The organism is Streptomyces sp. NPDC003327 (assembly GCF_053589515.1).
Window position 1 is genome coordinate 111,026 of sequence record NZ_JBSFSA010000007.1, and the last position, 55,507, is coordinate 166,532.

A 55,507-nucleotide genomic window follows, 5' to 3' on the forward strand; every position below is an offset into this window, starting at 1 on the left:
CCGTCCCAGCCGGCGATGACGGTGCCGACGATCCGGCCGTCGGACAGGGCCAGGATCAGCGCTTCCGGATCGCGCTCGACGAGACGCAGCACCCCCTCCGGGTCGTCCGAGACGGAGGTCCCCTCGGCGGCCTCCTTCCAGAAGGCCAGGACGTCCTGGACCTCGTCCGCCACCGCCGCGCGTATCTGCATGTCGATCATGGCTCGATCCCATCACGCACGGCGGCGCGGACGCCAGGCGTCACCGCCGTGCGTCACCGCCGGGCGAGCCCCAGGACACAGGGCGACGACGGCAGCCGCGGCCCCTGTTCGGGCAGGTCGAACGAGCGGTACGGGCCGAGCTCGAAGCCCGCCGCCCCGATCGCGGCCAGCGGATCGCGCGCCGTGTGACAGCCGCCGAACAGCGACGGCCAGACCGTCCGGTCGAGGCCCCGCTGCACCCGCGCGAGCCCCGGTGTGGCCGCCACGCCGTGCTCGAAGAACCGCAGCTCACCGCCGGGGCGCAGCACCCTGCGCAGCTCCGCCAGCGTCCTCGGCAGGTCCCCCACCGTGCACAGCACCAGCGAGGCCACGGCCGCGTCGAAGGTCCCGTCCGCCATCGGCAGCGCCTCGGCCGTGTCCGGCAGGACGGTCACGGGGACGGGCGCCCGCCGGGCCGCCTCCCGCGCGAGGTGCCGCAGCTGCTCCTCCGGTTCGACGGCGACGACCTCGGTGACGCCCGTCGGATAGTGGGCGAAGTTCAGGCCGTTCCCGGCGCCGATCTCGACCACGCGGCCGGAGAGACCGGAGAGCAGCTCCGCGCGGAGCGCGGCGAGCCCGCCCCGCGTCTCGGCCGACACGCTGAACCGGGCGTAGAAGCGGGCGAACAGCGGGTGGTGGACGTGCGGGCCGGGGGTCGACATCAGGCGCTCCTTCAGCCGGTCACGAAACAGAACTCGTTGCCTTCCGGGTCCCGCATGACCTGGAAGGACCCCTGCTCGTCCGTGACGAGCCCACCGACCCGCGCCGCTCCCCGGGCCAGCACCTCGTCGGCGGCCCGCCCCGGGTCGGGCACCTCCAGATCCAGATGGACCCGGTTCTTGGCCGTCTTGCCCTCCGGCACCCGCTGGAAGGCGATCCGTACGAACCCCGGCGGATCCACGTACGACCAGTCGGCGCTCCGGTCGACGGGCTCCCCACCGAGGAGCCCCGCCCAGAACCGGACGAGCGCGGCCGGATCGCCGCAGTCGAGGACGATCTCCTGAACGTGTGCGCGCATGCGTTCAGCCTACGGAGCGGGGGGCGGCCGCGGGCGGGTTTACGGCCCGGCGGCCCGACGCGCAGCCCCGGCGGCCCGGCCCGGCGCCCGAGGCGCCCGAGGCGCCCGCGCCCCCGCCCTGCCCGACGCGCCGCCCCCGGCGGCCCGGCCCGGCCCGGCGCACCGACGCGCCCGCGCGCCCCGGCGCGCCCTCGCGCTCGCCCCCCGCCCGGCGCCTCAGACCGCCGCGGCCGCCCTGAACGTCTCCCGGAACGCCTCGGCGTCCCAGGTGCCGCCCAGGGCCGGGGCCAGCCAGCCGGGCGCCGCCGCGCGGAAGGCCTCCGGCGTGAGCGCGCCCGAGCCCTCCGGGACGGCACCGAGCAGCGGCGCGGCCGCCGCGAGCGGCAGGTCGGCCAGGTTGCAGCGGGCGGCCAGGTCCGGCTCCGCGGGCCAGCTGCCGACGACCACGCCCAGCTGCTCGATGCCGCGCGCCCGCAGCGCCTCGGCCGTCAGGGCCGTCGAGTTGAGCGTCCCCAGACCGGCGGGGGCGACCACCAGGACCGGCGCGCCCAGCAGGGCCGCCGCGTCCGCGAGCGTGCCGCCCTCCTCGTCGAAGCGGACCAGCAGGCCGCCCGCGCCCTCCACGAGGACCAGGTCGTACGAGGCCGCCAGCTCCCGGGCCGCGTCGGCGACCTGACGGGGGCCCACCGGCGCGAGCCCGGCCCGCCGGGCGGCCGTGCCCGGAGCGAGCGGCTCCGGAAAGCGCCCCAGCTCGGCGGAGCCGGCCGCCCCAGAGAGCCGTACGACCTCGTCCGCGTCACCCCGCTCCCCGGCCGTGACGCCGGTCTGCGCGGGCTTCAGCACGGCGACGGTACGCCCGGCGGCCGTGGCGACGGCCGCGACGGCCGCGGTGACGACCGTCTTGCCGATCTCCGTCCCGGTCCCGCTGACGACGATGACGCTCACGCGTGTACCTCTCCTGTCCTGTCCAGTGTTGTTTCCCCGGGCGGGACCGCGGGTCCGTCGGCCCGCCCGGGGAGGGCCGACGGCCCCCGTCAGCCCGCTGCCGCCGCCGCCCGGACCCCCGCGCAGACGCGGGCCAGGTCGGCGTCGCCCGTCACGTACGGCGGCATCGTGTAGACGAGGTCGCGGAACGGCCGCAGCCACACGCCCTCGCGCACGGCGGCCCGGGTGGCGGCCTCCATGTCGACCTCGTGGTCGAGCTGGACGACGCCGATCGCGCCGAGCACCCGCACCTCGCGCACGCCCGGCAGGTCGGCCACCCCGGCGAGGCCCTCGCGCAGCCCGGCCTCGATGCGCTTGACGTCGACGGCCCAGTCCCGCGAGAGCAGCAGGTCGATGGAGGCGCAGGCCACGGCGGCGGCCAGCGGGTTCCCCATGAACGTCGGCCCGTGCGCGAGGACCGGGACCTCGCCGCGGGAGATGCCCTCGGCGACCCGGCTCGTGCACAGCGTCGCGGCCATCGACAGATAACCACCGGTCAGGGCCTTGCCCACACACATCACATCGGGCGAGACCCCGGCCTGGTCGGCGGCGAAGAGCGTGCCCGTCCGTCCGAAGCCGGTCGCGATCTCGTCGAAGACGAGCAGCACGTCGTGGGCGTCGCACGCCTCCCGCAGCACCCGCAGGTACGCCGGGTCGTGGAAGCGCATCCCGCCCGCGCCCTGCACCACCGGCTCCACGATCACCGCGGCCAGCTCGTCGGCGTGGGCGGCGATCGTGGTCCTGAGCAGCTCGGCGTACGACTCCTCGTACGCGGCGGGCGGCGCGTCCACGAACACCTGCCGCTGGAGCACCCCGGACCACAGCTCGTGCATGCCGCCCCCGGGGTCGCACACCGACATCGGCTGCCAGGTGTCCCCGTGGTAGCCACCCCGCCAGGTGAGGAGCCGCCGCTTGCCGCCGCGGCCGAGCGAGCGCCAGTACTGGAGGCACATCTTGGCGGCGACCTCGACGGAGACCGAGCCCGAGTCGCTGAGGAAGACGTGCCGCAGCGGCTCGGGGGTGATCTCGACGAGCCGGGTGGCGAGCCGGACGGCAGGCTCGTGGGTGAGCCCGCCGAACATCACGTGGCTCATCCGGCCCAGCTGGTCCCGCACGGCCTCGTTGAGGACCGGGTGGTTGTAGCCGTGGACCGCCGACCACCAGGAGGACATGCCGTCGATCAACTCGGCCTGCCCCTCGACCGGTTCGGCGAGCCGCAGCCGTACGCCCGACGCGGACGCGACGACCAGCGGGTCCGTGCGGCCCGGCATGGGGCCGTACGGATGCCAGACGTGCGCCCGGTCGAGGGCGATCAGTTCGTCGTTGCGCATGGCCGCCGCTACGCGTTCGGGGCGAGGTCCGTGCCGGCGCCCCGGCGGCGCACGGCCACCAGGTCGGTCCGGGCCTGGCCCGCCGCGGCGGGCGCCTCCGGCGCCGCGTGACCGCCGCAGGGACCGCAGCCGCCGCCCTCCTCCGCGTGCGCACCGCAGCCGGCCGCGGCGGCCTGCGAACCGCAGCCCCCGGCGCTCGCCGCACCGGCACCGGCCGCGGCGAGGGCGTCCGCGCGGTGGGCCGGCAGGGTCGTCGTGCCCGCGCCCTCCACCTCGAAGCCCGCGTCGGCGATCATGTCGAGGTCGGCCTTGCCCGCCTGGCCCTCACTGGTCAGGTAGTCGCCGAGGAAGATCGAGTTCGCGATGTGCAGGGCCAGCGGCTGCATCGAGCGCAGGTGCACCTCGCGGCCGCCCGCGATCCGGACCTCGACGTCCGGGCAGACGAACCGGACCATCGCCAGGATGCGCAGGCAGCGCTGCGGGGTGAGGTTCCACTCCTCGGCGAGCGGCGTGCCCTCGAAGGGGATCAGGAAGTTGACCGGCACCGAGTCCGAGTCCAGCTCGCGCAGCGCGTACACCACGTCGACCAGGTCCTCGTCGGTCTCGCCCATGCCCGCGATGAGGCCCGAGCAGGCCGACAGACCGGCGGCGTGCGCCTTCCGCACGGTGTCCACCCGGTCCGCGTAGGTGTGGGTGGTGGTGATCTCCCCGTACGTCCCCTCGGACGTGTTCAGGTTGTGGTTGTACGCGTCGGCGCCGGCGTCCCGCAGCCGCTCCGCCTGGCCGTCCGAGAGCAGACCGAGGCAGGCACAGACCTCGACGCCCTCGTTCTGCTCCTTGATCGCCTCGATCGTCCTGCCGACGCGCTCGACGTCCCGGTCCGTCGGGCCGCGGCCGCTGGCCACCAGGCAGACCCGCTTGGCGCCGCCCGCGACGCCCGCGGCGGCGGCCTGCGAGGCCTCGTCCGGCTTCAGCCAGGTGTACTTCAGGATCTCGGCCTTGGAGCCGAGCCGCTGGGAACAGTACGAGCAGTCCTCCGGGCAGAGCCCGGACTTCAGGTTGACGAGGTAGTTGAGCTTCACCCGGCGGCCGAACCACTGACGGCGCACCTTGCCGGCCGCGGCCACCACATCGAGCAGTTCGTCGTCGGAGGTCGCCAGCACGGCGAGCGCTTCTTCACGGGTCGGCAGCTCGCGCCGCAGCCCCTTCTCCACCAGCGTGTTCAGCAGGTCCATAAGCGCTGATCCTCGCCTACGGCACACCCCCGGGCCAAGGAGGATCCGAACAAACGACGCCGAAGGAGGTGTGTGCATGACCACACCCCGGTGCCCGCGACCTCCGGCTAGTGTCTGTGCGCTGCCTACAAAAGGAACGCCGCATGCCACAGGCCGAGGAGACGCGGGCCGCCGACCCGCGCCGCACCGCGTTCGACTGGACCGAGGGGGAGGCGCGGCGCCGGGCCGAGGCCGGACTCGTCCGTACGCTGCGGCCCCGGGCGGCCGAGTCGGAGCTGCTCGACCTGGCGGGCAACGACTACCTGGGCCTCACCCGGCACCCGGAGGTCACCGGCGCGGCGGCCGAGGCGGCACGGCGCTGGGGCGCCGGCTCCACCGGCTCCCGTCTCGTCACGGGCACGACCCGGCTGCACGCGGAGCTCGAACGCGAACTGGCCGCCTTCTGCGGCTTCGAGGCGGCGCTCGTCTTCTCGTCCGGCTACACCGCGAACCTGGCGGCGCTCACCGCGCTCGGCGGGCGGGACGCCCTCGTCGTCTCCGACGCGGCCAACCACGCCTCCATCGTGGACGGTTGCCGGCTGGCCCGCGCCGAGAGCGCGGTCGTCCCGCACGCCGACCCCGAGGCCGTACGCAAGACTCTGGAAGCGCACCCCGGGCGCCGGGCGCTCGTCGTCAGCGACTCCGTCTTCTCCGTCGACGGCGACCGGGCGCCGCTCGGCGCGCTCGCGGAGGCCTGCCGGCAGCACGGCGCCGGGCTCGTCGTGGACGACGCCCACGGCTTCGGCGTCCTCGGCGACGGCGGCCGGGGCGCCCTGCACGAGGCAGGACTCGCCGGCGACGAGGACGTCGTGGCCACCCTCACCCTCTCCAAGTCGCTGGGCAGCCAGGGCGGCGCCGTCCTCGGCCCGGCCCGGGTGATCGAGCACCTGGTGAACGCGGCCCGCACCTTCATCTTCGACACCGGGCTCGCCCCGGCCGCCACGGGGGCCGCCCTCGCGAGCCTGCGGCTGATAGCGGCCGAACCGGGGCGTGCCGCGCGGGTCCGTACGGTCGCGACGACCCTGCACCGGCTGCTCACGGACGCCGGGCTCACCGCGGCCCGGCCGGACGCGGCCGTCGTCTCGGTGCACGCGCCGTCCCCGGAGGCCGCGCTGCGCTGGGCGGCGGACTGCCGCGAACAGGGCCTGGCCGTCGGCTGCTTCCGGCCGCCGTCCGTGCCCGACGGCATCTCGCGGCTGCGGCTGACCGCCCGCGCCGACCTGACCGACGCGCAGATCGAGAGCGCGGTCGCCACGATCCTGCGGACGGCGCCGCTCCGGTGACGACCCGCGCCGGATCCCCAAAGGGGCCTTGACTGCGCAGAGTTCACCGCTTCGGGCGACAGATATGTACATATCTCGGTAGAACGCCCCTCGGGGCCGTGTGATCGATGGCACTCTGGCGCGAAGCGCGATCCGGGGCGCCTTCGGCCCCGGCGGGAAAGGGACAGCGGCGCCATGGCGGACCACCAGGAAGCAACCCTCACGCTGCCGAGCGACCCGGCCTCGGTCTCCCGGGCCCGGCGGCACGTCGCGGAGGTCCTCACGGGGTGGGGACTCGACGACGCGACGGAGACCGCCGACGCGATCCGGCTGATCGTCTCCGAGCTGGCCACCAACGCCGTCCAGCACACGTTCGGCCAGTCGCCCACCTTCACGGTGGAGGTGCGGCTCGACCGGGAGGAGGTCCTGCGGATCGGGGTCACCGACAGCCATCCGCGCTGGCCCCGCCGCCTCCCGGCGGCGGTCCAGCAGGACAACGGCCGGGGCATGGCCATCATCCGCGTCCTGACGGCCGAGGCGGGCGGCCGTCTCTCCGTCACGCCGACCGAGGAGGGCGGCAAGACGGTCGCGATCACCCTCCCGTGGACGGCCGCCGCCCCGGTCGTCACCTGCTGAACCGGCCGGGGCCCCGGCCGGTCCACGGCTCACGTCGGCCGGGCTCCTCCCCCCGGCCCGACGTCACCGGACGCGGCCGTAGTAGACCTTGGACGTCCAGATCCGGTCGAGCTTCACCCAGGAGCCCGCCTTGGGCGAGTGCCAGATCTTGTTGCTGCCGGCGTAGATCCCCACGTGGTAGACCCTTCCACCCGAGTGGAAGAAGACCAGGTCCCCCTGCTGTCGGCTCGACGCGGAGACGTGCCGGGTGGTGTTGTACTGCTGCTGCGCGGTGCGCGGCAGCGTCTTGCCCGCCTGCTTGTACGCGTAGAGCGCCAGGCCGGAGCAGTCGAACCGGGTGGGTCCCGCGGCTCCGTACCGGTAGGGCGATCCCTTCTTGGACGCGGCGACGCTCAGTGCCTTGTTGGCGTGTGCGGTGGCTGCCTGGGCCTCGGGTGCCGCACCGGGTGCGAGCAGGGTGCCGCCGACGGCGGCGAGGGTGAGAGCCGAGACGGCTCCGGCCCGGGTCAGCAGGGACGGGACATGCGTCTGCGCAGTCATGCGCAACCCTTCGTCAGCCGCCTGTGAAGGATGACCTGTCGGGTTCGGGCAGGCGAAGATGCCCGGCCGCGGATGCGGCTTCACCCCGAGGAACGGCCCCGTGTCGTACACCGCGGTGTACGACGCGGACGTCCCGTACTGCTCGGGTCCTCCACTCCTGCCGATCCAATCCTGTCGACCAGACGTCCGGGACAGCGGCAGGACTCGGCGTCCGCCCGGACCGCCCCGCCGCGGCTGGCGGGGGCTTGTCGTCGTGAGGGATCTTGACCCACGACATGGGCGAAAACCGAGCGGAAACGGCCATTTGTGAGGCTCCTCACGACTGATCCATACGGGTGGACAAGCGGGTTTCGTGATCTTCGGAGGTTTGGCCGATGAGCCCCGCACCAGCAGTGGAATGGCTCATTCCGCCAGATGCGTACACCTGTTGTGCAACTCACCCGAGCCATATGTCGACTCGTCGACTACGCCGAACGGGGGAGGGTTTCTGCGGTCCGCGTCGGCCGTCCGGGGCTCGACACGACACGCCGGAATGTCAACTCGCGCGCGACGGCGGCACGGTGACCCGGCCCGCCCGGCGCTCCCCGTCCAACACCCGTAGCGCATCGGCCAATGTGCCGGTGTGGACCTCGCTCTCGCCCCGCACATGCATGAGCGTCAGCGCCTCGCACAGTGCCTGCGACCGCCCCACCAGGGCTTGTGCCGCTCGCAGTGCCCCATAGGTATGCGTTGACCTGGATGGATTGATCCTCCCCAGGAGGTCGACGACTTCGAGGTACGCGTCGATGAACTCGCCCTCGGCGCGCGTCAGCGCGGGCAGTGGCGGCAGCTCCGGGAGCACGGCCGGCTCACCGCGCCGCGAGTCCGGCGGGCGGCCGCCGGTTCGCGACCACGGCGTCGACGAGCCCGTACGCGACCGCCCCCTGCGCGTCGAGGACGGTGAGGCGGTCGAGGTCCGCCTCGACCTGCTCGCGGGTCCTGCCGGTGTGCCCGGCGAGGAGTCCGGTCATCAGGGCGCGCAGCCGCAGCAGCTCGCGTGCCTGGAGGTCGAGGTCGTCGATCTGTCCCCGCGCCGGTTCGTCCAGGGCGGGCTGCCGCAGGGTGACCCGGGCACCGGGGAGCGTCATCCGCTTTCCCGGGGTGCCGGCGGCGAGCAGGACGGCCGCGGTCGAGCCGGCCTGGCCGAGGCAGACCGTCTCCACGTCGCAGTAGAGCGTGGTCATCGTGTCGTGGATCGCGGTCATGGCGGTGACCGAGCCGCCGGGGGAGTGGATGTAGAGCGAGATGTCCTGCCCCGGGGCCGCGTGGTCGAGGTACAGGAGGTGGGCGATGACGTCGTTGGCGGCGGTCTCGTCGATCGGCGTGCCGAGGAAGACGATCCGCGCGTCGAGCAGTTTGGAGTGGGGGTCGAGGGTCCGGGTTCCGAAGCTCGTTCGCTCCGTGAAGGCGGGCAGTGCGTGGCGCGCGTCCATGGCAGGGCACCTCCATGTAAAAAATGTACAGGACGTACAGACCGTAAGATGAGGAGCATGACCTACGAGATCCCGGTGACGCAAGCGCGAGCCGAGCTCGCCGACCTCATCAACCGCGTCGTGTACGGGAACGAGCGCGTCGTCGTGACCCGGCACGGAAAGCCGCTCGTCGCCCTCGTCTCCGCCGCTGACCTGGAACGACTCGAGAAGCTGGCGGCCGTCGCTGAGGACGCGCCCGAGGAGCGGGTGATCAGCACGGTCTCGGGGCCGGTCCCCCTCGACTCCGCTCCCGGCGAACAGCACCGCTTCGGCATCGCGGCCCACCACCGCGGTCCCGGCGCCTCCTGAGGCGGCCGGCCGCACCGCGAATCCCGGCCCGCCGTACCGTGAACTCGCCCCGCCCCAGTCCGATGATCATGGAAATGCAAAGCCGGAGTTAACGAGCCGGAAAAACTTCCGCCCTAACGTGCAATGTCTGGCCGTGCGCCGCATCTCGGCAGCTCAACAGAGTGTTGACGGTCGGTAGGGTCCGCAGCTGTCCGGGTGTTTCCCGGCGCACGACTGTGAGGTGGAAGAGTGCAACTCAGCCCGCACGAGCAGGAACGCCTGCTCATCCATGTCGCCGCCGACGTGGCGGAGAAGCGCAGGGCCCGGGGTGTCAGGCTCAACCACCCCGAGTCCGTCGCCCTCATCACCGCCCACGTCCTCGAAGGCGCCCGCGACGGCCGCACCGTCGCCGAACTCATGGCCTCCGGGCGCAAGGTGCTCTCCCGCGACGACGTCATGGAGGGCATCCCGGAGATGATCCACGACGTCCAGGTCGAGGCCACCTTCCCGGACGGCACCAAGCTCGTCACCGTCCACGACCCCATCGTCTGAACGGGACCGCCGCCGATGATCCCCGGAGAGATCCTGTACGCCGACGGCCCCGTCACCCTCAACGAGGGGCGCCCCGTCACCCGCCTGACCGTCCTCAACGCCGCCGACCGGCCCGTCCAGGTCGGCTCCCACTACCACTTCGCCGAGGTCAACCCGGGCCTGGAGTTCGACCGTTCCGCCGCCCACGGCCGGCGGCTGAACATCGCCGCGGGCACCGCCGTCCGCTTCGAACCCGGCGTCCCCGTCGAGGTCGAGCTCGTCCCCCTGGCCGGCCGCCGGATCGTGCCCGGTCTGCGGGGCGCGACCGCGGGCCCCCTCGACCCCACCGGTCCACGCGCGACCGCGGGCCCCCTCGACCCCACCGGACCACGGAAGGGCGGCGACCGTGCCTGACCTCCACCGCGCCGTCTACGCCGACCTGTTCGGCCCCACCACCGGCGACCGCGTCCGGCTCGCCGACACCGACCTCCTCGTCGAGATCGAGGAGGACCGCTCCGGCGGACCCGGCCTCGCCGGAGAGGAGGCCGTCTTCGGCGGCGGCAAGGTCGTCCGCGAGTCCATGGGCCAGGCCCGCACGACCCGCGCCGAGGGCGCCCCCGACACCGTGATCACCGGCGCCCTGATCATCGACCACTGGGGCGTCGTCAAGGCCGACATCGGCATCCGCGACGGCCGCATCACCGGCATCGGCAAGGCGGGCAACCCCGACACCATGGACGGGGTCCACCCCGACCTCGTCATCGGCCCCGAGACCGAGATCGTCGTCGGCAACGGCCGGATCGTCACCGCGGGCGCCGTCGACGCCCACGTCCACTTCATCTCGCCGACCGTCGTCGAGCAGGCCCTCGCCACCGGCGTCACCACCCTCGTCGGCGGCGGCACCGGCCCCGCCGAGGGCACCAAGGCCACCACCATCACCCCCGGCCCCTGGCACATGGCCCGGATGTTCGAGGCCCTCGACACGTTCCCCGTCAACATCGGCCTGCTCGGCAAGGGCAACACCATGTCCCGGGAGGCCATGCACTCCCAACTCCGCGGCGGCGCAATCGGATTCAAGATCCACGAGGACTGGGGGGCCACCCCGGCCGTCATCGACGCCTGCCTCTCCGTCTGCGAGGAGACCGGCGCCCAGCTCGCCATCCACACCGACACCCTCAACGAGGCCGGCTTCGTCGGCGACACCCTCGCCGCCGTCGCAGGGCGGACCATCCACGCGTACCACACGGAGGGAGCGGGCGGCGGCCACGCCCCCGACATCATCACCGTCGTCTCCGAGCCGTACGTCCTGCCCAGCTCGACCAACCCCACCCGGCCGCACACCGTCAACACCATCGAGGAACACCTCGACATGCTGATGGTCTGCCACCACCTCAACCCGGCCGTCCCCGAGGACCTCGCCTTCGCCGAGTCCCGCATCCGGCCCTCCACCATCGCCGCCGAGGACGTCCTCCACGACCTCGGCGCCATCTCGATCATCTCCTCCGACTCCCAGGCCATGGGGCGCATCGGCGAGGTGATCACCCGCACCTGGCAGACCGCGCACGTCATGAAGAAGCGCCGCGGCGCCCTGCCCGGCGACGGCCGCGCCGACAACCGCCGCGCCCGCCGCTACGTCGCCAAGTACACGATCAACCCCGCCGTGGCCCAGGGCATGGACCACCTCATCGGTTCCGTCGAGACCGGCAAGCTCGCCGACCTGGTGCTCTGGGAGCCCGCCTTCTTCGGCGTGAAACCGCTCCTCGTCCTCAAGGGCGGCCAGATCGCGTACGCGCAGATGGGCGACGCCAACGCCTCCATCCCCACCCCCCAGCCCGTCCTGCCCCGGCCGATGTTCGGCGCCCTCGGCAAGGCCGCCGCGGCCGGCTCGCTCAACTTCGTCTCCGCCGCCGCCATCGAGGACGACCTGCCCCAACGTCTCGGCGTCGACAAGGAGTTCACCGCGATCGGCTCCACCCGTCGGATCACCAAGGCGGACATGCGCGAGAACGACGCCCTGCCCCGCGTCGAGGTGGACGCCGACACCTTCACCGTCACCATCGACGGCGACCCCGTCGAACCCGCACCGGCCACGGAACTCCCCATGGCCCAGCGCTACTTCCTCTTCTGATGACCCGCTCCGCACTCCTGGTGCTCGCCGACGGGCGCTTCCCCGCCGGCGGGCACGCCCACTCGGGCGGCGCCGAGGCCGCCGTCAAGGCCGGCCGCCTCAAGGACGCCGCCGACCTGGAGGCCTTCTGCCGGGGCCGCCTGCACACCACCGGCCTCACCTCGGCCGCCCTCGCCGCCGCGGCCGCGCTCGGCCACGACCCGCACGCCCTGGACGAGGCCGCCGACGCCCGCACGCCCTCACCCGCCCTGCGGGCCGCCGCCCGCAGGCTCGGCCGCCAGCTCCTGCGGGCCGGCCGCGCCGCCTGGCCGGCCCCCGAACTCGACGCGCTCGCGACCGCGTTCCCGCGCGGCGCCCACCAGCCCGTCGTCCTCGGCACCGTCGCCCGCGCCGCCGGGCTCGGCCCCGAGGACGCCGCCCACTGCGTCGCGTACGAGACGATCGGCGGCCCCGCGACGGCCGCCGTCCGGCTCCTCGGCCTCGACCCGTACCGGGCGACCGCCGTCCTCGCCCGCCTCGCCCCCGAGGCGGACGAGGTCGTCGCCCGCGCCACCGCCGCCGCGCACCAGGGCGTCGACGCCCTGCCCGCCGCCTCCGCCCCCCTCCTCGACCTCACCGCAGAACAGCACGCGACCTGGCCCGTCCGCCTCTTCGCCTCCTGAGGACCGACCGGAACCCCACCCGCCCGCACGACTGGAGCCGCACCCATGCACCTCGACCACGACCACGCCCACCACGGCGCCGTCTCCGCCGACGCCCACCGGCCCGACGGCAGCCGCCGCGCGCTGCGCGTCGGTCTCGGCGGACCCGTCGGATCCGGCAAGACCGCCACCGTCGCCGCCCTCTGCCGGATCCTGCGCGACAGCCTCTCCCTCGCCGTCGTCACCAACGACATCTACACCCGCGAGGACGCCGAGTTCCTGCTCCGCGAGGCCGTCCTGCCGCCCGAGCGCATCCGGGCCGTCGAGACCGGCGCCTGCCCGCACACCGCCATCCGCGACGACATCTCCGCCAACCTCGAAGCCGTCGAGGAGCTGGAGGAGGCCGTCGGCCCGCTCGACCTGATCCTCGTCGAGTCCGGCGGCGACAACCTCACCGCCACCTTCTCCAAGGGCCTCGTCGACGCCCAGGTCTTCGTCATCGACGTCGCCGGCGGCGACGACATCCCCCGCAAGGGCGGCCCCGGCGTCACCACCGCCGACCTCCTCGTCGTCAACAAGACCGACCTCGCCCCGTACGTCGGCTCCGACCTCGACCGGATGGCCCGCGACGCCAAGGAGCAGCGCGGCGACCTGCCCGTCGCCTTCACCTCCCTGCGCGCCGAGAACGGCGTCGGCCCCGTCGCCGACTGGGTGCGCGCGCGGCTCGCCGCCTGGGCCGCATGAGCCTGCGCGCCACCGCCCGCGTCGTCGCCGCCGCCGACGGCACCCTGCCGGTCCTGGAGAGCGCCGGTCCGCTCGCCCTGCGCCGCACCCGCGCCCCCGGCCCGTACACCCGCGTCACCGTCGTCGGTGCCATGAGCGCCCCACTGGGCCGCGACCGGCTCGCCCTTGAGACCGAGGTGCGGGACGGGGCGCGGCTCCTCGTCGACGCGGCCGCCGCCACGCTCGCCCTCCCCGGCCGGGCGCCCGGCCCCGCCACGTACGACGTCCGGCTCTCCGTCGGCGACGGGGCCGAACTCCGCTGGCTCCCCGAGCAGCTCGTCTCCGCCCACGGCTCCGACCTGCGCGCGCGCACCACCGTCGCACTCGCGCCCACCGCACGGCTCGTGCTCCGCGAGGAGCAGGTCCTCGGCCGGCACGGCGAGCCACCCGGCACGCTCGTCTCCCGGCTCACCGTCCGCCGCGCCGGGCGCCCCCTGTTCGACCAGGAGGTGGCGTACGGCCCCGGCGCCCCCGGCGGCTGGGACGGCGGCGCGGTCCTCGCCGGCCACCGGGCCGTCGGTCAACTCCTCGTCGTCGACCCCAGCTTGGCGGAGAAGCCGGTCGCACCCCGGCTCCTCGGCGAGCATGCCGCGCTCACCCCGCTCGCCGGACCCGCCGCCCTCGCCACCGTCGTCGCGCCGGACGCACTCGTGCTGCGCAGGGTCCTCGACGAGGCCCTGGAGTTCCTGGCCCCGTCCTGACCGGGCGACCCGGGTGCACCGCTCAGCGGAACACCGTCACCGGTTATGGGTTCGGCAAAGAACACCTGTACGGACTTACGCCGTGCCGTCCGGAAACGAAAGGATCCCCCGGACAGAACGACACCCACAGGGGGAGGACTTGTGAGACGACGCACGGCAGTGTTCGGCTCGGCGGCCACGCTCATATCGGGCGCGCTCGCCGCGGGCGTGCTCGCGGCCCCGGCGGCCAGCGCCGACACCGAGACCCGGCAGCTGCGCGACGCGGAGGCCATCGGCGTCGCCGTGGCCGCCGCGCAGGCCGCGCGCACCGGCATCGACTGGCAGGACTGTCCGGCCGACTGGGGCCTGGAGAAGCCGATCCAGTGCGGCTGGGTCACCGTCCCGGTCGACTACGCCAAGCCGTACGGCAAGAAGATCAAGATCGCCGTCGACCGCATCGCGGCCACCGGCACCGAGGGCGAACGTCAGGGCGCCCTGCTCTACAACCCGGGCGGCCCCGGCGGCTCCGGCCTGCGCTTCCCGCGCCGGGTCACCACCAAGAACAAGATCTGGGCGAACACCGCCAAGGCCTACGACTTCGTGGGCTTCGACCCGCGCGGCGTCGGCAAGTCGGCCCCCATCTCCTGCGTCGACCCGACCGAGTTCGTCAAGGGCCCGAAGGCCGACCCGGTCCCCGACAGCGAGGCCGACAAGCTCGCGCAGCGCAAGCTCGCCGCCGAGTACGCCAAGGGCTGCGCCGAGAAGAGCGGCGACATGCTGCCGCACATGACCACCCGCAACACCGCCCGCGACCTCGACGTCGTCCGCGCCGCCCTCGGCGAGGCCAAGCTGAACTTCGTCGGCGTCTCGTACGGCACCTACCTCGGCGCCGTCTACGGCACCCTCTTCCCGACGCACGTCCGCCGCATGGTCCTGGACAGCGTCGTCAACCCGTCGAAGCAGAAGATCTGGTACGAGGCCAACCTCGACCAGGACATCGCCTTCGAGGGCCGCCTCAAGGACTGGATGACCTGGGTCGCCCAGCACGACGCCACCTTCCACCTCGGCGACACCTACGACGAGGTCCGCGGGCAGTGGGACACCCTGCGCGCCGCCGCCAAGAAGGAGCCCCTCGGCGGCAAGGTCGGCCCGGCCGAGCTCATCGGCTTCTTCCAGAACGCCCCCTACTACGACTCCATGTGGGTCCCGGTCGCCGAGGCCTGGAGCGCGTACGCCGCCGGGGACCCGCAGCCGCTGATCGACTCGGCCGCCTCGGACCCGACCGACACCGCCGGCAACATCGCCTCCGAGAACGGCAACGCCGTCTACACGGCCGTCGAGTGCGCCGACGCGCCCTGGCCGACCAGCTGGAAGAAGTGGGACCGGGACAACAGCCGGCTCCACGAGCAGTACCCGTTCATGACCTGGGCCAACGCCTGGATGAACCTGCCCTGCGCCACCTGGTCCGCCCCGCGCCAGCGCCCGACCGAGGTGAAGACCGGCAAGGGCCTGCCGCCGGTGCTCATCACACAGGCCGAGCGCGACGCCGCCACCCCGTACGGCGGCGCCGTCGAGCTGCACAAGCGGTTCAAGGGCTCGCGCCTCATCACGGAGAAGGACGCCGGATCGCACGGCGTCACCAACCTCGCCAACGCCTGCGTGAACACCCGGGTGGAGGCCTACCTCCTCACCGGGAAGCTGGACGAGCGGGACGTGACGTGCGAGCCGCACGCCGTCCCGCAGCCGTGACGCGGCCGGTGTGACGGGAGGGGCGGCCGTCCGACGGCCGCCCCTCCTCGCTCCTCCGCCCCCTTCGGGCCGCCGCCTACGCGTCCGCTCCGGCCGCGCCCTCCGCGTCCGCCGCCTTCACCACGGCCGCGTACTCGTCGACGTACTCCTGCCCGGAGAGCCGCAGGATCTCGTACATGATCTCGTCCGTCACCGCGCGGACCACCGCCTTCTCGTCCGCCGATCCGGCGAAGCGCGAGAAGTCGAGCGGCGGCCCGAACCGGACCGTCACCCGCCGGATCCGCGGCACGACCCGCCCCGGCGGCTGGATCTCGAACGTCCCCACCATCGCGCACGGCACCACCGGCACCCCGGCCGTCAGCGCCATCACCGCGACCCCCACCTTGCCCTTGTAGAGCCGCCCGTCGTGCGAGCGCGTCCCCTCCGGATAGATCCCGAGCAGCTCGCCGCGCTCCAGCACCCCGAGTCCCTCGCGGATCGCGGCCCGCCCCGCCTCCTTGCCCGACCGGTCCACCGGGATCTGCCCCGCCGCCCGGAAGAACGCGGCGGTCAACCGGCCCTTCAGCCCCGGCCCGGTGAAGTACTCCTGCTTCGCGAGGAAGGTGATCCGCCGGTGCAGGACCGCCGGCATCAGGAAGTGGTCCGAGAAGGACAGGTGGTTCCCCGCGACGATCGCGGCCCCCTCCTCCGGCACGTGCTCGATCCCCTCGATCCGCGGCCGGAAGAGCAGCCGCAGCAGCGGCCCGAGCAGTACGTACTTCAACAGCTGGTAGAACACCGGCAGCCCCCGTTCGTCGTGGATCGGTCAAGGCCGTTGTAACCGCCCGCGGCCCCGTGGTCCACTGGTGGGGGAGCGTGAACCATGACAGGCGAGCGCGGTACGAGGCGCACCGGCCGATTCCTCGCAGCGCTGCTGTGCGCGGCGACCGCGGCCGGGCTGTACGGCTGCTCCGACGGCGGCGCCCCCAAACCCCCGCCCGTGCCTCCGGCCGCTTCACAACCGAGCGGGCTCTCGCCCCTCACCGGCCTGCCCGCCCGGCCCGCCCCCGCCCTGGCCGTCAAGATCGACAACGTTCCCGCGGCCCGCCCCCACACCGGCCTCGGCGCCGCCGACCTGGTCTACGTCGAACAGGTCGAGGGCGGCGTCACCCGGCTCATGGCCGTCTACACCTCCCGCCTCCCCGAACGCGTCGGCCCGGTCCGCAGCGCCCGCGAGACCGACCTCGCCGTCCTGACCCCCTTCGGCCGCCCCGTCCTCGCCTACTCCGGAGCGCAGGGCGCGCTCCAGCCGCTCCTGCGCGCCGCCCCGTTGCACCCCGTCACCGAGAGCACCGCACCCGGGGCCTTCGTGCGTTCCCCGGACCGCGCCGCCCCGCACAACCTCTACCTCCGCCCGGAGCGCGCCCTCGCCGCCGCACCCGACGCGGGCGACGTCCCCGACGTCGGCTTCCGCTTCGGCCCCGCCCCCGGCGGCGGCACCCGCGCCGACACCACGGCCGTCCGCTACCCCGCCGCCCGCTACACCTTCACCTGGTCCGCCGCCGACCGGGCCTGGCGCGTCGCCATGGACGGCCGCCCGGCGCGCACCACCGACACCGGACCCCTGGCCCCCAGGACCGTCGTCGTCCAGTACGTCACGGTGCGCCCCTCCGGCTTCCGCGACCGGGGCGGCGCCGTCTCCCCGTACACCGAGACCGTCGGCAGCGGCAGCGCCCTCGTCCTGCGGGACGGCCGCGCCCACGAGGCCCGCTGGTCCCGCCCCGCGGCCGGCTCCGGCACCACCTTCACCACCCCGGCCGGAACCCCGCTGCCCTTCGCCACCGGACAGGTCTGGGTCGTGCTCGCCCCGCGCGGCTAGGGGGTGTCTCTTCCGGTTCAGCCCCGCTGGGTGCCACCGCCCGGAGGGCGGGCGCGCCGCGGGTCCGCGGGCGCGGCGCTGTCGGCGGCCGCCATCCCGATCGTCGCCACACCCAGCACGATCCAGGCGAACCAGAGCCAGCCGCTGCTGCCGAGCGCCACCGTGTACGCCGTCGTGAGGAACAGCGCCGCGCCGGTGAGCGCGGCCATCGTCTTCGTGGGACCGGACATCATCGCTCAGCCCTCCTCGAAGCCATCGTGACCCCTGGAGAGGGGCGCGCGCCACCCCCGTGCACGCCCCCGGCCCGCGGACCGGCGCCCGCGGCCCGCGCCTGCGGCCTTCCGCTACCGCCCGCGCGCCTGGAGCGAGGCCAGGTACGCGTTGTACGCCTCCAGCTCCTTGTCGCCGTCCCGGTCCGCCGCCCGGTCCTTGCGGACCGCCTGCCGCTGCTCGGAGTGGTACCACTGGTAGACCAGCGCGATCAGCACGAGCACGGACGGGATCTCGCTGAACGCCCAGGCGATGCCGCCGGCCGCGTTCTGGTCGGCGAGGGCGTCGATCCCGAGCGAGGCCGGGGGGTTCCGGTACGCCTCCACCATCGGCTCGCTCGCCATCATCAGCGCGATGCCGAAGAAGGCGTGGAACGGCATGCCCGCGAAGAGCTCCAGCATCCGCATCACGTACCCCGGCCGGTGCGGGCCCGGGTCCACGCCCATGATCGGCCAGAAGAAGACCAGGCCCACCATGAGGAAGTGCACCATCATCCCGACGTGGCCCGGCTTCGAGCCCATCAGGAAGTCGAAGAGCGGCGTGAAGTACAGCGCGTACAGGCTCGCGATGAACATCGGGATCGTGAAGCCGGGGTGCGTGATCACCCGCATGTACCGGCTGTGCAGCAGCTTCAGGAGCAGCTCGCGCGGACCGGTGGAGCCGCGCCCGGCCACCGGCAGGGCCCGCAGCGCGAGCGTGACGGGCGCGCCGAGCAGCAGCAGGATCGGCGAGAGCATGGAGATCACCATGTGCTGCACCATGTGGACGCTGAACATGACCATGCCGTAGTCGTTGAGCCTGGTGCACATCACCAGCGCGATGGTCAGCACGCCCACGACGAAGAACACGGTCCGGCTCACCGGCCAGGCGTCCCCGCGTCCCCGCAGCCGCGCCACGCCCCAGCCGTACAGGCCGAGCGCCGCGAGGCAGCCGATCAGGAAGAACAGGTCGGGAGAGAACTCCAGGCCACGCCCCAGCGTGAACGGCGGCAGATCCGTGGTCATGCCGTGCCCGCTGTGATCCATCAGTTACTCCTGGAGCCCGATTCGCGCTTGTTGTCCGCACCAGACTAGAACCGCCCCCGGCCGCGACTGCGACCGGGGGCGGTTCCTGGTTCGGCGGGCCGGACCGCGGTGGTCCGGAACCGGGTTCTCAGAGCACGCACTCCGCCTCGGCGTAGCGGTCGGCCGGGACCGTCTTCAGGGACTCCACCGCCCGCGCCAGCGGCACCATGGTGATGTCCGTGCCGCGCAGCGCCGTCATCATGCCGAACTCGCCGCGGTGCGCCGCCTCGACCGCGTGCCAGCCGAAGCGGGTCGCGAGGACGCGGTCGTACGCGGTCGGCGTGCCGCCCCGCTGGACGTGGCCCAGGATGACCGGGCGGGCCTCCTTGCCGAGCCGCCGCTCCAGCTCGACGGAGAGCTGGTTGGCGACGCCGGTGAACCGCTCGTGGCCGTAGATGTCGGTGCCGGCGGTCTTGAAGTCCATCGTGCCCTCGCGGGGCTTGGCGCCCTCGGCCACGACGACGATCGCGAAGCGCTTGCCGTCCTCGAAGCGACGGCCGACCCGCTCGGTCAGCTCGTCGATGTCGAAGGGGCGCTCGGGCACGACGACGGCGTGCGCGCCGGCCGCCATGCCGGACTGCAGGGCTATCCAGCCCGTGTGACGGCCCATGACCTCGACGACGAGCACGCGCTGGTGGGACTCGGCGGTGGTCTTCAGCCGGTCGAGGGCCTCGGTCGCGACGGTGACGGCGGTGTCGAAGCCGAAGGTCACGTCGGTCGAGGCGATGTCGTTGTCGATGGTCTTCGGCACGCCGACGATCGGCAGACCCGCCTCGGAGAGGAGGTTGGCGGCCTTGAGCGTGCCCTCGCCGCCGATCGGGATGATCGCGTCGAGGCCGAGGTCCGCGACGTGGCCGCGGGCGCGCTCGACGCCGTCGACCAGGTGGGCGGGCTGGACGCGGGAGGAGCCGAGGATGGTGCCGCCGCGGGCCAGGATGCCGTTCACCGCGTCGAGGTCGAGCTTGCGGTAGTCGCAGTCCAGCAGGCCCCTCCAGCCGTCGTGGAAGCCGATGACCTCGTCACCGTGGTCGACGACGGCGCGGTGCACGACGGAACGGATGACGGCATTCAGACCGGGGCAGTCTCCGCCGGAGGTGAGCACACCAATGCGCATAGCCCAAAAACCTTTGCAACGTGGGCCGACTCCCGGACCACGTCGTCCGGCTGGATTCCCCGCCACCCTATCGGTGCAGGATGGCGGGGCCGAACCGGATGTCCGAACAGTGGACACCGTATTTTCGTACGACGCCCTTTCCCGGGCGGTTCAGGAGGGCTGCGTCGCCGCCGCGATGCGCTCGGCGCGCAGCGCCTCGTACCACCGGTCGTCGGTCGGCGGCAGCGCGTTCACGTCGAGGGCCAGCTTCAGGAGCAGGTCCGCGATCTGCGGGTTGCGGGCCATGACGGGGCCGTGCATGTACGTGCCGAACACGGTGTCGTTGTACGCGCCCTCGGTGCCGTCGCCGGTGCCGTTGCCCTTGCCGAACACGGTCCGGGCGAACGGGCGGGCGGTCGGGCCGAGATGGGTGATGCCCTGGTGGTTCTCGAAGCCGGTGAGCTGCGGGAGGCCGAGGCGCGGGTCGATGTCCCCGAGGACGTCGCCGACGCACCGGGCGCCCTCGCCGCGGACGGTGGTCACGTCGAGGAGGCCGAGGCCGGGCTGCCGCTCGCCGACGTCGTTGACGAACTCGTGGCCCAGGATCTGGTAGCCGGCGCAGACCGAGAAGATGATCGCCCCGTTGGACGCGGCCCGCGACAGGCCGCCGTCGCGGAGCAGGCGTTCGGCCGCGAGCCGCTGCGGCCGGTCCTCGCCGCCCCCGATGAGGTAGATGTCGCCGGAGGTCGGGACGGGCTGGTCGCTGCGGACGTCGACGCGCTCGACGTTGAGGCCGCGCTGGCGGGCGCGGCGCTCGACGACCAGGACGTTGCCCTGGTCGCCGTAGGTGCTGAGCAGGTCCGGGTAGACCCAGACCAGCCGCAGGCTGCTGTCACTCATGCTGCTTCAGTCCTCTTCGGGTCAGTTGCCGACGCGGCGGCGGACGTCCTGGAAGGCGGTGTAGTTGGCGATCAGCTCGATCTGCCCGGGCGGGGCCATGGTGACGGCCTCGTCGAGCGTCTCGCAGACGCGGAAGTCCACGCCCGCGACCTCCAGGCGGACCGCCAGGTCCAGCTTCCGGTCGCCGATCACCATGATCGGGTGGCCGGCGAGCCGTCCGTAGTCCACGTCCCACAGCCAGGAGGTGTCCGTGCCGTCGGCGCCGCGCGCGTTGACGGAGAGGATCACCGGGGCCGGCGGGCCGTCGATGAGGGAGAACGTCTCCAGCCAGCCCGCCGGATTCTTGGCGAGCAGCAGCCGCAGGTCGCGGCCCTGGAAGGAGACCACGTCGTACCGTCCGGCGACGGCCTGCACCTGGTACATGCGCTCCAGGGCCACCTGCGGGGGCACGCCGAAGACGGCGGCGACGGCGGCCGAGGTGGCGGCGTTGGCCTTGTTGGCGCGGCCGGGCAGCTGCAGCCGGATCGGCCAGGCCGAGCCGTGCGGGTCGAGGACGTGGTCCCCGCTGAGCGCCCAGCTGGGGGCGGGGCGGCGGAAGCCGCACTCGCCGCAGAACCAGTCGTCGCCGGGGCGCTGCATGACACCGCCGCAGGCGGGGCAGGACCAGGCGTCGTCCTTCCACTCCTGGCCGGCGGCGACCCACACCACGTTGGGGGAGGAGGACGCGGCCCAGACGATCAGCGGGTCGTCGGCGTTGGCGATGACGACGGCCTTGGTGCCGTTGAGGCCCTCGCGCCACTTCTCGGCGAGCATCCGGGTCTCGGCGGCGCGGTCGAGCTGGTCGCGGGAGAGGTTGAGCAGCGCGATCGCCTTCGGCGTGGTGTCGCGGGCGACCCCGGCGAGGTACTTCTCGTCGACCTCGATGACACCGAACTTGGCGTCCGAGCCGCCGGCGAGCGCCGAGGTGATGCCCGCGGGCATGTTGGCGCCGAGGGCGTTGGAGACCACGGGGCCGCTGGCGCGCAGCGCCTCCGCGATCAGCCGGGTCGTGGTCGTCTTGCCGTTGGTCGCGGACACGAGGACGACGTCCAGGTGCTGAGCGAGCCGCCCCAGCAGGTCCGGGTCGAGCTTGAGCGCCACCCGGCCGCCGATCACCGATCCGCTGCCGCGTCCGGCCGCCCGCGACACCGCGGCGGCGGCCTTGCCCGCCGTCACGGCCAGCTTGGCACGCGGCGACAGCGGCTCTGGATTACCGGGGTGTCCTGACATCGTCCTTGTTCCTCCTTGCGTCGGTCCGGGCTCAGCCTATCGAGATCCGGCCAGCAGCCCGAACCGCGGCACCGCCGAGCGACCGTACGAAACATCCAGGTCACAGCGGACCGTACCCTTACCGCCATGCGAAACCGGCCCATCCCCGGCAGTTCCGGCCAGGTCCGAGCGATGACTCTGCTCGGCGACCCCGTCCTGCACGCCCCCTGCGAGACCGTCACCGACTTCGGTCCCGAACTCTCCCGCCTCGTCGAGGACATGTTCGCGACCATGTACGCCGCCCACGGCGTGGGCCTCGCGGCGAACCAGGTGGGCGTCGGCCTGCGGGTCTTCGTCTACGACTGCCCGGACGACGAGGAGGTCCGTCACCTCGGCCACGTGGTGAACCCGCGTCTCGTGGCGGCCGACGGGGATGTGGTCCGGGGGCCGGAGGGCTGTCTCTCCCTGCCGGGCCTGGAGGCCCCGACGCCCCGTTACGACCGCGCGGTGGTCGAGGGCGTACGGACGGACGGCACTCCGGTACGGATCGAGGGCACGGGTTTCTTCGCCCGCTGCCTCCAGCACGAGACGGACCACCTGGAGGGCGGGGTCTACGCGGACCGGGTCACGGGGTGGCGCAAGTCACGTCTGCTGCGCGCGATCCGGAAGGAGCCGTGGGGGACGGGAGCGACGGCACTGCGCGACTGAGCGCGGGCCCGCCGGGCTCCGGGGCCCCGGGTCGGAGCCCGGCCCCGAGGCTTCTCCCGGTCAGCAGCCCGGCCCGCTCGGTCAGAGGCCCGGCCCGAGGCCCCGCTCGGTCAGAAGCCCGGCCCGTCCGCCCGGTCGGGCGCCTGGGCGAGGCGGCCCCACAGGACGTCGGCCAATGCGGCCACCAGCTCCGCGCGCGAGCAGGGGCGCTCGCCGAGCCACCAGTCCCCGGCCGCGTGCATCATGCCGACGATGCCGTGGCCCCAGATCCGGGCCTGGGCCTCGCCGCCGGGGCCCAGGTCGACGCGCTCGGCGATGACCTGGCCGAGCTCCTCGCCCATGCGGCGCAGGAGCGGGGCCGAGTGGCGGCCGACGTCGAAGCCCTGCTCGGACTGGTGCGACTCCTCCGCCGGGTGCATGAGGAAGCGGTAGACCTGCGGCATCGCCTCGATGGAGGCGAGGTAGGTGTCGAGGGTGGCCTCGACGCGGCGACGGCGGTCGGCGGGGGCGTCGAGCGCCGCGCGCAGGGCGGCGAGCAGGGCGTCCGTGTGCCGGGTGGCGAGGGCGCGGTAGAGGCCGCCCTTGTCGCCGAAGTGGCGGTAGAGGATCGGCTTGGTGATGCCGGCCTCGGCCGCGATCGCGTTCATGGACGCCTTGGGGCCGTCCCGGAGCACCACCCGGTCCGCCGCCTCCAGCAGTTCGCGCCGTCGCTGCTCGGCGGGCTTCTGCTGGTCGGTGGTCCGGTGTGTGATGTCCATAGCGTGTCTCCCCGCCCGTGCGATTCCGTGAGGCTGTCGCAACGTAACACCACAGCGGCACCCGGTGCCGATCGGTCCGAACCGCTCCGCCGCAGGTTGACAGGCTGTACCCGCCGGTAACAGACTGGTGTTACCGCAAGTAACATACTGCTGGGAGGGAAAATGGCCGAGTTCACGCTCGAACTCAACGACGACCAGAAGCAGGTGCGCGACTGGCTGCACGGCTTCGCCGCCGATGTGATGCGTCCGGCGGCCGCCGAATGGGACGAGCGTGAGGAGACCCCCTGGCCGATCATCCAGGAAGCGGCCAAGCTCGGCATCTATTCGCTCGACTTCTACGCCCAGCAGTTCTTCGACCCCACCGGCCTCGGCATCCCGATGACCATGGAGGAGCTCTTCTGGGGGGACGCCGGCATCGCCCTCTCCATCGTCGGCACCGGCCTGGCCGCCGTCGGCGTCCTCGCCAACGGTACCGAGGAGCAGATCGGCACCTGGGTCCCGCAGATGTACGGCGACGCGAACGACGTCAAGGTCGCCGCCTTCTGCTCCTCCGAGCCCGACGCCGGTTCCGACGTGGCCTCGATGCGCACCCGCGCCGTCTACGACGAGGCCAAGGACGAGTGGGTCCTCAACGGCACCAAGACCTGGGCGACCAACGGCGGCATCGCGGGCGTCCACGTGGTGGTCGCGGTCGTCGACCCGGAGCTCGGCTCCAAGGGCCACGCCTCCTTCATCGTGCCGCCGAACACCCCCGGCCTCTCCCAGGGCCAGAAGTTCCAGAAGCACGGCATCCGCGCCTCCCACACCGCCGAGGTCGTCCTGGAGGACGTCCGCGTCCCCGGCTCCTGCCTGCTCGGCGGCAAGGAGAAGCTCGACGAGCGCCTCGCCCGGGCCCGCGAGAAGGCGAAGAGCGGCGGCGAGCGCGTGAAGAACGCCGCCATGGCCACCTTCGAGGCCTCCCGCCCCGCGGTCGGCGCCATGGCCGTCGGCACCGCCCGCGCCGCGTACGAGGTCGCCCTCGACTACGCCAGGACCCGCGTCCAGTTCGGCCGCCCGATCATCGAGAACCAGGGCGTCGCCTTCCAGCTCGCCGACATGCGCACGCAGATCGACGCGGCCCGCCTCCTCGTCTGGCGCGCCTCCTGGATGGCGACCGCCGGCAAGCCCTTCACCTCGGCCGAGGGCTCCATGTCCAAGCTGTACGCGAGCGAGGTCGCCAAGCAGGTCACCGCCCAGGCCATCCAGATCCTCGGCGGCAACGGCTACACCCGCGAGTACCCGGTGGAGCGGATGCACCGCGACGCGGCCATCTACACGATCTTCGAGGGCACGAGCGAGATCCAGCGCATGGTCATCAGCCGCGCCCTCGCCAGGTAGCCGCTCCGCCCGCGGTGTGCGACGACGAGGCCGGTGGCGACGCCGACGGCCCCGGCCGTCCGGAGCGACCCGCGGAACCCCGGCCGCGGCCTCGTGCCCGGCACCCTCAAGGCTCACACCACGCAGAACTCGTTGCCCTCCGGATCCCGGAGCACCACGGCGTAGTAGTCCATGCCGTGCGGCTCGTCCATCACGTACAGGACGGTGGCGCCGATCGCGGTGAGCCGGGCCACCTCGCCGTCCACCCGCTCCCGGCGCACCGCGAGCGGGACCGCCCGGCCACCGCCCACCTTGAGGTCCAGGTGGACCCGGTTCTTCACCGTCTTCGGCTCGGGGACCTGCTGGAACCAGACCCGGGGCCCCGCCCCCTTCGGGTCCACGATCGACTCCGGCAGCTCCCCGGCGGCCTCGCCCAGCTCCTCCTCCGGCACGCCGATCGCCCGCCAGTACTCCCGCCAGCTCCCGTGCCCCTCGGGCGGCGGGTCCGGCACGTACCGCAGCGCCTCCAGCCAGAAGGGCACCAGGCGCTGGGGGTCCGCGCAGTCGATCGTCAGTTGCAGCGTGAGCTCGGGCCGAGCGGCATCGTCCATGGGACGAGCCTGCCAGAGGCCACCGACAACCGGCCCGATCGCACCGCCCGGCCGGATCCGGCCCGGGTGCTCCCGCTCCCTACCCGCCCGTCACCCGCTGGGGGACAATGCTCCCGGCCACGACCCAGGGGGAGACGATCATGGCAACGACCATCCGCACCGAGGCACCCGAGCTGGCGGGCCTCCCGCTGCTCGGCTCGATGTTCGACCTCAAGAACGACTCGCTCGGCACCTTCCTGCGCGCCCGGCGCGAACACGGCGACGTCGTCCGCATCACCGCCGGACCGCCAGGCGTCCGCGCCACCGTCCACGGCGTCTTCTCAGCCGAGGGCGTCCAGCAGGTCCTCGCCGGGGAATCCGCCAACTTCCGCAAGGACAACGCCTTCTACCAGGAGGTCCGGGAGTCCTTCGGCAACGGCCTGCTCACCAGCCAGGACGACGACTACCTGCGCCAGCGCCGGCTCGTCCAGCCGCTCTTCACCAAGCGCCGCGTCGACGGCTACGCCGACGCCGTCGCCGCCGAGGTCACGACCCTCCTCGGCGAGTGGCGGGGCGACGGCGCCGCATCGGTCGACGTCCTCCACGAGATGACCCGGCTCGCCCTGCGCGCCGTCGCCCGCATCCTCTTCGGCACCGACGTCGACACGGCCGTCGAGGTCGTCGAACGCTGCTTCCCCGAGGTCGGCTCGTACGTCCTGCGCCGCGGCTACTCGCCGCTCAAGACGCCCCGCGCCCTGCCCACCCCCGGCAACCGCCGGGCCGCCGCCGTGCACAAGGCGCTCTACGAGGTCTGCGACCGGATCATCGCCGACCGCCGCGCCGCCGACCGCGCACCCGGCGACGGACAGGACCTCCTCACCCTGCTCGCCGAGGCCGAGAGCGCCGAGGACGGCAGCTTCGACGCCACCGAACTGCGCGAGCAGGTCCTCGTCTTCCTCGTCGCGGGACACGAGACCACCGCCACCTCGCTCGGCTTCGCCCTGCACCTCCTCGCCCGCCACCCCGAGGAGCAGAAGCGCGCCCTGGAGGAGGTCGACCGCGTCCTCGGCGGCCGCACCCCCGGCGCCGCGGACCTGGACGCCCTGCCCTACGTCACCCGGGTCCTCAAGGAGTCCATGCGGCTCTTCCCCGCCGCGCCCGTCATCGGCCGCAGGGCCGTCGCCGCCACCGAGATCGGTGGCGTCACGATCCCGGCCGGCGCGGACGTCGTCGTCGCCCCCTGGGTCACCCACCGCCACCCGGCCTACTGGGACGACGCCGAGCGCTTCGACCCGGACCGCTTCACCCCCGAGGCCGAGGCCGCCCGCCCCCGCTACGCCTGGTTCCCCTTCGGCGGCGGCCCCCGCGCCTGCATCGGCCAGCACTTCTCGATGCTGGAGTCGGTGATCGCCCTCGCGATGATCCTCCAGCGGTACGAGTTCGAGGCCATCGACGCCGAGGTGCCCGTCGCCCCCGCGATCACCCTCCAGGCGGCGGGACCCGCCCGCTGCCGCCTGCGCCCCCGCACCGGCTGACCCGGTCACGGACGGGCGGGCGCCGGGGACGACCCCGGCGCCCGCCCCACCCGTCAGGGGCGGGTCGCCACGACGACCGTCGCCCACCACTCCTCGGAGGTGAGCACCCGCGCCGCGAGCCCGTGCGCGGTCACCGCGGCGACGGCCGCGTCGGCCTGCCGCTCGCTCGTCTCGAACAGCAGGTGCCCGCCCGGAGCCAGCCATGCGGCGGCCCCGGCCGCCACCCGACGCAGCACGTCCAGCCCGTCCGCCCCGCCGTCGAGGGCGACGAGCGGCTCGTGGTCCCGCGCCTCCGGCGGCAGCAGCCCGACCTCCTCGGTCGGCACGTACGGCACGTTGGCGACCAGCACCTCCACGCGGCCCCGCAGCGCGGCGGGCAGCGGGGCGAAGAGATCGCCCTCGTACACGAGGCCGCCCCGCGGCTCCACGTTCCGCCGGGCGCAGACCACGGCCGCCGGCTCGATGTCCGCGGCGTGCACCTCCGCACCCGGCACCGCAGCCAGCAGCACCGCGGCCGCCGCGCCCGAACCGCAGCACAGGTCCACGCAGGCGGCGCCCGGCCGGGCCAGCTCCACCGCCCGCCCGACGAGGAACTCCGTCCTGCGCCGGGGCACGAACACCCCGGGGTCGACGTCGACCCGCAGCCCGGCGAAGTCCGCCCAGCCGACGACGTGCTCCAGCGGCAGGCCGGAGGCCCGCCGCTCGACCATCGCGTCGAGCTCGGCCGGCCCGGCCGCGGTGGCGAGGAGCATCTCCGCCTCCTCCTCGGCGAAGACACAGCCCGCCGCCCGCAGCCGGGTCACGACGTCGTGCTCAGGCAAGCTGGGCCTCGATCGCGGCGACGACCTCGGGGGCCTCGGGCTCGGTGCGCGGACGGAACCGGGTCACGCCGCCGTCGCGGCCGATGAGGAACTTCTCGAAGTTCCACTGCACGTCACCGGCCTCGCCCTCGGCGTCCGCGACCCGCGTCAGCTCCGCGTACAGCGGGTGGCGGTCGGCGCCGTTGACGTCCGTCTTCTCCAGCAGCGGGAACGTCACGCCGTACGTCGTCGAGCAGAACGTCTGAATCTCGTCCGCCGTCCCCGGCTCCTGTCCCAGGAACTGGTTGCACGGCACGCCGAGCACGGTGAAGCCGCGCTCCCCGTAGGCCTTCTGCAGCCGCTCCAGGCCCTCGTACTGCGGGGTCAGGCCGCACTTCGAGGCCACGTTCACCACCAGGACCGCGCGGTCCCGGTAGTCGGCAAGGGAGATCGGGTCACCGGTCAGGGTCGTCAGCGGAATGTCGTACAGACTCATGGGGAGCTCCTCGTCGAGACTAGGGTGTGATCACAACATGAGTGACGAACCACTGGCAATCGACATCGATTCCGCCGCCGACCCGGCCCCGCGCCCGATCCGGTGCCGCCTCTGCGGCCGCCCGCTGACCGGCGCGGACTCCCGCCGCACCGGCCTGGGCCCCACCTGCGACGCCAAGCTCCACCCGGCGCCGCCCGAGATCCGCACCCGCCGCCACGAGGTCGACCAGGACGCCCTGCCCGGCCTCTGAGCCGGTCAGAGCTTCCGGAACAGGCCCTCCTGGACCACCGAGACGAGCAGCCTGCCCTCCCGGTCGTAGATCCGGCCGCGGGCCAGGCCACGGCCCCCGGTCGCGATCGGCGACTCCTGGTCGTACAGGAACCACTCGTCGGCCCGGAAGGGGCGGTGGAACCACATCGCGTGGTCCAGGGACGCCATGTCGAAGCCGCGCGGACCCCACAGCGGCTCGACGGGGATCCGGACCGCGTCGAGGAGCGTCATGTCGGAGGCGTACGTCAGCGCGCACGTGTGGACGAGCGGGTCGTCGCCCAGCGGGCCCACCGCCCGCATCCACACGGCACTGCGCGGGTCGGCGTCCTTCACCTCCTCCCGCGTCCACCGCAGCCGGTCCACGTACCGGATGTCGAACGGCTGGCGCCGCGCCATCCGCTCCAGGGCCTCCGGAAGCGCCCCCAGGTGCTCGCGGATCTCGTCCGCCAGGTTCGGCAGGGTCTCCGGGTCGGTCAGGTGGCGCGGCGGCAGCTGGTGCTCGAAGGCCCCCTCCTCGGGCTTGTGGAAGGACGCCGTCAGATTGAAGATCGTCCGCCCCTCCTGGACCGCCGTGACCCGGCGGGTCGTGAAGGACCGGCCGTCGCGCACCCGCTCCACCTGGTACACGATCGGCACCCCCGGCCGCCCCGGCCGCAGGAAGTAGGCGTGCAGCGAGTGCACCGGACGGTCGCCCTCCGTCGTGCGCCCGGCCGCGACGAGGGCCTGGCCGGCGACCTGCCCGCCGAAGACCCGTTGCAGCGACTCCTGCGGGCTGCGCCCGCGGAAGATGTTGACCTCGATCTGCTCCAGGTCGAGCAGGTCCACGAGCCTCTCGGCGGGGTTGGTCACCTTCGTGCTCCTTCTACAGCTGTCCGACCGATGTCACACGCACGACCGCCCGGCCCTCCTCGTCGGAGGCCGCGAGGTCGACCTCCGCGCTGATGCCCCAGTCATGGTCGCCGTTCGGGTCGGCGAAGGTCTGCCGGACGCGCCACAGACCGTGCGCCGGGTCCTCCTCGATCGACAGGAGCTTGGGGCCGCGCGCGTCCGGACCCGTACCGAGGTCGTCGTACTCGTCCCAGTACCCGTCCATCGCCTCGCCCCACGCGTCCGCGTCCCAGCCCGACTCGGCGTCCAGCGCGCCCAGTTCGTCGACGTTGTCGAGAGCCGCGAGCTCCACCCGGCGGAACATCGTGTTGCGCACCAGGACCCGGAACGCCCGCGCGTTCGCCGTGACCGGCTTGACCTGGTCCGCCTTCTCCTGGGCCTCCTCGGCCGACTCGACCTCCGGGTTGGCCAGCTGCTCCCACTCGTCGAGCAACGAGGAGTCCACCTGCCGGACCATCTCGCCCAGCCAGGCGATCAGGTCCTCCAGGTCCTCCGTCTTGAGGTCGTCCGGAATGGTGTGGTCGAGCGCCTTGTACGCGCTCGCCAGGTACCGCAGCACGATGCCCTCGGTGCGCGCCAGCTCGTAGAAGGAGGTGAACTCCGTGAAGGACAGGGCCCGCTCGTACATGTCGCGGATCACCGACTTCGGCGACACCGGGTGGTCGCCGACCCACGGGTGCGACTTCCGGTAGACGTTGTACGCGTGCCAGAGCAGCTCCTCCAGCGGCTTCGGGTACGAGATCTCCTGGAGCCGCTCCATCCGCTCCTCGTACTCGACCCCGTCGGCCTTCATCGCGCCGACGGCCTCGCCGCGCGCCTTGTTCTGCTGCGCCGCCAGGATCTGCCGCGGATCGTCGAGCGTCGACTCCACCACGGACACCATGTCCAGGGCGTACGACGGCGACTCCGGGTCCAGGAGGTCGAAGGCGGCCAGCGCGAACGTCGACAGCGGCTGGTTGAGCGCGAAGTCCTGCTGGAGGTCGACGGTCAGCCGGATCGTGCGGCCCTCCGCGTCCGGCGTGTCCAGCTGCTCCACCACACCGCCGTCGAGCAGCGAGCGGTAGATGGCGATGGCCCGCCGGATGTGCCGCAGCTGGTTCTTCCGCGGCTCGTGGTTGTCCTCCAGGAGCTTGCGCATGGCCTCGAAGGCGTTCCCCGGCCGCGCGATCACCGAGAGCAGCATGGTGTGGGTGACGCGGAAGCGGGAGGTCAGCGGCTCCGGCTCGGAGGCGATCAGCTTCTCGAAGGTGTTCTCCGACCAGGCGACGAAGCCCTCGGGGGCCTTCTTCCTGACCACCTTGCGCCGCTTCTTCGGGTCGTCGCCCGCCTTCGCCAGCGCCTTCTCGTTCTCGATGACGTGCTCCGGGGCCTGTGCCACCACGAAACCGGCCGTGTCGAAGCCCGCCCGGCCGGCCCGGCCGGCGATCTGGTGGAACTCCCGGGCCCGCAGCGTCCGCACCCGGTTGCCGTCGTACTTCGTGAGGGCCGTGAAGAGCACCGTACGGATCGGCACGTTCACGCCCACGCCGAGCGTGTCCGTCCCGCAGATCACCTTCAGCAGGCCCGCCTGGGCCAGCTTCTCCACGAGCCGCCGGTACTTCGGCAGCATGCCGGCGTGGTGCACGCCGATGCCGTGCCGCACGTACCGCGAGAGGTTCCGGCCGAAGGAGGTGGTGAACCGGAAGTTGCCGATCATCTCGGCGATCCGGTCCTTCTCCTCCCGGGTGCACATGTTGATGCTCATCAGCGACTGGGCCCGCTCCACGGCCTGCGCCTGCGTGAAGTGCACGATGTAGACCGGCGCCTGCTTGGTCTCCAGGAGCTCCGTCAGCGTCTCCGTGATCGGCGTCATCTCGTACTCGTACGAGAGCGGCACCGGCCGCGTCGCCGAGCGGACCACCGACGTCGGCCGGCCGGTCCGCCGGGTCAGGTCCTTCTCGAACATCGACACGTCGCCGAGCGTCGCCGACATCAGCACGAACTGCGCCTGCGGCAGTTCGAGCAGCGGGATCTGCCAGGCCCAGCCCCGGTCCGGCTCCGCGTAGAAGTGGAACTCGTCCATGACGACCTGGCCGATGTCCGCGTCCTTGCCGTCCCGCAGCGCGATCGAGGCCAGCACCTCGGCCGTGCAGCAGATGACGGGCGCGTCCGCGTTCACGGACGCGTCGCCGGTCAGCATGCCGACGTTCTCCGTGCCGAAGAGCTTGCACAGGTCGAAGAACTTCTCCGACACGAGCGCCTTGATCGGCGCCGTGTAGAAGGTCACCTGGTCGTTGGCGAGCGCCGTGAAGTGCGCTCCGGCGGCGACCAGGGACTTCCCCGAGCCGGTCGGGGTGGAAAGGATCACGTTCGCCCCGGAGACCACCTCGATCAGCGCCTCCTCCTGGGCCGGGTAGAGCGTGATGCCCCGGTCCTCGGCCCAGGAGGAGAAGGCCTCGAAGAGGGCGTCGGGGTCGGCGGTCGGCGGAAGCTGATCGATAAGGGTCACGCCCCCCATCTTGCCTGGATTCCGCTCGGATGAGGGAACCGGCCGCCGAGCCGAGTGATCACGAACGATAGGCTCCTCCGTCGACCGGTCGTCAACTCGGCGCCGGCACGGGAGAAACGGGGCGGGACCAACCATGATGGGACCGGCGCACTCGCTGTCCGGAGCGGCGGCCTGGCTCGGGGTGGGAGCGGCCGCGGCCGCCCTCGACCACCCGATGCCCTGGCCGGTCCTGCTCGTCGGCGCGCTCATCTGTGCGGGAGCCGCCCTCGCTCCCGACCTCGACCACAAGTCGGCGACCATCTCGCGCGCCTTCGGACCCGTCTCCCGCGGCCTGTGCGAGATCGTCGACAAGCTGTCGCACGCCGTCTACAAGGCGACCCGCTCTCCGGCCGACCCGCGCCGCTCCGGCGGCCACCGGACCCTCACCCACACCTGGCTGTGGGCGGTCCTGATCGGCGCGGGCGCCTCCGTCGGCGCGGTCACCGGCGGCCGGTGGGCGGTCCTCACCATCCTCTTCGTCCACCTCGTCCTCGCCGTCGAGGGCCTGCTCTGGCGGGCCGCCCGGATGTCCAGCGACATCCTCGTCTGGCTGCTCGGCGCGACCAGCGCGTGGATCCTCGCCGGGGTCCTCGACCAGCCCGGCAACGGCTCCGACTGGCTCTTCACCGCCCCCGGGCAGGAGTACCTGTGGCTGGGCCTGCCGATCGTGCTCGGCGCCCTCGTCCACGACATCGGCGACGCCCTCACCGTCTCGGGCTGCCCGATCCTGTGGCCCATCCCGGTCGGCCGCAAGCGCTGGTACCCGATCGGCCCGCCGAAGGGCATGCGCTTCCGGGCCGGCAGCTGGGTCGAACTGAAGGTCCTGATGCCCGCCTTCATGCTCCTCGGCGGCGTGGGCGGCGCCTCCGCCCTCGGCTTCCTCTGACGCCCGTACGCCCACGGGAAGGGGCCGCACCGGACATCCGGTGCGGCCCCTTCCCCGTCCTCACGCGGCCGTGGCTCCGGTCGCCTACCCGTGCCAGGACCGCCACAGCGCCGCGTACGCCCCGTCCGCCGCCACCAGCTCGTCATGGCTGCCCAGCTCGCTGATCCGGCCCGCCTCGACCACCGCGATCAGGTCGGCGTCGTGCGCGGTGTGCAGCCGGTGCGCGATGGCCACGACCGTCCGCTCCTCCAGGACCCGGCCGAGCGACCGCTCCAGATGGCGGGCGGCCCGCGGGTCGAGCAGCGAGGTCGCCTCGTCCAGGACAAGGGTGTGCGGGTCCGCCAGGACCAGCCGGGCCAGCGCGATCTGCTGGGCCTGCGCCGGGGTCAGCGCCCGGCCGCCCGAGCCCACCTCGGTGGACAGGCCCTCGTCGAGCCCCCCCGCCCAGCCGTCCGCGTCCACCGCGGCCAGCGCCGCCCACAGCTCGGAGTCGTCCGCACCGGACCTGGCCAGCAGCAGGTTGTCCCGGAGCGAGCCCACGAAGACGTGGTGCTCCTGGTTGACCAGGGCCACGTGCTCACGGACCCGCTCGGCGGGCATGGCCGCCAACTCGGCCCCGCCGAGCGTGACCGACCCGGTCCGCGGGGCGTAGATCCCCGCGAGCAGCCGCCCCAGGGTGGACTTGCCCGCACCCGACGGCCCCACGAGGGCCACCCGGCTGCCGGGCGCCACGTCCAGCGTCACCCGGTGCAGCACGTCCACGCCCTCGCGGTACCCGAACCGCACCTCGTCCGCCCGGACCGACCGCCCCTCGGGCCGCACCGTACCGTCGCCGGGCTCCGGCTCGATGTCGCGGACGCCCACGAGCCGCGCCAGCGAGACCTGCGCGACCTGGAGCTCGTCGTACCAGCGCAGCACGATCCCGATCGGCTCCACCAGCATCTGCGCGAGCAGCGCGCCCGTCGTCAGCTGGCCCACGTCGATCCAGCCCTGGAAGACGAACACCCCACCGAGCAGCAGCACCGAACACAGCACCGTCGAATGGGTCAGCGTCACCACCGGGAACAGCACCGAGCGCAGGAACAGCGTGTATCGCTCCCACGCCGTCCACTCCTTGATCCGCCGGTCGGACAGCGCGATCCGGCGCGCCCCCAGCCGGTGCGCCTCGACCGTCCGGCCCGCGTCCACCGTCTCGGCGAGCACGGACGCCACCGCCGCGTATCCCGCGGACTCCGAGCGGTACGCGGCCGGGGCCCGCCGGAAGTACCAGCGGCAGCCCACGACCAGGGCCGGCGCCGCCAGCAGGGCCGCCAGCGCCAGCGGCGGCGCGGTGACGGCCAGGCCGCCGAGCAGCAGCCCCGCCCACACCACGCCGATCGCCAGCTGCGGCACCGCCTCCCGCATCGCGTTGGCGAGCCGGTCGACGTCGGTGGTGATGCGGGAGAGCAGATCGCCCGTGCCCGCCCGCTCCAGGACGCCGGGCGGCAGACCGACCGAGCGGACGAGGAAGTCCTCGCGCAGATCGGCCAGCATCTCCTCGCCCAGTATCGCGCCGCGCAACCGCACGAGCCGCACGAAGAACGTCTGGACGAGCAGCGCCCCCGCGAACAGCAGCGCCGTCCGCTCCAGATGCAGATCGCGCGCACCCTCGGCGAGCCGGTCCACGACCGAGCCGAGCAGGTACGGACCGGCCATCGACGCGATCACCGCGACCGCGTTCACCCCGATGAGCAGCGCGAACGCCCTCCGGTGACGGCTCAGCAGCTCACGGACGTAGGCGCGCACCGTCGCCGGGGCGGCGACGGGCAGGGTCGTCGCGGTCGTCGGGGCCGCCGGGTCGTACTCCGGCGGCGCGAGGCCGATCATGCCGATTCTCCTTCCAGTGCTTCGACTCCGCCGACGAGCCCGGCGGCCGTCGAGGCCGCCTCCTCGTCGGTCTCACGGGTGACGACCGCCCGGTAGCGGGGCTCGCCCGCCAGCAGCTCGCGGTGGGTCCCGACGGCGACGGCCGCGCCCTCGTGGACCAGGACCACCCGGTCCGCGCGGTCCAGGAGCAGCGGCGAGGAGGTGAGGACCACCGTCGTCGCGCCCGCGCGCAGCCCCGCGATGCCCTCGGCCAGCCGGGCCTCGGTGTGCGAGTCGACCGCGGAGGTGGGCTCGTCGAGCACCAGCACCTCCGGGTCGGCCACCAGCGACCGGGCGAGCGCCAGCCGCTGGCGCTGGCCGCCGGAGAGGGACCTGCCGCGCTCGGTGATCCGGGTGCGCATCGGGTCTCCGTCGGTGCCCACCGAGGCCTGCGCGAGGGCGTCGAGGACGTCCGCGCACCGGGCCGCGTCGAGCGCCGCCTCCGCCGAGACCTTGCCCGTGGACGGCACGTCGAGCAGCTCGCGGAGCGTGCCCGACAGGAGCACCGGATCCTTGTCCTGGACGAGCACGGCCGTACGGGCCGACTCCAGCGGCAGCTCGTCGAGCGGGACCCCGCCGAGCAGCACCGACGTGTGCCCGGGCTCCGCCTCGGCCGGGTGGCCGCCGAGCCGGTCCGCGAGCCGCCCGGCCGCGTCCGGGTCGCCGCAGACGACGGCGGTGAACCGGCCGGCCGGGGCGAGCAGCCCGGTCATCGGGTCGTACAGGTCGCCGGACGCCGTGCGGTCCTCGTGACCCGCGGGGTCCGTGGCGCGGGTGAGCGCGAGGACCCGGGCGGCCCGCCGCGCGGACGGCCGGGAGAAGGAGAACGCCATCGCGATCTCCTCGAAGTTCCGCAGCGGATGGTGAGTGAGGGCCACCGCGCCGTAGACGGTGACCAGCTCGCCGACCGTGATCCGCCCGTCGAGCGCGAGCCGCGCCCCGTACACGACCACGGTGATGAGCAGGACGCCGGGGAGGAACACCTGGATCGCCGCGATCAGCGCCCACATCCGGGCGCTGCGCACGGCGGCCCTGCGCACCTCCTGGGAGGCCGTGCGGTAGCGGCCGAGGAACAGCTCCTCGCCGCCGATGCCGCGCAGCACCCGCAGCCCGGCCACCGTGTCGGAGGCGAGCTCGGTCGCCTTGCCGGCCTTCTCGCGCTGCACGTCCGCCCGGCGGGTGGCGCGGGGGAGCAGCGGCAGCGCGGCGAGGGCCAGGGCGGGGACGCCGACGGCGACGACGACGCCGAGCGCCGGCTGGTAGACGACGAGGCCCACGCAGACCACGATCAGCGTGACGGCCGCGGCGGCGAAGCGGGAGAGCGCCTCGACGAACCAGCCGATCTTCTCCACGTCACCGGTCGACACGGCGACGACCTCGCCCGCCGCGACCCGCCGGGTGAGCAGGGAGCCCAGCTCGGCGGTCTTCCGGGCGAGGAGCTGCTGGACCCGCGCGGCGGCCGTGATCCAGTTGGTGACGGCAGTGCGGTGGACCATCGCCTCGCCGGTCCCGATGGCGACGCCGAGCGCCACGAGCACCCCTCCGGCGCGCGCGAGGCCCCCGCCGTCGCGGTCGATGACGGCCTGGACGGCGAGGCCCACACCGAGCGGCAGCCCGGCGATGCCCAGCTGGAGCAGCAGGCCCCACAGCAGGGACCGCACCTGCCCCCCGAGTTGACTGCGGCCGAGCCACAGGAGGAACCGGCCGCCGGAGCGGACGTCGGGTTCCCCCGGATCGGCGTACGGAAGTTGGTGAATCTGCATGGCGTCCCAGGGTCTCCGGGTCTTGGCTGGGGGAACGCGCCGGGTCCTGTGCGGTGACGGACGGGGCGGTGTGGAAACCGTGCAAGGTTCGCGTTTTCGCCAGGCGACGGCAATCGATTTTCCCCGTGAAGGAACAGATCGCGCCATGTCCGCTCATCGTCCTCTGGACTGCCCGGGGCCGTCCGCGCTTCACTTCCGCCCCATGAGATCACTCAAGATCATGAGCATGCTCAGCGGTCTGGCGCTCGCCGCGGGCGCCCTGCTCGCCGCCCCGCCGGCCTCGGCCGAGGGCCCGAACGGCCCCACGCCGCCCGCCGAGTTCACCAGCGACTGGCACGATCCGGTCACCGCCGCCCCGCCCGTCGCCACCCCCGGCACCCGGAGCTGCGCGGTCACCCTCGCCGCCGCCCAGTTCCGCGACTTCACCCCCTACCGGGGCGATTACGCCCCGCCGAAGGAGTGCGGCACCCGCTGGAGCGCCATCGTCCTGCGCCTCGACGGCAGCGTGAAGGGCCGCCAGTACGACCGGCTCGGCCACGTCTCCGTCGGCGGCGTGGAGATCCTCCGCACCTCCACCCCCCAGCCCTCGCCCGACGGCATCACCTGGTCCGTCGAGAAGGACGTCACCCGCTACCGCGACACCCTCAGCCGGCCGCAGCCCGTCGAGATGCTCATCGGCAATGTCGTGAACGAGACCTACACCGGCGTCCTCGACGTCCGCGTCACCCTCACCTTCCACGCCGCCGAGGGCCGCACCAAGCCCGCGCAGGACACCCCCGACCGGGTGATCCCCCTCACCGGCTCCACCCTCACCACCCCGCGCAACACCGAACGCCTCCTCGCCGAGGTGTACGCCACCGGCTCGGGCGGCGGCTGCGAGGAGTACTGGTACCTCTCCGTCCCCGACGCCGCCCCCTACTCCTGCCGCGCCACCGACGGCCCGCACCGCGAGGTCCGGATCTCCGTCGACGGCCGCCTCGCCGGCATCGCGGCCCCCTTCCCCACGGTCTGGACGGGCGGCTGGTCCAACCCCTTCCTCTGGTACGTCACGCCCGCCCCCCGCGCCTTCGACGTCCAGCCGGTCGTCTACGACCTCACCCCCTTCGCCGCCCTCCTCAACGACGGCCGCGCCCACCGCGTCGAGGTCTCCGTCGCCGGCGTCCCCGCCGGCCTCACCGGCTGGTCGACGCCCACCAACGTGCTGCTCTGGCAGGACGAGGGCAGCCGGGTCGTCACCGGGGGCCTCGACCGGCACGAGGAGGGCGCCCCGGCCAACACCTCGGCGTACACGGCCGGCGCGCCGCACCGCGTGGACACCGAGGCGGCCCACCGCCTCACCGTCGCCGGCCACCTGAACACCTCGCACGGCCGGATCGACACCACGGTCACCCGTGCCGTCGCCCACACCTCCGTCCACCGCTGGGGCGAGGGCGAGAACCCCGACGCGCTGACCGCCCGCTGGACGGACCGGCAGACCGTCACCTCCGGCCGGAGCGTGACCCGGGTGGACCGCACCTACACCATGGACGGCGAGACGACCGTCGGCGCGGGCGACCGGCTGCGGACCGTGCTCACCCTCGGGGACCGCGCCGACAGCTCCGTCGTGCGGAACGGGCACCGGGTCTCCTGGTCGCGGCTCGACGACACGTACACCGGTGACGCCACGTACACCACCGGCGTCCCGCGCGACCAGCGGCACGCCGTCGGCACCACCCACGAGCGCTACCGGCTGTACGGCTCCGGCGGCTGCTACGACCGCGCCCTGACCACCGTCCAGGGCACGCTCACCGAGGACCTCCGGCGCTGCTGACCCCGACGGCACCCGGCCCGCCCCCCGTCCGGGGGAGCGGGCCGGGCGCCGTGGCCGCCGATCCGGGCGTCAGGCGGGCCGGGCCGAGTCCATGCCCGACCGCGCCTTGCGCCACTCGCCGCGCGTGAAGTCGGGAATCTCCTGCGGCGCCCCCTTGGCCTTGATCGACGCGTGGCTCAGCGGCACCGGAGCCGTCCAGGTGGCGGCGTCGTACACGTCGAAGTCCGGCGGCAGGCCGAGCCGCATGCACTGCATCAGCCGGAAGACCATGATGTAGTCCATGCCGCCGTGCCCGCCCGGCGGATTCGCGTGCTCCTTCCAGAGCCAGTGGTCGAACTCGTCGGCGTACGCCGAGAAGTCGCCCCACTGGTGGTTCGTGTGGTCCGGCTCCAGGTAGATCCGCGCCGGGTAGTCCTCGAAGACGCCCCGCGTGCCGCCCAGGCTGTTGATGCGGCTGTACGGGTGCGGCGTCGACACGTCGTGCTCCAGCCGGATCACCCGCCCCTTGGCCGTCTGGACCAGACTGATCGTCCGGTCGCTGCCGATGTACGACTCCTTCCAGCTCGCGTCGCCGGGCGGCATGTGCGCGGCCCGGTACTCCGCGAGGCCGAGCGCCGGGGTGCCGAAGCTGCTGATGCTGACGGCCCGGTCGCCGCGGTTGAGGTCCATGTAGTTGGCGACGGGCCCGAAGCCGTGGTTGGGGTAGAGGTCACCGCGGAGCTGCGTGTGCCAGAGGCGGCGCCAGGGCCCCTCGTAGTACGTCGGCGAGAACAACAGCTCCCGCAGGTCGTGGTTGTACGCCCCGGCGCCGTGCAGCAGCGCCCCGAACCTGCCCGCGTGCGCCATCCGCAGGACCCGCAGCTCGTTCCGGCCGTAACAGCAGTTCTCCAGCTGCATGCAGTGGCGGCGGGTCTGCTCGGAGAGGTCGACGAGTTCCCACAGGTCGGCCAGCTCCATGGCGACCGGGCACTCCACGCCGACGTGCTTGCCGCCCAGCATCGCCGCCCTGGCCATGGCGAAGTGCCGGTCCCAGGGGGTGACGACGTACACGAAGTCGACGTCCGTGCGGGCGCACAGCTTCTCGTAGTCGTTCTCGCCGTTCGTGTACAGCGCGGGCGTCGGCTGCCCGGCGGCGACGACCTTCGCCAGGGCCCGCTCCGCCTTCTCGCGCACGGGGTCGCACAGGGCCACCACCCGCACCCCGGGGAGGGCGAGGAAGTGGTCGAGCATGCTGGTGCCGCGGTTGCCCAGGCCGATGATCCCGACGCGGACGGTGGAGCGGCGCTCGAAGGGGACCCCGGCCATGGTGGCGCCCCGCCGCTTCGGCACGGCCGCCGTCCCCGCGGCCGGTGCGGCGCCGGGCGCCGTCGTGGCCGTCTCGGCGGCGGCGTGGGCGGGGTGGCCGCCGAGGGCGCCGATGCCGAGGCCCGCGCCGGCCGCTCCCGCGGTGGTCCTGAGGACCGTACGGCGGCTCGGATCGCGGGGTGTCTGCTCGTTCATGGAACCTCCAGAAGCTGTCTGCACGGCTGGTTCATGAATCCCGCACAGGACCCTGGCCCCGTGGGAGGCGGTGCGCAAGGGCGTCGATAGGACTCTTGCGACAGGTAGTTGGACTTTACTGTTCCGGATCGTCCGGAGTGATGAACCGACCGGCGACCGTCCCCCGAACATACGAAGGGCCCCTCACCGAGGGGGGTGAGGGGCCGCTCCCCGACACGACGGCACGTCAGGAACTGAGGGGGCCTCAGGGGCGCGTCCCGGGGCGCGTGGCGCGCTCCAGGGCGAGCAGGGCCGACACGTAGGTCCGGCCGGTGGCCCGGTCCATCCCGATCTCGCACATCCGGTTGGCCGAGAGGTACGCGTCGAACGTCCGGCCCCCGACCTCGGCGGCCTCCCGCGCCGTCGCCGAGGCCGTCAGCTCCGGGTGCAGCATCCCCCGGTCGCCCGCGAAGGCGCAGCAGCCCGCGTCGGCCGGGACGACGACCTCCTCCGCGCACGCCCGGGCCAGTTCGGTCAGCTTCTCCTCGTCGCCGAGGTGCCGCATCGCACACGTCGGGTGCACGACGGCGGACGCGACCCGGCGGAGCACGTCGAGCCGGGGGAGCAGCTCGTCCGCCGCCCACACGAGCGAGTCGACCACGGTCAGCTCGGCGTGCAGGTCGCGGTTCTCCGCCGTGAGGTACGGGACGACCTCCCGCGCGAGGCCCAGGGTGCAGGAGGAGGCGTCCACCACCAGGGGCAGCCGGCCGCCCGCCGTCCACCCCCAGGCCGCCTCGACGATCCGGTTGGCCATCACCTCGGTGCCCCGCTCGTACCCCTTGGAGTGCCAGATGGTGGCGCAGCACGTACCGGCCACGTCGTCCGGGACCCACACCGGCCGTCCGGCGCGGGCGGAGACCGCGACGACGGCCTCGGGCAGTGACGGCTCCCGCGGCCCGCCGGGGGTGCCGAAGATCCGGTTCACGCAGGCCGGGTAGTAGACGGCGGCCGCGGCGGGGCGGTGGGTGCGGGGGAGCCGGCGGGCGGCCGCCCCCGGGATCTCCGGCAGCCACTCCGGGACGAGGTCGGGCCGGACCGCCCGGCGGGCGAGGCCGGTCGCCCGCTCCAGGACCCGGTCCCCGATCCGGTCCGCCGCGGCGACCGCGAGCCGCGCCGAGGTCTCCACCGCCCGGAAGTTCCGCGCCGTGAGGGCCGCGATCCGCTCCTCGCGCGGCGAGTGCCGCGCGTGCCGGAACTCCTTCATCAGCGCACCCGTGTCGATCCCGACCGGGCAGGCCAGCCGGCACGTGGAGTCGCCGGCGCAGGTGTCCACGGCGTCGTAGCCGTACGCCTCCAGGAGCCGGGCCTCGACCTTCGAACCAGCGGCCTGCCGCATCATCTCCCGGCGCAGCACGATCCGCTGACGCGGAGTGGTCGTCAGATCGCCGCTGGGGCAGGTCGGCTCGCAGAAGCCGCACTCGATGCAGGGATCGGCGATCCGCTCCACGGCCGGGATCGTCTTCAGGCCCCGCAGATGGGCGCCCGGATCGCGGTCGAGGACGATCCGCGGGGCCAGCACCCCGTCCGGGTCGATCACGGCCTTGGTCCGCCACATCAGCTCGGTCGCCTTCGCCCCCCACTCCAGCTCCAGGAACGGCGCGATGTTCCGGCCGGTGGCGTGCTCGGCCTTCAGGGAGCCGTCGAAGCGCTCCACGGTCAGCTTGCAGAACTCGTCCATGAAGGCCGCGTACCGCTCGACGTCGGCCGGTTCCCCGGCGTCGAAGGCCAGCAGGAAGTGGAGGTTGCCGTGGGCCGCGTGTCCCGCCACGGCGGCGTCGAAGCCGTGCCGCGCCTGGAGGTCGAGCAGCTCGGCGCAGGCTTCCGCGAGACGGGCGGGCGGGACCGCGAAGTCCTCCGTGATCAGCGTCGTACCGGAGGGGCGGGAGCCCCCGACGGCCGCGACGAACGCCTTGCGGGCCTTCCAGTAGCCGCCGATCCGGCGCGGATCGCGGGTGAAGGCGTTCTCCGCGGAGGGCACGGGGGCGACCAGGTCGAGCCCGGCCAGGACGGTACGGGCCGCCTCCTCGTACGCGTCGAGGGCGGGCGCGTCCGGGGCCCGGAACTCCACCAGGAGCGCCGCCGTCTCCTTCGGCAGTCCGGCCCAGTCGGCCGGCACGCCCGCGACGCTGACCGAGGCCCGCAGGGTGTTGCCGTCCATCAGCTCGACCGCGAGCGCCCCCGCCCGGCTGAAGAGCGGGACGGCCTCGGCGGCGGCCGGGAGCGAGGGGAAGAACAGCAGGGCCGCGGAGACCTCGCGGCCCAGCGGCAGGGTGTCGAAGACGACCTCGGAGATGAAGCCGAAGGTGCCCTCGGAGCCGACCATCAGCCCGCGCAGGATCTCCACGGGCGTGGTCCCGTCGAGGAAGGCGTCCAGCCGGTAGCCGTTGGTGTTCTTGATCGCGTACTTGGCCCGGATCCGGGCCGTGAGCTCGGCGTCGGCCTCGATCTCGGCCTTCAGCTCCAGGAGCCCCGAGCAGAGCCTCGGCTCGGCCCGCGCCAGCTCCTCGTCGGCGGCCGGGTCCCCGGTGTCGACGACGGTCCCGCTCGGCAGCACGAAGGTCAGCGAGGAGAGCGTCCGGTACGAGTTCCGGGTCGTCCCGGCGGTCATGCCCGAGGCGTTGTTGGCCACGACCCCGCCGAGCGTGCAGGCGACGGCGCTCGCCGGATCGGGGCCGAGGACCCGGCCGTACGGGGCGAGCGCGGCGTTGGCGCGGACGACGGTCGTGCCGGGCCCGAACCGGGCGCGCGCCCCGCCGTCGAGCACCTCGGCCCCCACCCAGTGGCGCCGCACGTCGACGAGGATGTCCTCGCCCTGCGCCTGGCCGTTGAGGCTCGTCCCCGCGGCCCGGAAGACGACCTCACGGCCCTTGCCGTGCGCGTACGACAGGACGGTCGAGACGTCGTCGACGTCCTCGGCGACGACCACCACCTGCGGGACGAACCGGTACGGGCTCGCGTCGGAGGCGTACCGCACCAGGTCGGAGATCCGCGTCAGCACCTTCTCGGGGCCGAGCAGCTCCATCAGCTCCTCGCGCAGCCGCCGCGGGGTGCCGTGCGACAGGAGCTCGGGGACCCGGTCGGGGGCGGGGCTCCGCCGTGCGCGGGGGCGGAGGGCCTGCGGGCTCGGTTCCAGCAGTGGCATGGCACGGCTCCCCTTCGGCGCGTCCCGGGAGCCGGGTCAGCAGCCGTCCGGGCCGGGGCCGGCCAGGGCGGTCAGCAGACCTCCGAGCACCTCGCGCTGATCGACGGTCAACGGATCAAGGATGTCCTCTGCGGCCGCCCGGCGCGCGCTGCGCAGCTCCCGCAGCGTGGCGCGGCCCGTGTCCGTGAGCTCGATCCGCACCACCCTGCGGTTGGCGGGATCGGGCACCCTGCGCACCCGCCCGCCCGCCTCCAGGCCGTCGACGAGGCTCGTCACCGCCCGCGGCACGACCTCCAGCCGGGCGGCGAGATCGGCCATCCTCGGCGGGGCGTCGCCGTAGTGCGCGACCGTGCGGAGCAGCCGAGACTGGGCCGGAGTGATGCCCAGCGGCTCCAGGTGGCGCTTCTGGATGCGGTGCAGGCGGCGGGTCAGCCGGAGCAGCTGCTCGGCGAGGAGCCCGTCGGCGTCCCCCCCGTCGGCTCGGACGGGAGCGGTCGGACGGTCGGAGGTGCTCATGCGGGAACAATATCAGGACCCCGTTCATTGTGAGTATAGGTAACAATGAACTAGGCTCTGCCGAGCCGCGATCAAGCCGCGGTCGAGCCGCGCGCCGCCGACCGTCGTCCGCCCGGGCGACCCGTCCGAGACGAAACCCGCAGGAGCCCATGCACCCCCACGACCAGTCCACCTGGACCCCTCCGCCCCGCGATCCGGCGCGGTCGAAGGAGCCCGCGCAGCTGCGGCGCATCCTCCGGCTGTTCCGCCCCTACCGCGGCCGCCTCGCGCTCGTCGGCCTCCTCGTGGGCGCCGCGTCGCTCGTCTCGGTCGCCTCGCCGTTCCTGCTCAAGGAGATCCTCGACACCGCCATACCGCAGGGCCGCACCGGGCTCCTCGGCCTGCTCGCCCTCGGCATGATCGCCACCGCCGTCCTGAACGGCGTCTTCGGGGTGCTCCAGACCCTCATCTCCACCACCGTCGGCCAGCGCGTCATGCACGACCTGCGCACCGGCGTCTACGAGCAGCTCCAGCGGATGCCGCTCGCCTTCTTCACCCGCACCCGCACCGGCGAGGTCCAGTCCCGCATCGCCAACGACATCGGCGGCATGCAGGCGACCGTGACCTCCACGGCCACCTCCCTCGTCTCGAACGTCACCGCGGTCGTCGCGACCGTCGTGGCCATGCTCGCCCTCGACTGGCGGCTCACCCTCGTCTCCCTGCTCCTGCTCCCCGTCTTCGTCTGGATCAGCCGGCGCGTCGGCCGCGAGCGGAAGCGGATCACCACCCAGCGCCAGAAGCAGATGGCCGCCATGGCCGCGACCGTCACCGAGTCCCTCTCGGTCAGCGGCATTCTGCTCGGCCGCACCATGGGCCGCGCCTCCTCGCTGACCAGCTCCTTCGCCGCGGAGTCCGAGCGCCTCGTCGACCTCGAGGTGCGCTCCTCCATGGCCGGACGGTGGCGCATGTCCGTCATCAGCATGGTCATGGGCGCGATGCCCGCCGTCCTCTACTGGGCCGCCGGCATCACCCTCCGGTCGGGCGGCGCGATATCGCTCGGCACCCTCGTCGCCTTCGTCACCCTCCAGCAGGGCATCTTCCGGCCCACCGTGAGCCTGCTCTCCACCGGAGTGCAGATACAGAGCTCCCTCGCGCTCTTCCAGCGCATCTTCGAGTACCTCGACCTGCCGGTCGACATCACGGAACCCGCCGAGCCCGTCCGGCTCGACCGGATCCGCGGCGAGGTCGCCTTCGAGAAGGTCTCCTTCCGGTACGACCCCGAGGGCGCCGGCCGGCCCACCCTCGACGACGTCGACGTAACCGTCCCCGCGGGCGGCAGCCTGGCCGTCGTCGGCCCCACCGGCTCCGGCAAGTCCACGCTCAGCTACCTCGTGCCCCGGCTGTACGACGTGACCGACGGCCGCGTCACCCTCGACGGCGTCGACGTGCGGGACCTCGACTTCGACACCCTCGCCCGCGCGATCGGCGTGGTCTCCCAGGAGACCTACCTCTTCCACGCCTCCGTCGCCGACAACCTGCGCTTCGCCAAGCCGGACGCCACCGACGAGGAGATCGAGGCCGCCGCGCGCGCCGCCCAGATCCACGACCACATCGCCTCGCTGCCCGACGGCTACGACACCCTCGTGGGGGAGCGCGGCTACCGCTTCTCCGGCGGCGAGAAGCAGCGCCTCGCCATCGCGCGCACCATCCTGCGCGACCCGCCGGTGCTCATCCTGGACGAGGCGACCAGCGCCCTCGACACCCGGACCGAGCAGGCCGTGCAGGAGGCCATCGACGCCCTGTCGGCCGGCCGCACCACGATCACCATCGCCCACCGGCTCTCCACCGTCCGGGACGCGGACGAGATCGTCGTCCTGGAGGCCGGGCGGATCGTCGAGCGCGGCACGCACGAGCAGCTGCTCGACCAGGACGGGCGGTACGCCGCCCTGGTGCGGAGGGACGCCCGTACCTCCGGAGGCGAACAGGCGAACGTGGGAGCGGTTGTTCCCACGAACGTGTGATCGCACGGCGAATCGTTGCCGGTCTCCCGTACGGCGTCGGATGATGACGGTGCGCAAGCGACGGGCTGCAGACCGTGATTGCGCTGTCCCACTGATGTACCTGCACGAGGAGAAGTTCCACCATGAACGTCATCACCCAGCTGCTCGCCGGTGTCGCCCACTTCCTGGGCTGGCTCATCTGACGATCGCAGTGCCCGGCGCCGCCGGCCTCCCGTCCCAGGAGGCCGGCGGCGCCGCCGCGTGTCCGGAGGCGACCGACGGCACGGGCGTCGACCCGGCGAGCAGGCGACGGATTTCGGTCACGGCCGCGCGGCCGGCCCGGTTGGCGCCGACGGTCGACGCCGAGGGCCCGTAGCCGACCAGGTGGACGCGCGGGTCGCGCACCGCGCGGGTGCCCTCCACCCGGATGCCGCCGCCCGGTTCGCGCAGCCGCAGCGGCGCGAGGTGGTCGATCGCGGCCCGGAAGCCCGTCGCCCACAGGATCACGTCGGCGTCGACCGTCCGGCCGTCCGCCCAGGCCACCCCGGTCGGCGTGATCCGGTCGAACATCGGCAGCCGGTCGAGGACGCCACTGGCCCGGGCGGCCCGGATCGCGTCGTTCAGGGGGAGCCCCGTCACCGAGACGACGCTCTGCGGCGGCAGACCCCGCCGTACCCGCTCCTCCACCAGCGCGACGGCCGCGCGGCCCTCCGCCTCGCCGAACGACCCCTCGCGGTACACGGGCTCCCGCCGGGTCACCCAGGTGGTGGCGGCGGCGACCTCGGCGATCTCCATCAGGTGCTGCGTCCCCGACGCCCCGCCGCCGACGACGACCACCCGCTTCCCCGCGAACGCCCCGGGCCCCGGATAGTCCGCGGTGTGCAGCTGGCGCCCGCGGAAGGTCTCCTGGCCGCGGTAACGGGGCCAGAACGGCCGGTCCCAGGTGCCGGTGGCGTTGATCAGGGCGCGCGCCGCGTACACCCCCTCGGAGGTCTCGACCCGGAGCCGCCCGCCCTCCCCCTCCCGTACGGCGGTGACGTCGACCGGACGGTGCACCCGGAGGCCGAAGGTCTCCTCGTACGCGTCGAAGTAGGCGCCGATCACCTCGGAGGACGGACGCGCGGCATCGGCGCCGGTCAGCTCCATGCCGGGCAGCGCGTGCATGCCGTGCACCTTGCCGTACGTGAGCGAGGGCCAGCGGAACTGCCAGGCCCCGCCCGGCCGGGGAGCGTGGTCGAGCACGACGACGTCGCGGTCGGGCTCCATCCCGACCCGTCGCAGATGGAAGGCGGCCGAAAGCCCCGCCTGCCCGGCGCCGATCACGACGACGTCCACGGCGACCGCGTCACCCTGTGCCTCTTCGACCACGAAATCGTTCACGCTTCTACCAACTGGGCGGGGGCCGGGGATCTTCCCGGGACCCCGTCGTACGCCCCGCCCGGGCGGCGCTCCGCCCCGCGCGGCGGCAGGATGACCTCATGTCGCAGACCTTCACCACCAGGCTCCTCACCCTCACCACCGGCGCCCGCGAGTCGGTCACCGACCTGACCCGCAGCTGCGAGACCTTCCTCGCGGAGGTGGCCGCCGGCCGGGACGGCCTCCTCAACCTCTTCGTCCCGCACGCCACCGCCGGCCTCGCCGTCCTGGAGACCGGCTCGGGCAGCGACGACGACCTCCTGACGACCCTCCACCACCTCCTCCCGGCCGACGACCGCTGGCAGCACCGCCACGGCTCCCCGGGCCACGGCCGCGACCACGTCCTCCCCGCCTTCCTCCCGCCCCACGCGACCCTCCCGGTCATCGACGGCCGCCTGGCCCTCGGCACCTGGCAGTCCGTCTGCCTGGTGGACACGAACAAGGACAACCCGGAACGGCAGGTGCGGCTGTCGTTCCTCGGGGCCGGACACTAGGAGGGAGCCGCGGGCGGGACCCCGGTCAGTCGGGCGGCGGGACGAGATCGCCGCGCAGACGCCGGGTGCGCAGCACCAGTTCCAGCTCGAAGCGGCGGTCCGGGTCGTCCAGGTCGTCGCCCCACAACTCGCGGAGCTGCCGCAGCCGGTAGCGCACGGTCTGCGGGTGGACTCCGAGCCGGGCGGCGACCTCCGGGGCGCCTCCCCGCGTCTCCAGCCAGGCCAGCAGGGTCTCGGCGAGACGGTGGGCGTGCGCCGGGCCGCCGGACTCGTCCAGCTGCGCCAGCCTCCGCCGCGCCAGGTCGTCGATCAACTCGCCCGCCGGCAGCAGCACCAGGGCCTCGACGTGCTCGCCGCAGTGCAGGAGCCGCCCGCGCGGCAGCAGGCCCCGCTCGATCATCCCGACGGCGGCCTCGGCCCACCGCAGCGACGTGGCGGCCTCCGCCACGGGAACCGACGGGCCGATCGCGCCGGACCAGCCGGCGACCGCCCGGTGCAGCAACTCCGCCCGCCCGGGGGCGTCCGGGTCCGGTACGACCAGGCGCGGCCGGTCACCCTCCATGTCGAACAGCACCTCGTCGCCCACGGCGGGGGCGACGGCTTCCGCGGCAGGGCGAAGCAACACGGCCACCGCCGCCTTCTCGGGCAGGTGCCAGCCCACGTCGGCCGCGCGGTCGGCCAGGGCCGCGGACGGGTCCGAGCGGTGCTCGGAGAGCAGCAGGTCGACGAGGAGCCGCTGCAGGCGCAGCCGCTCCCCGGCCCGGCGGGCTACGGCCTCGGCGTAGCCGCGTACCGACTGGGCCACCATCACGTCGAGATATTCGAACGCGGAGTCGGCGAGCTCGTACATGGCCGAGGACGGAATGTCGACCTGCTGGCCGATCTCCGCCATGCGACGCCAGGACAGGCGCACGCCCAACCGGTAGATCCCCTGCAGGGAGTCCAGGCTGCGCCCGTGCGCGACCTCACCGCGCCCGAAGTCGCGGAACACCTCGGGGATGGCACCCGGCCGGACCGAGCCCGTGGTCATCTGCTCGACGAAGAGCTCCAGCGCGTGCCGGATGGCCACCAGGGCCTTCGGCTCCCCGGACTCGTCCTCGATGAACTCCAGGCCCGGATGCTCCCGCCGGATCTCCGTGAGGATGTCCTGCGCGAGCTCGGGGACCTGCTCGAGCGCCCGGTCGGCGAACTGCTGGATCCGTTCTCGTGGCACGTCGCGCCATGCTGACGAGGCTTCCACACCACCGCTCCTGGATGTCCGGTCTTCGTGAGCTCGGTCGGGCGGCACGGGCACAAACTAGCCCGCGCCGGGGCCGGGTGCGGCGGAAGGCGCGTGGACGGGCGGGTCGGGGAATGTGACGAGCGGCACGTTCGGCTGCTCGGGCGTGGCGTCGAGCACGGCGACGATTCCGAAGGCGGCGCCGGTGGCCAGAACGGCGGCGGCGACACAGGTCAGGAGGGCGGCGAGCAGTCTGGACATGAGGATGATCGGCCTCTCAGTCGACGAGGTCTGTCACCCAGCGCGCCGGCCCGGTCCGGCGCGGTCAGTATGCGAGGTGCATTGACAGGTGGTCAAGCGCCACCTAGCTTCGCCGTTCACGGCAGTGTTACCACCGGGTAAGTCGCCCCTCGCCCCGGTCGACCCGTGATCCGTGCGCGCGGCCCGCCCCGCACACCACCCTGAACTCCTCGCATCTCGCGTCCGTATCGGAGTACCCGTATGCGTCGTTCGACATCGCCCTTGTCCCTGGTCCTGCTGGGTGCCGGCGTCTTTCTGCTGGTGCTCGCCCCCCTGCTCGCGTGGTACGTGGAGCCGCGCGCGAAACGCACACCCACCGACACCGATTCCACGACGGTCTTCGAAGGGCGGGGCAGCTACTTCGACACCGGGTCCGTGGCCACGGTGGACGACCAGACGATCACGGTCACCCGCCGGGTGCTCGGGGACGTCGCCGGCAGCGAGCGCAGCGGAAGTGCCATCTGGGACGTGTCGACCCAGATCGACACGCCGAAGACGCTGCCGCTGGCCGATCCGCGGAAGTCCTTGCAGTGGACCACCGAACGCTGGGTGACCGATCGCCGGACGAACCTTCCGGTTCACTGCTGCGAGGAGAAGCCCGCGTTCGAGGGCGAGGCGTACCTGAAGTTCCCGTTCGACGTCGAGAAGCGCACCTACACCTGGTGGGACAGCAGTCTGGGTGCCGCCGTGCCGCTGGAGTTCGACGAGGTCACCCGCGTCAACGGCCAGCGGGGCTACCGCTTCGTCGGCGCCGTCGAGGCCACCAGGACGGGCACCCGTCTGGTGCCCGGCGTGCTGGTCGGCAGTGCGCGCCCGGGGCAGGTGGCGGCCGAGGAGTGGTACTCCAACGCGAGGATCGCCCTGACCGTGGAGCCCAGGACCGGACGGATCATGAACGCGCTGATCGCACCGACGAAGACGCTGCGGGCCCCGGGCTCGCAGAAGGACGCGGTCACCCTGCTCTCCAGCGAGCGGCTGGAGTTCACCGAGGCGACCCGGCGCGAGCAGGTGAAGCTGGCCTCCAAGGACAGTGGTCGGCTGGAGCTGCTCGGCGAGACCGCGCCCCTCCTGGGCGGGATCGGGGGCGGACTGCTGGCCGCCGTCGGCACCGTCCTGCTGGTGCGGGGCCGCCGAGTGCCGCACCACTCATCGGAGTGATGAAAAGCCGCCTCATGAGGGACTCGAAATTGTCACCCACGTGAGTAGCCGGAACGAATCGATGTAAGAACACTTGCGTTACCGCTGAGTAAGGCCAGTGTTTCCGGTGGAACGGCGCTCATCCAGGGCCTCCCGCCGTCCTGGTGCCGACAGGACACCCGCACGTCCGGGTCAGGCACCGCAGCACTCACAGCACCGCAGCAGCACAGCTTCGCTGCAATCGCAGCAGGCACATCAAGCGCAGCACCCGCAACACCCGCACCCCCCGTACGCGCACACCGAGTCGGCCCAGCGCTTCATCCCCGGAAGCCCGGCAACCCCCGCCCGTCTGCCTCCCGCAGCCCCCGAGTTGGAGCACCCCTATGCCCCAGCGCGCGTCCGCCCCGGCCCTCGGCCGGCAGGACTCCCCGTCCGTCCCCGCTCGACCCCTCGGCGGCGGCCCCGTCGCCGGCTCGCCCCTCGGCGACCCGCAGGCCGCGTCCGGCCAGGCGCTCCTGCCGCGCCGGATCACCTTCCTCGCCCGCCGTGACGTGGCCAACCGGGCCGCCGGCGGCTCGGAACTGCTCATCGACCGGATAGCCGGCGGTCTGACCGCCGCGGGCCACGACGTCACCCTCGTGTGCGGCGGCCCGGCCGCCGCACGCGACTACCGGGTGGTCTCCGCGGGAGGCGACGCAGGTCACTTCCTGCGGGCCAGGTCGACCTTCGCCCGCGAGGTCGGCGACTGCGACCTGCTGGTCGAGGTGTGCAACGGCATGCCGTACCTGACGCCGCTGTGGCACCGCGGACCCACGGTGTGCCTGGTCAACCACGTGCACACGGACCTGTGGCAGATGCGTTACCCCGGCCCGGCGGCCCGGCTCGGACGCAGGCTGGAGCACTGGGCGCTGGCCGGCACCCACCGCGCCAACCTGATGGTGGCCGTCTCGGAGTCGACCGCCTCCGAGCTGCGCGCCATCGGCGTGGCCGCGGACCGCATCCGGATCGTCAACAACGGGGTCGAGGACCCCGGCCCGCCGCTGCCCGAGGCCGAGGAACCGCTGTTCCTGGCCGTCGGCCGGCTGGTCGAGTACAAGCGCATCGACCTGCTCCTCCGACTGTGGGAGCGGGTCCGCCCCGTCACCGGTGGCCGGCTCGTCATCGTGGGCGACGGCCCCGAACGGTCGCGCCTCGAAGCCATGGCCGGCCCGGCCGTGACGTTCGCGGGCCGGGTGTCGGAGGCCGAGAAGCACCGGCTGATGTGCGAGGCCTGGCTCCTGCTGCACCCCTCGCTCGTCGAGGGATGGGGGCTGGTCGTCACCGAGGCGGCGGCCCGCGCCACCCCCGCGATCGGGTTCGACATACCGGGCCTCTGCGACTCCGTCGAGGACGGGGAGACCGGGGTGCTGGCCCGGGGCGAGAGCGCGTTCGCCGCCGCGTGGTGCGCCCTGTCCCTCAGTACCGAACGGCGCGCGGCCATGGGACGGGCCGCCGAGGAGCGCGCCAAGCGCTTCCGGTGGAGTGCCACGGTCCGTCAGTTCCAGGCGGTCGCCGCCGAGGCCGCGGCCCGCGCCGCCGCCCCCGGACGCGACAGGAGCGGCCATGGCTGAGACCACCGAACGCGGATTCAAGGATCCGTCGCTGCGGAGGTCGGCCGCCCTCTTCCGGGCGTTCATGCGCGAACCCAGCGATCCCGAACGGTGCTACACCCTCCTGGCCCGCGACTCGGTGGAGCAGGTGGCGCGCCACGTCGACCTCACCGGCAAGATCGTCGTCGACGTCGGCGGCGGCAGCGGCCACTTCACCGAGGAGTTCCGCCGCCGCGGTGCGCAGTGCTACCTCTTCGAGCCCGACCTGCGGGAGCTGAGCGCCCGCGGCCCGGTCACCGAGGACGCGGTGCTCGCCGACGGATACCTGCTGCCGCTCGCCGACGGCGCCGCGGACGTGTGCTTCTCGTCCAACGTGCTGGAGCACGTGGCGGACCCGCAGACGTTCATCAGCGAGATGGCGCGGGTCACCCGCCCCGGCGGACTGATCTACCTGTCCTTCACCAACTGGCTGTCCCCCTGGGGAGGCCACGAGACCGCGCCGTGGCACTACCTCGGAGCCGACCGGGCCCGCCAACGCTACGAACGGCGCACCGGCCGCCCGGCCAAGCACACGCTCGGCGAGAACCTCTTCCCCGTCCACATCGGGCCCACCCTTCGGCACGTCCGCGGCCGGGGCGACGTGCAGGTCGTCACGGCGCGCTCCCGTTACTGGCCGTTCCTCGCGAGCACGATCACCCGGGTCCCGGGACTCCGCGAGATCGCCACCTGGAATCTGCTGCTGATTCTCAGGCGAAGCCCATGAGCATGCGAAGCGAGGAACGGTCATGACCTCTACGGTCCAGGCGCCCACCCGGGCGCCGCACCCCGGCTCGAAGCCGTCGCAGAACGCCGGCGAGCCGCGGGGACGACGCCTGCTGTTCGGCTTCTGGGCCGCCGTGCTGGTGTCGTTCCTCGCGGTGTCCCCGGGGAGGATGACGTTCGAGACCAAGCTCGGCGTCGCCCTCGACCCCTGGCGCTTCATCGGTGACCTCGGGTCGCTGTGGAACGGCAACGTGGGCCTCGGCGGCATAGCCAACCAGTACGTCGGTTACGCCTTCCCGGCCCTGCCCTACTACGCGCTGACGGACCTGCTGCACGTACCGGTGTGGCTGGCCGAACGGCTCTGGCTGTCGGTCGTCGTGACCGCCGCCTTCTGGGGCGCGCTCCGGCTCGCCGAACGGCTGCGGGTGGGCACGCCGGCGTCCCGCGTCGTCGGTGCGGTCGCGTACGCGCTGTGGCCCACCTTCACGATCGTCGTCGGATCGACCTCCGCCGCCGCGCTGCCCGGCGCCCTGCTGCCCTGGGTGCTGCTGCCGCTGACCGACGCGGCGCGCGGCCCCCGGACGGCCGCGGCACGTTCGGCCCTGCTGATTCCCTTCATGGGCGGCGTGAACGCGGCCTCGACGCTCGCGGCGCTGCTGCCCGTGGGTCTCTACCTGCTCAGCCGTCCGCCCGGCCGGCGTCGGCGGGCGCTGCTGGGCTGGTGGATCCCGGGCGTCGTGCTGGCCACCGTGTGGTGGGTGGTGCCGCTGCTCCTGCTCGGCCGGTACGGCGAGAACTTCATGCCGTACGTGGAGCAGGCCGACACCACCACCGCCACCATGTCCGCGACCGAGCTGCTGCGCGGCGCGGGGAACTGGGTGGCCTATCTGAACTTCGGTGAGGCGTGGCTGCCGGCCGGCTGGACCGTCGTGACCTCCGTCGTGACCGTGCTGGGTTCGGCGTTCGCCGCCGCGCTGGGGCTGGCGGGCCTGGCCCGGCGGGACCTCCCCGAGCGCCGCTGGCTGGTGCTGACCGTTCTGGCCGTCGTCCTGATCACGCTCGCCGGGTACGGCGGAGCGTTCGGCGGCCCGTTCCACGGCGTCGTCCAGGACTGGTTGAACGGGGCGCTGAAGCCGTTCCGCAACATCTACAAGTTCCAGCCGGGGCTGGCCCTCGCGCTCGCGCTCGGACTGGCCCATCTGACCGCCGTGCTGTCCCGGCACAGGGGTTCCCGCGCACTCCGCGGCCGCCGCTGGGCGCCCGTGGCCGTGGCGGCGCTGGTCGTGCCCGGTCTGGCGCTGCCGTACGTCAACGGCTCGATCCTGCAGCCCGGGGCGTTCACCAAGCTGCCCACCCACTGGGAGAAGGCCGCCGCGTGGCTCAAGGACAACGCCCCGGACAGCCGGGCACTGGTCGTCCCGGCGACGGCGCACGGCATCTACACCTGGGGATCCCCGATCGACCAGCCGTTCGACGTCCTGGCCGACACCCCCTGGGCCCAGCGTGACTTCGTCCCCTTCGGCACACCCGGAGCGCGCCGGATGACGGACGCCGTCGAGCAGGCGCTGCTGTCGGGCACCGAGGTACCCGGTCTCCGGGCCTACCTCGCCCGCGCCGGCGTGCACGAGGTGGTCGTCCGCAACGACCTCGACCCGGACCAGATCGGATACGTCCCTCCGCAGACGGTGAAGCGAACCCTGGAGTCGTCCGGCTACCGCAAGATCACCGGGTTCGGCCCGCTGGTGACCGGCGGACGCATCGCCGCCGACACCCCGCTCCAGGTACAGGGGCTGTTCCCGCGGCTCCAGGCCGTGGAGATCTACCAGCCGCTGGGCCGCGACGCGAGGCCGGGCCGGGTCGGTGTGTCGGCCGTGGCCGACACGGCCGTGGTCAGCGGCGGCCCCGAGTCGCTGCTCCAGCTGTCCGCCGACCCCTCGCTGGCCGAGCGGCCGGCCGTCCTGGCCGGGGACCGTCTGCCCCGGGGCGTCGTCCCGCCGGTGAAGGCGGTCGCCGACGGGCTGCGTCGCGCCGACACCCGCTTCGGCCTGGTCAACAACAACACCTCGTACACGTACACCGCGGACGAGCGCAATCACCCCGGCAGCCTGCAGAACCCGGGCGAGCGGCCGCATCAGATCCTGCCGTCGGAGGGCGCCGAGCACCAGACGACGGCGGTGCTGCGCGGCGCCGCGGCCGTGACGGCCTCCAGCAGCGGCAACTGGCTGTTCCACCAGCCCCAGTACGACCCGGTGAACGCGTTCGACGGCAATCCGGACACCGTGTGGACCGAGGGCACCCCCGGTGAGCCCGTCGGACAGTGGCTCAAGGTGGACTTCTCCGCGCCGACCGACATCCCGGCCTCCCTCCAGGTGACGCCCCTGCCGGGCGACGCCCTGCGCGCGGCGCCCACGCGGGTGCGGATCGAGACCGACCGCGGTGCGGCCGACAGCCCCCTGCAGACGAACGGCCGGCCGCAGTCCGTCAAGGCCCCCTCCGGCAGGGCCTCCTGGATGAAGATCACCATCGTCGCCGCGCAGCAGGCGCGCCCGGGCCTCTCGGGCGCCGGGTTCTCCGAGGTGTCGATCCCGGACGTGCAGGTGACGCGCATGCTCGTGCTGCCCGCCGACGCGGAGCGCACCGAGGCGGAGACGACCGTGTACTCGCTCCACCGCGGCACCGACGCGGGCGGACTGTCGCCCGCGTCGGTGGAGGTGGGACTCCACCGGATGTTCCGCACCCGGGCAGCGGGCGAGTACGAGGTGTCGGCGCGAGCCGTCGCCGTGCCCGGCACGGCCCTGGACGCACTGCTCGACCGTGCGGCTCCCGGATCGAGGAACCGGGTGACGGCCACGGCGGACTCCGTGAGCCGCAACGGCGCGTCCCTCGGCGCCCGGAACCTGGTCGACGGCGACCTGACCACCTCCTGGATCGCGGGCGACCGGCCCGTCGTCCATCTGGCCTGGCCCGGGAAGCGGCCGGTCGACGAGATCGTCCTCGCAGCGGCGGGCGGGGTGTCCACCCGGCCCGAGCAGGTGATGATCAGCTCCCCGCACGGCGCCGCCGTGGCCGATGTCGACGAGAACGGACGGGTCCG

At 73.3% G+C, this 55,507-nt stretch carries 52 protein-coding genes and 1 riboswitch (2 of these 53 cut by a window edge); of the genes, 23 read left to right on the forward strand and 29 right to left on the reverse strand.

Translation table 11 applies throughout. The annotated features are described in order from the left end of the window. The 6 genes from ACWDVG_RS09025 to bioB all read right to left on the reverse strand — a co-directional run. A protein-coding gene (locus ACWDVG_RS09025) for a GNAT family N-acetyltransferase (RefSeq protein ID WP_451697632.1) crosses the window boundary here: on the reverse strand, positions 1–200 show its 5' end (the start). The gene continues 226 nt to the left of window position 1, outside the view; 200 of the gene's 426 nt are visible here — the first part of the coding sequence; it begins with the start codon at positions 198–200; its stop codon lies beyond the left edge, outside the window. Positions 201–253: 53 nt separating this feature from the next. Then, positions 254–901, reverse strand: coding sequence for a class I SAM-dependent methyltransferase (locus ACWDVG_RS09030; protein WP_451697634.1), 648 nt, complete (start codon positions 899–901; stop codon positions 254–256). Between the two features lie 11 nt (positions 902–912). Then, positions 913–1,257 carry a VOC family protein gene (locus ACWDVG_RS09035; protein ID WP_451697636.1) on the reverse strand — a complete coding sequence of 115 codons (345 nt, stop codon included), beginning with the start codon at positions 1,255–1,257 and terminating at the stop codon, positions 913–915. 216 nt (positions 1,258–1,473) lie between these two features. Then, the gene (gene bioD / locus ACWDVG_RS09040) at positions 1,474–2,202 is read right to left on the reverse strand and encodes a dethiobiotin synthase (RefSeq protein WP_451697638.1); all 729 of its coding nucleotides are present in this window, start codon (positions 2,200–2,202) and stop codon (positions 1,474–1,476) included. An 89-nt stretch (positions 2,203–2,291) separates the two neighbouring features. Further along, positions 2,292–3,572 carry an adenosylmethionine--8-amino-7-oxononanoate transaminase gene (locus ACWDVG_RS09045; RefSeq protein ID WP_451697640.1) on the reverse strand — a complete coding sequence of 427 codons (1,281 nt, stop codon included), beginning with the start codon at positions 3,570–3,572 and terminating at the stop codon, positions 2,292–2,294. Positions 3,573–3,580: 8 nt separating this feature from the next. After that, positions 3,581–4,807, reverse strand: coding sequence for a biotin synthase BioB (gene bioB, locus ACWDVG_RS09050; RefSeq protein WP_451697642.1), 1,227 nt, complete (start codon positions 4,805–4,807; stop codon positions 3,581–3,583). Positions 4,808–4,950: 143 nt separating this feature from the next. On the opposite strand from bioB, the gene ACWDVG_RS09055 reads away from it, so the two are divergent. After that, positions 4,951–6,129, forward strand: coding sequence for an 8-amino-7-oxononanoate synthase (locus ACWDVG_RS09055; protein ID WP_451697644.1), 1,179 nt, complete (start codon positions 4,951–4,953; stop codon positions 6,127–6,129). Between the two features lie 174 nt (positions 6,130–6,303). Then, positions 6,304–6,744, forward strand: a complete 441-nt coding sequence (locus tag ACWDVG_RS09060) for an ATP-binding protein (protein WP_451697646.1) — start codon at positions 6,304–6,306, stop codon at positions 6,742–6,744. Positions 6,745–6,807: 63 nt separating this feature from the next. Here ACWDVG_RS09060 and ACWDVG_RS09065 read toward each other — a convergent pair whose 3' ends face one another. The 3 genes from ACWDVG_RS09065 to ACWDVG_RS09075 all read right to left on the reverse strand — a co-directional run bounded on the left by ACWDVG_RS09065 (position 6,808) and on the right by ACWDVG_RS09075 (position 8,756). Next, the gene (locus tag ACWDVG_RS09065) at positions 6,808–7,284 is read right to left on the reverse strand and encodes a C40 family peptidase (RefSeq protein WP_451697648.1); all 477 of its coding nucleotides are present in this window, start codon (positions 7,282–7,284) and stop codon (positions 6,808–6,810) included. Positions 7,285–7,287: 3 nt separating this feature from the next. Beyond that, positions 7,288–7,412, reverse strand: a riboswitch (cyclic di-AMP (ydaO/yuaA leader). Positions 7,413–7,819: 407 nt separating this feature from the next. Next, entirely contained in the window at positions 7,820–8,125 is a 306-nt protein-coding gene (locus ACWDVG_RS09070; protein ID WP_451697650.1) for a hypothetical protein, read from the reverse strand. A gap of 7 nt (positions 8,126–8,132) precedes the next feature. Next, the gene (locus tag ACWDVG_RS09075) at positions 8,133–8,756 is read right to left on the reverse strand and encodes an ATP-dependent Clp protease proteolytic subunit (RefSeq protein WP_451697652.1); all 624 of its coding nucleotides are present in this window, start codon (positions 8,754–8,756) and stop codon (positions 8,133–8,135) included. Between the two features lie 57 nt (positions 8,757–8,813). On the opposite strand from ACWDVG_RS09075, the gene ACWDVG_RS09080 reads away from it, so the two are divergent. From ACWDVG_RS09080 to ACWDVG_RS09115, 8 genes are all read left to right on the forward strand, one after another. Next, a complete protein-coding gene (locus ACWDVG_RS09080) occupies positions 8,814–9,104 on the forward strand; it encodes a type II toxin-antitoxin system Phd/YefM family antitoxin (RefSeq protein WP_451697654.1) in 291 nt (96 codons plus the stop codon). Between the two features lie 228 nt (positions 9,105–9,332). Then, entirely contained in the window at positions 9,333–9,635 is a 303-nt protein-coding gene (locus ACWDVG_RS09085) for an urease subunit gamma (RefSeq protein ID WP_451697656.1), read from the forward strand. Between the two features lie 15 nt (positions 9,636–9,650). Next, positions 9,651–10,028 (forward strand): urease subunit beta, encoded by a 378-nt coding sequence (locus ACWDVG_RS09090; RefSeq protein ID WP_451697658.1) that lies wholly within the window; start codon positions 9,651–9,653, stop codon positions 10,026–10,028. Continuing rightward, the gene (locus ACWDVG_RS09095; RefSeq protein WP_451697660.1) at positions 10,021–11,742 is read left to right on the forward strand and encodes an urease subunit alpha; all 1,722 of its coding nucleotides are present in this window, start codon (positions 10,021–10,023) and stop codon (positions 11,740–11,742) included. The genes ACWDVG_RS09090 and ACWDVG_RS09095 overlap by 8 nt, the downstream gene beginning before the upstream one ends. Beyond that, entirely contained in the window at positions 11,742–12,404 is a 663-nt protein-coding gene (locus ACWDVG_RS09100) for an urease accessory protein UreF (RefSeq protein WP_451697662.1), read from the forward strand. The genes ACWDVG_RS09095 and ACWDVG_RS09100 overlap by 1 nt, the downstream gene beginning before the upstream one ends. A 45-nt stretch (positions 12,405–12,449) precedes the next feature. Further along, the gene (ureG, locus tag ACWDVG_RS09105; RefSeq protein WP_451697663.1) at positions 12,450–13,127 is read left to right on the forward strand and encodes an urease accessory protein UreG; all 678 of its coding nucleotides are present in this window, start codon (positions 12,450–12,452) and stop codon (positions 13,125–13,127) included. Further along, the gene (locus ACWDVG_RS09110; protein ID WP_451697665.1) at positions 13,124–13,867 is read left to right on the forward strand and encodes an urease accessory protein UreD; all 744 of its coding nucleotides are present in this window, start codon (positions 13,124–13,126) and stop codon (positions 13,865–13,867) included. The genes ureG and ACWDVG_RS09110 overlap by 4 nt, the downstream gene beginning before the upstream one ends. A gap of 141 nt (positions 13,868–14,008) precedes the next feature. Next, entirely contained in the window at positions 14,009–15,595 is a 1,587-nt protein-coding gene (locus ACWDVG_RS09115; RefSeq protein WP_451697666.1) for an alpha/beta hydrolase, read from the forward strand. 76 nt (positions 15,596–15,671) lie between these two features. On the opposite strand, the gene ACWDVG_RS09120 is transcribed toward ACWDVG_RS09115, so the two are convergent. Then, entirely contained in the window at positions 15,672–16,373 is a 702-nt protein-coding gene (locus tag ACWDVG_RS09120; protein WP_451697668.1) for a lysophospholipid acyltransferase family protein, read from the reverse strand. An 84-nt stretch (positions 16,374–16,457) separates the two neighbouring features. On the opposite strand from ACWDVG_RS09120, the gene ACWDVG_RS09125 reads away from it, so the two are divergent. Next, positions 16,458–17,453 carry a DUF3048 domain-containing protein gene (locus tag ACWDVG_RS09125; RefSeq protein WP_451697669.1) on the forward strand — a complete coding sequence of 332 codons (996 nt, stop codon included), beginning with the start codon at positions 16,458–16,460 and terminating at the stop codon, positions 17,451–17,453. Between the two features lie 17 nt (positions 17,454–17,470). On the opposite strand, the gene ACWDVG_RS09130 is transcribed toward ACWDVG_RS09125, so the two are convergent. The 5 genes from ACWDVG_RS09130 to ACWDVG_RS09150 form a co-directional block, all read right to left on the reverse strand. Beyond that, positions 17,471–17,686, reverse strand: coding sequence for a hypothetical protein (locus ACWDVG_RS09130; protein WP_451697849.1), 216 nt, complete (start codon positions 17,684–17,686; stop codon positions 17,471–17,473). A 111-nt stretch (positions 17,687–17,797) separates the two neighbouring features. Further along, positions 17,798–18,748, reverse strand: coding sequence for a cytochrome c oxidase assembly protein (locus ACWDVG_RS09135; protein WP_451697670.1), 951 nt, complete (start codon positions 18,746–18,748; stop codon positions 17,798–17,800). Between the two features lie 127 nt (positions 18,749–18,875). Next, positions 18,876–19,901 (reverse strand): 6-phosphofructokinase, encoded by a 1,026-nt coding sequence (locus tag ACWDVG_RS09140; RefSeq protein ID WP_451697671.1) that lies wholly within the window; start codon positions 19,899–19,901, stop codon positions 18,876–18,878. A gap of 150 nt (positions 19,902–20,051) precedes the next feature. Then, positions 20,052–20,780: a type 1 glutamine amidotransferase gene (locus tag ACWDVG_RS09145; RefSeq protein ID WP_451697673.1), complete on the reverse strand. Its 729-nt coding sequence runs from the start codon at positions 20,778–20,780 to the stop codon at positions 20,052–20,054. A gap of 21 nt (positions 20,781–20,801) precedes the next feature. Next, the gene (locus ACWDVG_RS09150; protein ID WP_451697674.1) at positions 20,802–22,049 is read right to left on the reverse strand and encodes a MurT ligase domain-containing protein; all 1,248 of its coding nucleotides are present in this window, start codon (positions 22,047–22,049) and stop codon (positions 20,802–20,804) included. A gap of 126 nt (positions 22,050–22,175) precedes the next feature. Here ACWDVG_RS09150 and def point away from each other — a divergent pair, with 126 nt between their 5' ends. Beyond that, entirely contained in the window at positions 22,176–22,736 is a 561-nt protein-coding gene (gene def / locus ACWDVG_RS09155; RefSeq protein WP_451697675.1) for a peptide deformylase, read from the forward strand. Positions 22,737–22,846: 110 nt separating this feature from the next. Here the strand turns inward: def and ACWDVG_RS09160 are convergent, their stop codons facing one another. Then, positions 22,847–23,494, reverse strand: coding sequence for a TetR family transcriptional regulator (locus ACWDVG_RS09160; protein WP_451697676.1), 648 nt, complete (start codon positions 23,492–23,494; stop codon positions 22,847–22,849). Positions 23,495–23,656: 162 nt separating this feature from the next. On the opposite strand from ACWDVG_RS09160, the gene ACWDVG_RS09165 reads away from it, so the two are divergent. Then, positions 23,657–24,871, forward strand: coding sequence for an acyl-CoA dehydrogenase family protein (locus tag ACWDVG_RS09165; protein ID WP_451697677.1), 1,215 nt, complete (start codon positions 23,657–23,659; stop codon positions 24,869–24,871). 113 nt (positions 24,872–24,984) lie between these two features. On the opposite strand, the gene ACWDVG_RS09170 is transcribed toward ACWDVG_RS09165, so the two are convergent. Then, a complete protein-coding gene (locus ACWDVG_RS09170) occupies positions 24,985–25,461 on the reverse strand; it encodes a VOC family protein (protein WP_451697678.1) in 477 nt (158 codons plus the stop codon). A gap of 140 nt (positions 25,462–25,601) precedes the next feature. On the opposite strand from ACWDVG_RS09170, the gene ACWDVG_RS09175 reads away from it, so the two are divergent. Next, a complete protein-coding gene (locus ACWDVG_RS09175; RefSeq protein WP_451697679.1) occupies positions 25,602–26,975 on the forward strand; it encodes a cytochrome P450 in 1,374 nt (457 codons plus the stop codon). Between the two features lie 53 nt (positions 26,976–27,028). Here ACWDVG_RS09175 and ACWDVG_RS09180 read toward each other — a convergent pair whose 3' ends face one another. Together ACWDVG_RS09180 and ACWDVG_RS09185 are read right to left on the reverse strand one after the other, a co-directional pair. Further along, the gene (locus ACWDVG_RS09180) at positions 27,029–27,796 is read right to left on the reverse strand and encodes a putative protein N(5)-glutamine methyltransferase (RefSeq protein WP_451697680.1); all 768 of its coding nucleotides are present in this window, start codon (positions 27,794–27,796) and stop codon (positions 27,029–27,031) included. Next, positions 27,789–28,271, reverse strand: a complete 483-nt coding sequence (locus ACWDVG_RS09185) for a glutathione peroxidase (RefSeq protein ID WP_451697681.1) — start codon at positions 28,269–28,271, stop codon at positions 27,789–27,791. The genes ACWDVG_RS09180 and ACWDVG_RS09185 overlap by 8 nt, the downstream gene beginning before the upstream one ends. 37 nt (positions 28,272–28,308) lie before the next feature. Here ACWDVG_RS09185 and ACWDVG_RS09190 point away from each other — a divergent pair, with 37 nt between their 5' ends. Then, positions 28,309–28,521 carry a DUF6011 domain-containing protein gene (locus tag ACWDVG_RS09190; RefSeq protein ID WP_451697682.1) on the forward strand — a complete coding sequence of 71 codons (213 nt, stop codon included), beginning with the start codon at positions 28,309–28,311 and terminating at the stop codon, positions 28,519–28,521. Between the two features lie 5 nt (positions 28,522–28,526). Here ACWDVG_RS09190 and ACWDVG_RS09195 read toward each other — a convergent pair whose 3' ends face one another. After that, positions 28,527–29,390, reverse strand: coding sequence for an acyl-CoA thioesterase (locus ACWDVG_RS09195; RefSeq protein WP_451697683.1), 864 nt, complete (start codon positions 29,388–29,390; stop codon positions 28,527–28,529). Between the two features lie 13 nt (positions 29,391–29,403). After that, positions 29,404–31,926: a DEAD/DEAH box helicase gene (locus ACWDVG_RS09200; protein WP_451697685.1), complete on the reverse strand. Its 2,523-nt coding sequence runs from the start codon at positions 31,924–31,926 to the stop codon at positions 29,404–29,406. Between the two features lie 124 nt (positions 31,927–32,050). Here ACWDVG_RS09200 and ACWDVG_RS09205 point away from each other — a divergent pair, with 124 nt between their 5' ends. Then, positions 32,051–32,842, forward strand: coding sequence for a metal-dependent hydrolase (locus ACWDVG_RS09205; RefSeq protein WP_451697687.1), 792 nt, complete (start codon positions 32,051–32,053; stop codon positions 32,840–32,842). 84 nt (positions 32,843–32,926) lie between these two features. Here ACWDVG_RS09205 and ACWDVG_RS09210 read toward each other — a convergent pair whose 3' ends face one another. Next, positions 32,927–34,708 (reverse strand): ABC transporter ATP-binding protein, encoded by a 1,782-nt coding sequence (locus ACWDVG_RS09210; RefSeq protein WP_451697688.1) that lies wholly within the window; start codon positions 34,706–34,708, stop codon positions 32,927–32,929. Further along, positions 34,705–36,510 carry an ABC transporter transmembrane domain-containing protein gene (locus ACWDVG_RS09215; RefSeq protein WP_451697690.1) on the reverse strand — a complete coding sequence of 602 codons (1,806 nt, stop codon included), beginning with the start codon at positions 36,508–36,510 and terminating at the stop codon, positions 34,705–34,707. Before ACWDVG_RS09215 ends, ACWDVG_RS09210 begins: the two co-directional genes overlap by 4 nt. 202 nt (positions 36,511–36,712) lie before the next feature. Here ACWDVG_RS09215 and ACWDVG_RS09220 point away from each other — a divergent pair, with 202 nt between their 5' ends. Next, on the forward strand, positions 36,713–38,320 hold the full coding sequence (locus ACWDVG_RS09220) for a peptide-N4-asparagine amidase (RefSeq protein ID WP_451697692.1): 1,608 nt from the start codon (positions 36,713–36,715) through the stop codon (positions 38,318–38,320). 69 nt (positions 38,321–38,389) lie between these two features. On the opposite strand, the gene ACWDVG_RS09225 is transcribed toward ACWDVG_RS09220, so the two are convergent. From ACWDVG_RS09225 to ACWDVG_RS09235, 3 genes are all read right to left on the reverse strand, one after another. Continuing rightward, positions 38,390–39,820 (reverse strand): Gfo/Idh/MocA family protein, encoded by a 1,431-nt coding sequence (locus ACWDVG_RS09225; protein WP_451697693.1) that lies wholly within the window; start codon positions 39,818–39,820, stop codon positions 38,390–38,392. Positions 39,821–40,064: 244 nt separating this feature from the next. After that, positions 40,065–43,001 carry an FAD-binding and (Fe-S)-binding domain-containing protein gene (locus tag ACWDVG_RS09230; protein ID WP_451697695.1) on the reverse strand — a complete coding sequence of 979 codons (2,937 nt, stop codon included), beginning with the start codon at positions 42,999–43,001 and terminating at the stop codon, positions 40,065–40,067. Between the two features lie 36 nt (positions 43,002–43,037). Then, positions 43,038–43,517: a MarR family winged helix-turn-helix transcriptional regulator gene (locus tag ACWDVG_RS09235; protein WP_451697697.1), complete on the reverse strand. Its 480-nt coding sequence runs from the start codon at positions 43,515–43,517 to the stop codon at positions 43,038–43,040. Between the two features lie 149 nt (positions 43,518–43,666). Here ACWDVG_RS09235 and ACWDVG_RS09240 point away from each other — a divergent pair, with 149 nt between their 5' ends. After that, complete coding sequence (locus ACWDVG_RS09240; protein ID WP_451697699.1) at positions 43,667–45,517, forward strand: ABC transporter ATP-binding protein; 1,851 nt, start codon at positions 43,667–43,669, stop codon at positions 45,515–45,517. Positions 45,518–45,691: 174 nt separating this feature from the next. Here ACWDVG_RS09240 and ACWDVG_RS09245 read toward each other — a convergent pair whose 3' ends face one another. Then, positions 45,692–46,876, reverse strand: coding sequence for an NAD(P)-binding domain-containing protein (locus ACWDVG_RS09245; protein WP_451697701.1), 1,185 nt, complete (start codon positions 46,874–46,876; stop codon positions 45,692–45,694). 98 nt (positions 46,877–46,974) lie between these two features. On the opposite strand from ACWDVG_RS09245, the gene ACWDVG_RS09250 reads away from it, so the two are divergent. Further along, a complete protein-coding gene (locus tag ACWDVG_RS09250) occupies positions 46,975–47,406 on the forward strand; it encodes a secondary thiamine-phosphate synthase enzyme YjbQ (RefSeq protein ID WP_451697703.1) in 432 nt (143 codons plus the stop codon). Between the two features lie 25 nt (positions 47,407–47,431). On the opposite strand, the gene ACWDVG_RS09255 is transcribed toward ACWDVG_RS09250, so the two are convergent. Together ACWDVG_RS09255 and ACWDVG_RS09260 are read right to left on the reverse strand one after the other, a co-directional pair. Next, on the reverse strand, positions 47,432–48,619 hold the full coding sequence (locus tag ACWDVG_RS09255) for a PucR family transcriptional regulator (protein WP_451697705.1): 1,188 nt from the start codon (positions 48,617–48,619) through the stop codon (positions 47,432–47,434). 84 nt (positions 48,620–48,703) lie between these two features. Beyond that, entirely contained in the window at positions 48,704–48,886 is a 183-nt protein-coding gene (locus ACWDVG_RS09260; RefSeq protein ID WP_451697707.1) for a hypothetical protein, read from the reverse strand. A gap of 240 nt (positions 48,887–49,126) precedes the next feature. Between ACWDVG_RS09260 and ACWDVG_RS09265 the strand changes: the two genes are divergently transcribed. The 4 genes from ACWDVG_RS09265 to ACWDVG_RS09280 form a co-directional block, all read left to right on the forward strand. Beyond that, complete coding sequence (locus ACWDVG_RS09265) at positions 49,127–50,083, forward strand: DUF3068 domain-containing protein (RefSeq protein WP_451697709.1); 957 nt, start codon at positions 49,127–49,129, stop codon at positions 50,081–50,083. A gap of 362 nt (positions 50,084–50,445) precedes the next feature. Further along, positions 50,446–51,672, forward strand: a complete 1,227-nt coding sequence (locus ACWDVG_RS09270) for a glycosyltransferase family 4 protein (protein WP_451697711.1) — start codon at positions 50,446–50,448, stop codon at positions 51,670–51,672. Then, complete coding sequence (locus tag ACWDVG_RS09275) at positions 51,665–52,414, forward strand: class I SAM-dependent methyltransferase (RefSeq protein WP_451697713.1); 750 nt, start codon at positions 51,665–51,667, stop codon at positions 52,412–52,414. Before ACWDVG_RS09270 ends, ACWDVG_RS09275 begins: the two co-directional genes overlap by 8 nt. A gap of 22 nt (positions 52,415–52,436) precedes the next feature. Continuing rightward, a protein-coding gene (locus tag ACWDVG_RS09280; RefSeq protein WP_451697714.1) for an alpha-(1->3)-arabinofuranosyltransferase domain-containing protein crosses the window boundary here: on the forward strand, positions 52,437–55,507 show its 5' portion. The gene runs 1,234 nt beyond the window's last position; 3,071 of the gene's 4,305 nt are visible here — the first part of the coding sequence; its start codon is at positions 52,437–52,439; its stop codon lies off the right edge, out of view.

What these genes read in the sequence shown, in the direction of transcription:
- ACWDVG_RS09030 (WP_451697634.1), bottom strand. Translation starts at nt 901, where the DNA reads ATGTCGACCCCCGGCCCGCACGTCCACCACCCGCTGTTCGCCCGCTTC.
- ACWDVG_RS09035 (WP_451697636.1), bottom strand. Translation starts at nt 1,257, where the DNA reads ATGCGCGCACACGTTCAGGAGATCGTCCTCGACTGCGGCGATCCGGCC.
- ACWDVG_RS09045 (WP_451697640.1), bottom strand. Translation starts at nt 3,572, where the DNA reads ATGCGCAACGACGAACTGATCGCCCTCGACCGGGCGCACGTCTGGCAT.
- bioB (WP_451697642.1), bottom strand. Translation starts at nt 4,807, where the DNA reads ATGGACCTGCTGAACACGCTGGTGGAGAAGGGGCTGCGGCGCGAGCTG.
- ACWDVG_RS09055 (WP_451697644.1), top strand. Translation starts at nt 4,951, where the DNA reads ATGCCACAGGCCGAGGAGACGCGGGCCGCCGACCCGCGCCGCACCGCG.
- ACWDVG_RS09060 (WP_451697646.1), top strand. Translation starts at nt 6,304, where the DNA reads ATGGCGGACCACCAGGAAGCAACCCTCACGCTGCCGAGCGACCCGGCC.
- ACWDVG_RS09065 (WP_451697648.1), bottom strand. Translation starts at nt 7,284, where the DNA reads ATGACTGCGCAGACGCATGTCCCGTCCCTGCTGACCCGGGCCGGAGCC.
- ACWDVG_RS09075 (WP_451697652.1), bottom strand. Translation starts at nt 8,756, where the DNA reads ATGGACGCGCGCCACGCACTGCCCGCCTTCACGGAGCGAACGAGCTTC.
- ACWDVG_RS09080 (WP_451697654.1), top strand. Translation starts at nt 8,814, where the DNA reads ATGACCTACGAGATCCCGGTGACGCAAGCGCGAGCCGAGCTCGCCGAC.
- ACWDVG_RS09090 (WP_451697658.1), top strand. Translation starts at nt 9,651, where the DNA reads ATGATCCCCGGAGAGATCCTGTACGCCGACGGCCCCGTCACCCTCAAC.
- ACWDVG_RS09100 (WP_451697662.1), top strand. Translation starts at nt 11,742, where the DNA reads ATGACCCGCTCCGCACTCCTGGTGCTCGCCGACGGGCGCTTCCCCGCC.
- ureG (WP_451697663.1), top strand. Translation starts at nt 12,450, where the DNA reads ATGCACCTCGACCACGACCACGCCCACCACGGCGCCGTCTCCGCCGAC.
- ACWDVG_RS09110 (WP_451697665.1), top strand. Translation starts at nt 13,124, where the DNA reads ATGAGCCTGCGCGCCACCGCCCGCGTCGTCGCCGCCGCCGACGGCACC.
- ACWDVG_RS09125 (WP_451697669.1), top strand. Translation starts at nt 16,458, where the DNA reads ATGACAGGCGAGCGCGGTACGAGGCGCACCGGCCGATTCCTCGCAGCG.
- ACWDVG_RS09130 (WP_451697849.1), bottom strand. Translation starts at nt 17,686, where the DNA reads ATGATGTCCGGTCCCACGAAGACGATGGCCGCGCTCACCGGCGCGGCG.
- ACWDVG_RS09135 (WP_451697670.1), bottom strand. Translation starts at nt 18,748, where the DNA reads ATGGATCACAGCGGGCACGGCATGACCACGGATCTGCCGCCGTTCACG.
- ACWDVG_RS09140 (WP_451697671.1), bottom strand. Translation starts at nt 19,901, where the DNA reads ATGCGCATTGGTGTGCTCACCTCCGGCGGAGACTGCCCCGGTCTGAAT.
- ACWDVG_RS09145 (WP_451697673.1), bottom strand. Translation starts at nt 20,780, where the DNA reads ATGAGTGACAGCAGCCTGCGGCTGGTCTGGGTCTACCCGGACCTGCTC.
- ACWDVG_RS09150 (WP_451697674.1), bottom strand. Translation starts at nt 22,049, where the DNA reads ATGTCAGGACACCCCGGTAATCCAGAGCCGCTGTCGCCGCGTGCCAAG.
- def (WP_451697675.1), top strand. Translation starts at nt 22,176, where the DNA reads ATGCGAAACCGGCCCATCCCCGGCAGTTCCGGCCAGGTCCGAGCGATG.
- ACWDVG_RS09160 (WP_451697676.1), bottom strand. Translation starts at nt 23,494, where the DNA reads ATGGACATCACACACCGGACCACCGACCAGCAGAAGCCCGCCGAGCAG.
- ACWDVG_RS09165 (WP_451697677.1), top strand. Translation starts at nt 23,657, where the DNA reads ATGGCCGAGTTCACGCTCGAACTCAACGACGACCAGAAGCAGGTGCGC.
- ACWDVG_RS09170 (WP_451697678.1), bottom strand. Translation starts at nt 25,461, where the DNA reads ATGGACGATGCCGCTCGGCCCGAGCTCACGCTGCAACTGACGATCGAC.
- ACWDVG_RS09175 (WP_451697679.1), top strand. Translation starts at nt 25,602, where the DNA reads ATGGCAACGACCATCCGCACCGAGGCACCCGAGCTGGCGGGCCTCCCG.
- ACWDVG_RS09185 (WP_451697681.1), bottom strand. Translation starts at nt 28,271, where the DNA reads ATGAGTCTGTACGACATTCCGCTGACGACCCTGACCGGTGACCCGATC.
- ACWDVG_RS09190 (WP_451697682.1), top strand. Translation starts at nt 28,309, where the DNA reads ATGAGTGACGAACCACTGGCAATCGACATCGATTCCGCCGCCGACCCG.
- ACWDVG_RS09200 (WP_451697685.1), bottom strand. Translation starts at nt 31,926, where the DNA reads ATGGGGGGCGTGACCCTTATCGATCAGCTTCCGCCGACCGCCGACCCC.
- ACWDVG_RS09205 (WP_451697687.1), top strand. Translation starts at nt 32,051, where the DNA reads ATGATGGGACCGGCGCACTCGCTGTCCGGAGCGGCGGCCTGGCTCGGG.
- ACWDVG_RS09210 (WP_451697688.1), bottom strand. Translation starts at nt 34,708, where the DNA reads ATGATCGGCCTCGCGCCGCCGGAGTACGACCCGGCGGCCCCGACGACC.
- ACWDVG_RS09215 (WP_451697690.1), bottom strand. Translation starts at nt 36,510, where the DNA reads ATGCAGATTCACCAACTTCCGTACGCCGATCCGGGGGAACCCGACGTC.
- ACWDVG_RS09220 (WP_451697692.1), top strand. Translation starts at nt 36,713, where the DNA reads ATGAGATCACTCAAGATCATGAGCATGCTCAGCGGTCTGGCGCTCGCC.
- ACWDVG_RS09225 (WP_451697693.1), bottom strand. Translation starts at nt 39,820, where the DNA reads ATGAACGAGCAGACACCCCGCGATCCGAGCCGCCGTACGGTCCTCAGG.
- ACWDVG_RS09230 (WP_451697695.1), bottom strand. Translation starts at nt 43,001, where the DNA reads ATGCCACTGCTGGAACCGAGCCCGCAGGCCCTCCGCCCCCGCGCACGG.
- ACWDVG_RS09235 (WP_451697697.1), bottom strand. Translation starts at nt 43,517, where the DNA reads ATGAGCACCTCCGACCGTCCGACCGCTCCCGTCCGAGCCGACGGGGGG.
- ACWDVG_RS09240 (WP_451697699.1), top strand. Translation starts at nt 43,667, where the DNA reads ATGCACCCCCACGACCAGTCCACCTGGACCCCTCCGCCCCGCGATCCG.
- ACWDVG_RS09250 (WP_451697703.1), top strand. Translation starts at nt 46,975, where the DNA reads ATGTCGCAGACCTTCACCACCAGGCTCCTCACCCTCACCACCGGCGCC.
- ACWDVG_RS09260 (WP_451697707.1), bottom strand. Translation starts at nt 48,886, where the DNA reads ATGTCCAGACTGCTCGCCGCCCTCCTGACCTGTGTCGCCGCCGCCGTT.
- ACWDVG_RS09265 (WP_451697709.1), top strand. Translation starts at nt 49,127, where the DNA reads ATGCGTCGTTCGACATCGCCCTTGTCCCTGGTCCTGCTGGGTGCCGGC.
- ACWDVG_RS09270 (WP_451697711.1), top strand. Translation starts at nt 50,446, where the DNA reads ATGCCCCAGCGCGCGTCCGCCCCGGCCCTCGGCCGGCAGGACTCCCCG.
- ACWDVG_RS09275 (WP_451697713.1), top strand. Translation starts at nt 51,665, where the DNA reads ATGGCTGAGACCACCGAACGCGGATTCAAGGATCCGTCGCTGCGGAGG.